This window comes from Enterobacter cloacae complex sp. P16RS2, assembly GCF_014982155.1.
GTDB lineage: Bacteria > Pseudomonadota > Gammaproteobacteria > Enterobacterales > Enterobacteriaceae > Enterobacter > Enterobacter cloacae_M.
Genome location: NZ_JADCKW010000029.1, coordinates 114,034 through 161,014 on the forward strand (window position 1 = coordinate 114,034; position 46,981 = coordinate 161,014).

Annotated in this window: 51 protein-coding genes; 28 read left to right on the forward strand and 23 right to left on the reverse strand. The window is 57.0% G+C overall.

The window, feature by feature from the left end; translation table 11 throughout:
* The first annotated feature begins 113 nt into the window (after positions 1–113).
* On the forward strand, positions 114–1,115 hold the full coding sequence (gene gap, locus INF68_RS18375) for a type I glyceraldehyde-3-phosphate dehydrogenase (protein WP_063408900.1): 1,002 nt from the start codon (positions 114–116) through the stop codon (positions 1,113–1,115).
* A gap of 409 nt (positions 1,116–1,524) precedes the next feature.
* On the opposite strand, the gene INF68_RS18380 is transcribed toward gap, so the two are convergent.
* Together INF68_RS18380 and INF68_RS18385 are read right to left on the reverse strand one after the other, a co-directional pair.
* A complete protein-coding gene (locus tag INF68_RS18380; RefSeq protein ID WP_126787152.1) occupies positions 1,525–2,325 on the reverse strand; it encodes a YdcF family protein in 801 nt (266 codons plus the stop codon).
* Between the two features lie 97 nt (positions 2,326–2,422).
* Positions 2,423–2,680 carry a hypothetical protein gene (locus INF68_RS18385; RefSeq protein ID WP_126787153.1) on the reverse strand — a complete coding sequence of 86 codons (258 nt, stop codon included), beginning with the start codon at positions 2,678–2,680 and terminating at the stop codon, positions 2,423–2,425.
* Between the two features lie 34 nt (positions 2,681–2,714).
* On the opposite strand from INF68_RS18385, the gene INF68_RS18390 reads away from it, so the two are divergent.
* The 5 genes from INF68_RS18390 to INF68_RS18410 all read left to right on the forward strand — a co-directional run bounded on the left by INF68_RS18390 (position 2,715) and on the right by INF68_RS18410 (position 9,061).
* On the forward strand, positions 2,715–4,034 hold the full coding sequence (locus INF68_RS18390) for an MFS transporter (RefSeq protein ID WP_023311638.1): 1,320 nt from the start codon (positions 2,715–2,717) through the stop codon (positions 4,032–4,034).
* Between the two features lie 158 nt (positions 4,035–4,192).
* Positions 4,193–5,845, forward strand: a complete 1,653-nt coding sequence (locus INF68_RS18395; RefSeq protein ID WP_126787154.1) for an MFS transporter — start codon at positions 4,193–4,195, stop codon at positions 5,843–5,845.
* A gap of 22 nt (positions 5,846–5,867) precedes the next feature.
* Positions 5,868–6,950, forward strand: a complete 1,083-nt coding sequence (locus INF68_RS18400; protein WP_126787155.1) for an HlyD family secretion protein — start codon at positions 5,868–5,870, stop codon at positions 6,948–6,950.
* Positions 6,947–8,326, forward strand: a complete 1,380-nt coding sequence (locus INF68_RS18405; protein WP_126787156.1) for an efflux transporter outer membrane subunit — start codon at positions 6,947–6,949, stop codon at positions 8,324–8,326. Before INF68_RS18400 ends, INF68_RS18405 begins: the two co-directional genes overlap by 4 nt.
* Positions 8,327–8,401: 75 nt before the next feature.
* Positions 8,402–9,061 carry an O-methyltransferase gene (locus INF68_RS18410; RefSeq protein ID WP_193525389.1) on the forward strand — a complete coding sequence of 220 codons (660 nt, stop codon included), beginning with the start codon at positions 8,402–8,404 and terminating at the stop codon, positions 9,059–9,061.
* Positions 9,062–9,302: 241 nt separating this feature from the next.
* On the opposite strand, the gene hrpA is transcribed toward INF68_RS18410, so the two are convergent.
* Entirely contained in the window at positions 9,303–13,205 is a 3,903-nt protein-coding gene (gene hrpA / locus INF68_RS18415; protein ID WP_126787158.1) for an ATP-dependent RNA helicase HrpA, read from the reverse strand.
* 205 nt (positions 13,206–13,410) lie between these two features.
* On the opposite strand from hrpA, the gene azoR reads away from it, so the two are divergent.
* Both azoR and INF68_RS18425 read left to right on the forward strand, forming a co-directional pair.
* Entirely contained in the window at positions 13,411–14,016 is a 606-nt protein-coding gene (azoR, locus tag INF68_RS18420; RefSeq protein WP_008502313.1) for an FMN-dependent NADH-azoreductase, read from the forward strand.
* Positions 14,017–14,105: 89 nt separating this feature from the next.
* Positions 14,106–14,792, forward strand: a complete 687-nt coding sequence (locus INF68_RS18425; protein ID WP_126787159.1) for an RluA family pseudouridine synthase — start codon at positions 14,106–14,108, stop codon at positions 14,790–14,792.
* Positions 14,793–14,799: 7 nt separating this feature from the next.
* Here INF68_RS18425 and INF68_RS18430 read toward each other — a convergent pair whose 3' ends face one another.
* A complete protein-coding gene (locus INF68_RS18430; RefSeq protein ID WP_023311631.1) occupies positions 14,800–15,339 on the reverse strand; it encodes a DUF2058 domain-containing protein in 540 nt (179 codons plus the stop codon).
* 352 nt (positions 15,340–15,691) lie between these two features.
* Here INF68_RS18430 and INF68_RS18435 point away from each other — a divergent pair, with 352 nt between their 5' ends.
* Both INF68_RS18435 and INF68_RS18440 read left to right on the forward strand, forming a co-directional pair.
* On the forward strand, positions 15,692–16,666 hold the full coding sequence (locus tag INF68_RS18435; protein WP_126787160.1) for a DUF1852 domain-containing protein: 975 nt from the start codon (positions 15,692–15,694) through the stop codon (positions 16,664–16,666).
* 23 nt (positions 16,667–16,689) lie between these two features.
* Positions 16,690–17,718: a methionine synthase gene (locus tag INF68_RS18440; RefSeq protein ID WP_023311627.1), complete on the forward strand. Its 1,029-nt coding sequence runs from the start codon at positions 16,690–16,692 to the stop codon at positions 17,716–17,718.
* A 5-nt stretch (positions 17,719–17,723) separates the two neighbouring features.
* Here the strand turns inward: INF68_RS18440 and INF68_RS18445 are convergent, their stop codons facing one another.
* Complete coding sequence (locus tag INF68_RS18445; protein WP_126303251.1) at positions 17,724–18,656, reverse strand: LysR family transcriptional regulator; 933 nt, start codon at positions 18,654–18,656, stop codon at positions 17,724–17,726.
* 95 nt (positions 18,657–18,751) lie between these two features.
* On the opposite strand from INF68_RS18445, the gene INF68_RS18450 reads away from it, so the two are divergent.
* Together INF68_RS18450 and INF68_RS18455 are read left to right on the forward strand one after the other, a co-directional pair.
* Positions 18,752–19,186 carry a DMT family transporter gene (locus INF68_RS18450; protein ID WP_023311625.1) on the forward strand — a complete coding sequence of 145 codons (435 nt, stop codon included), beginning with the start codon at positions 18,752–18,754 and terminating at the stop codon, positions 19,184–19,186.
* 4 nt (positions 19,187–19,190) lie between these two features.
* Positions 19,191–19,649: a DMT family transporter gene (locus INF68_RS18455; protein ID WP_126787161.1), complete on the forward strand. Its 459-nt coding sequence runs from the start codon at positions 19,191–19,193 to the stop codon at positions 19,647–19,649.
* Between the two features lie 2 nt (positions 19,650–19,651).
* Here the strand turns inward: INF68_RS18455 and INF68_RS18460 are convergent, their stop codons facing one another.
* From INF68_RS18460 to INF68_RS18495, 8 genes are read right to left on the reverse strand one after another with little or no spacing between them, the layout of a single operon-like run.
* On the reverse strand, positions 19,652–20,179 hold the full coding sequence (locus tag INF68_RS18460) for a DUF3833 domain-containing protein (protein ID WP_126787162.1): 528 nt from the start codon (positions 20,177–20,179) through the stop codon (positions 19,652–19,654).
* A complete protein-coding gene (locus INF68_RS18465; RefSeq protein WP_126787163.1) occupies positions 20,176–20,700 on the reverse strand; it encodes a hypothetical protein in 525 nt (174 codons plus the stop codon). Before INF68_RS18465 ends, INF68_RS18460 begins: the two co-directional genes overlap by 4 nt.
* Positions 20,697–21,182, reverse strand: coding sequence for a DUF2878 domain-containing protein (locus INF68_RS18470; RefSeq protein WP_126787164.1), 486 nt, complete (start codon positions 21,180–21,182; stop codon positions 20,697–20,699). Before INF68_RS18470 ends, INF68_RS18465 begins: the two co-directional genes overlap by 4 nt.
* On the reverse strand, positions 21,179–22,399 hold the full coding sequence (locus tag INF68_RS18475; protein WP_126787165.1) for a cyclopropane-fatty-acyl-phospholipid synthase family protein: 1,221 nt from the start codon (positions 22,397–22,399) through the stop codon (positions 21,179–21,181). The genes INF68_RS18470 and INF68_RS18475 overlap by 4 nt, the downstream gene beginning before the upstream one ends.
* A complete protein-coding gene (locus tag INF68_RS18480) occupies positions 22,396–23,118 on the reverse strand; it encodes a DUF1365 domain-containing protein (protein ID WP_126787166.1) in 723 nt (240 codons plus the stop codon). Before INF68_RS18480 ends, INF68_RS18475 begins: the two co-directional genes overlap by 4 nt.
* A gap of 1 nt (position 23,119) precedes the next feature.
* Positions 23,120–24,379 carry an NAD(P)/FAD-dependent oxidoreductase gene (locus INF68_RS18485; RefSeq protein WP_109844241.1) on the reverse strand — a complete coding sequence of 420 codons (1,260 nt, stop codon included), beginning with the start codon at positions 24,377–24,379 and terminating at the stop codon, positions 23,120–23,122.
* The gene (locus tag INF68_RS18490; RefSeq protein ID WP_126787167.1) at positions 24,376–25,095 is read right to left on the reverse strand and encodes an SDR family NAD(P)-dependent oxidoreductase; all 720 of its coding nucleotides are present in this window, start codon (positions 25,093–25,095) and stop codon (positions 24,376–24,378) included. The genes INF68_RS18485 and INF68_RS18490 overlap by 4 nt, the downstream gene beginning before the upstream one ends.
* On the reverse strand, positions 25,092–25,526 hold the full coding sequence (locus INF68_RS18495) for a nuclear transport factor 2 family protein (protein WP_023311616.1): 435 nt from the start codon (positions 25,524–25,526) through the stop codon (positions 25,092–25,094). The genes INF68_RS18490 and INF68_RS18495 overlap by 4 nt, the downstream gene beginning before the upstream one ends.
* Positions 25,527–25,782: 256 nt before the next feature.
* Between INF68_RS18495 and INF68_RS18500 the strand changes: the two genes are divergently transcribed.
* Both INF68_RS18500 and INF68_RS18505 read left to right on the forward strand, forming a co-directional pair.
* A complete protein-coding gene (locus INF68_RS18500) occupies positions 25,783–25,980 on the forward strand; it encodes a hypothetical protein (RefSeq protein ID WP_023311615.1) in 198 nt (65 codons plus the stop codon).
* Position 25,981: 1 nt separating this feature from the next.
* Positions 25,982–26,752 carry a hypothetical protein gene (locus INF68_RS18505; RefSeq protein WP_126787168.1) on the forward strand — a complete coding sequence of 257 codons (771 nt, stop codon included), beginning with the start codon at positions 25,982–25,984 and terminating at the stop codon, positions 26,750–26,752.
* A 79-nt stretch (positions 26,753–26,831) separates the two neighbouring features.
* Here INF68_RS18505 and INF68_RS18510 read toward each other — a convergent pair whose 3' ends face one another.
* Both INF68_RS18510 and INF68_RS18515 read right to left on the reverse strand, forming a co-directional pair.
* Positions 26,832–27,233 carry a VOC family protein gene (locus INF68_RS18510; RefSeq protein ID WP_109844245.1) on the reverse strand — a complete coding sequence of 134 codons (402 nt, stop codon included), beginning with the start codon at positions 27,231–27,233 and terminating at the stop codon, positions 26,832–26,834.
* 68 nt (positions 27,234–27,301) lie between these two features.
* Positions 27,302–27,640 carry a helix-turn-helix domain-containing protein gene (locus tag INF68_RS18515; RefSeq protein WP_023311611.1) on the reverse strand — a complete coding sequence of 113 codons (339 nt, stop codon included), beginning with the start codon at positions 27,638–27,640 and terminating at the stop codon, positions 27,302–27,304.
* A gap of 90 nt (positions 27,641–27,730) precedes the next feature.
* On the opposite strand from INF68_RS18515, the gene INF68_RS18520 reads away from it, so the two are divergent.
* A complete protein-coding gene (locus tag INF68_RS18520; protein ID WP_126787169.1) occupies positions 27,731–28,510 on the forward strand; it encodes an SDR family oxidoreductase in 780 nt (259 codons plus the stop codon).
* A gap of 51 nt (positions 28,511–28,561) precedes the next feature.
* Here INF68_RS18520 and INF68_RS18525 read toward each other — a convergent pair whose 3' ends face one another.
* Complete coding sequence (locus tag INF68_RS18525; RefSeq protein WP_023311609.1) at positions 28,562–29,140, reverse strand: TetR/AcrR family transcriptional regulator; 579 nt, start codon at positions 29,138–29,140, stop codon at positions 28,562–28,564.
* A 103-nt stretch (positions 29,141–29,243) separates the two neighbouring features.
* On the opposite strand from INF68_RS18525, the gene INF68_RS18530 reads away from it, so the two are divergent.
* A complete protein-coding gene (locus tag INF68_RS18530; RefSeq protein ID WP_063408878.1) occupies positions 29,244–29,711 on the forward strand; it encodes a DUF1348 family protein in 468 nt (155 codons plus the stop codon).
* Positions 29,712–29,750: 39 nt separating this feature from the next.
* Here the strand turns inward: INF68_RS18530 and INF68_RS18535 are convergent, their stop codons facing one another.
* The 3 genes from INF68_RS18535 to INF68_RS18545 all read right to left on the reverse strand — a co-directional run bounded on the left by INF68_RS18535 (position 29,751) and on the right by INF68_RS18545 (position 32,186).
* The gene (locus tag INF68_RS18535) at positions 29,751–30,290 is read right to left on the reverse strand and encodes an ester cyclase (protein ID WP_109844248.1); all 540 of its coding nucleotides are present in this window, start codon (positions 30,288–30,290) and stop codon (positions 29,751–29,753) included.
* 64 nt (positions 30,291–30,354) lie between these two features.
* On the reverse strand, positions 30,355–31,074 hold the full coding sequence (locus tag INF68_RS18540; RefSeq protein WP_126787170.1) for an SDR family oxidoreductase: 720 nt from the start codon (positions 31,072–31,074) through the stop codon (positions 30,355–30,357).
* Positions 31,071–32,186 (reverse strand): alkene reductase, encoded by a 1,116-nt coding sequence (locus INF68_RS18545; protein WP_126787171.1) that lies wholly within the window; start codon positions 32,184–32,186, stop codon positions 31,071–31,073. The genes INF68_RS18540 and INF68_RS18545 overlap by 4 nt, the downstream gene beginning before the upstream one ends.
* A 99-nt stretch (positions 32,187–32,285) precedes the next feature.
* Between INF68_RS18545 and INF68_RS18550 the strand changes: the two genes are divergently transcribed.
* Both INF68_RS18550 and INF68_RS18555 read left to right on the forward strand, forming a co-directional pair.
* Positions 32,286–33,197, forward strand: a complete 912-nt coding sequence (locus INF68_RS18550) for a LysR family transcriptional regulator (RefSeq protein WP_109844251.1) — start codon at positions 32,286–32,288, stop codon at positions 33,195–33,197.
* Positions 33,198–33,310: 113 nt separating this feature from the next.
* A complete protein-coding gene (locus INF68_RS18555; RefSeq protein WP_109844269.1) occupies positions 33,311–33,625 on the forward strand; it encodes a PTS sugar transporter subunit IIB in 315 nt (104 codons plus the stop codon).
* Positions 33,626–33,669: 44 nt separating this feature from the next.
* On the opposite strand, the gene INF68_RS18560 is transcribed toward INF68_RS18555, so the two are convergent.
* Complete coding sequence (locus tag INF68_RS18560; protein ID WP_126787172.1) at positions 33,670–34,038, reverse strand: MerR family transcriptional regulator; 369 nt, start codon at positions 34,036–34,038, stop codon at positions 33,670–33,672.
* Positions 34,039–34,134: 96 nt separating this feature from the next.
* On the opposite strand from INF68_RS18560, the gene INF68_RS18565 reads away from it, so the two are divergent.
* The 7 genes from INF68_RS18565 to INF68_RS18595 all read left to right on the forward strand — a co-directional run bounded on the left by INF68_RS18565 (position 34,135) and on the right by INF68_RS18595 (position 42,200).
* Positions 34,135–34,929: an SDR family oxidoreductase gene (locus INF68_RS18565; RefSeq protein WP_126787173.1), complete on the forward strand. Its 795-nt coding sequence runs from the start codon at positions 34,135–34,137 to the stop codon at positions 34,927–34,929.
* Between the two features lie 208 nt (positions 34,930–35,137).
* Positions 35,138–35,752: a TetR/AcrR family transcriptional regulator gene (locus INF68_RS18570; protein WP_126787174.1), complete on the forward strand. Its 615-nt coding sequence runs from the start codon at positions 35,138–35,140 to the stop codon at positions 35,750–35,752.
* A 74-nt stretch (positions 35,753–35,826) separates the two neighbouring features.
* The gene (locus tag INF68_RS18575; protein WP_063408872.1) at positions 35,827–36,936 is read left to right on the forward strand and encodes an efflux RND transporter periplasmic adaptor subunit; all 1,110 of its coding nucleotides are present in this window, start codon (positions 35,827–35,829) and stop codon (positions 36,934–36,936) included.
* Positions 36,933–40,022, forward strand: coding sequence for an efflux RND transporter permease subunit (locus tag INF68_RS18580; protein ID WP_126787175.1), 3,090 nt, complete (start codon positions 36,933–36,935; stop codon positions 40,020–40,022). The genes INF68_RS18575 and INF68_RS18580 overlap by 4 nt, the downstream gene beginning before the upstream one ends.
* A 34-nt stretch (positions 40,023–40,056) precedes the next feature.
* Positions 40,057–40,650, forward strand: coding sequence for a TetR/AcrR family transcriptional regulator (locus INF68_RS18585; RefSeq protein ID WP_126787176.1), 594 nt, complete (start codon positions 40,057–40,059; stop codon positions 40,648–40,650).
* A gap of 73 nt (positions 40,651–40,723) precedes the next feature.
* Positions 40,724–41,323 carry an NAD(P)H-dependent oxidoreductase gene (locus INF68_RS18590; protein ID WP_126787177.1) on the forward strand — a complete coding sequence of 200 codons (600 nt, stop codon included), beginning with the start codon at positions 40,724–40,726 and terminating at the stop codon, positions 41,321–41,323.
* Positions 41,324–41,660: 337 nt separating this feature from the next.
* A complete protein-coding gene (locus INF68_RS18595; protein ID WP_126787178.1) occupies positions 41,661–42,200 on the forward strand; it encodes a cysteine hydrolase family protein in 540 nt (179 codons plus the stop codon).
* A 64-nt stretch (positions 42,201–42,264) separates the two neighbouring features.
* Here the strand turns inward: INF68_RS18595 and INF68_RS18600 are convergent, their stop codons facing one another.
* Complete coding sequence (locus INF68_RS18600; protein ID WP_014883727.1) at positions 42,265–42,741, reverse strand: WbuC family cupin fold metalloprotein; 477 nt, start codon at positions 42,739–42,741, stop codon at positions 42,265–42,267.
* 266 nt (positions 42,742–43,007) lie between these two features.
* Between INF68_RS18600 and INF68_RS18605 the strand changes: the two genes are divergently transcribed.
* Entirely contained in the window at positions 43,008–43,478 is a 471-nt protein-coding gene (locus INF68_RS18605; RefSeq protein ID WP_126787179.1) for a hypothetical protein, read from the forward strand.
* Between the two features lie 47 nt (positions 43,479–43,525).
* Here the strand turns inward: INF68_RS18605 and INF68_RS18610 are convergent, their stop codons facing one another.
* Together INF68_RS18610 and INF68_RS18615 are read right to left on the reverse strand one after the other, a co-directional pair.
* Entirely contained in the window at positions 43,526–44,449 is a 924-nt protein-coding gene (locus tag INF68_RS18610; protein ID WP_126787180.1) for a LysR substrate-binding domain-containing protein, read from the reverse strand.
* Between the two features lie 24 nt (positions 44,450–44,473).
* Positions 44,474–45,010 (reverse strand): MarR family winged helix-turn-helix transcriptional regulator, encoded by a 537-nt coding sequence (locus INF68_RS18615; protein WP_126787181.1) that lies wholly within the window; start codon positions 45,008–45,010, stop codon positions 44,474–44,476.
* Positions 45,011–45,140: 130 nt separating this feature from the next.
* Here INF68_RS18615 and INF68_RS18620 point away from each other — a divergent pair, with 130 nt between their 5' ends.
* Both INF68_RS18620 and INF68_RS18625 read left to right on the forward strand, forming a co-directional pair.
* Positions 45,141–46,301 carry an MFS transporter gene (locus tag INF68_RS18620; RefSeq protein ID WP_126787182.1) on the forward strand — a complete coding sequence of 387 codons (1,161 nt, stop codon included), beginning with the start codon at positions 45,141–45,143 and terminating at the stop codon, positions 46,299–46,301.
* A gap of 82 nt (positions 46,302–46,383) precedes the next feature.
* Entirely contained in the window at positions 46,384–46,821 is a 438-nt protein-coding gene (locus INF68_RS18625) for a VOC family protein (RefSeq protein WP_126787183.1), read from the forward strand.
* Positions 46,822–46,981 lie beyond the last annotated feature (160 nt).

A 46,981-nucleotide genomic window follows, 5' to 3' on the forward strand; every position in this document is an offset into this window, starting at 1 on the left:
GTTTTTCAAATACTTCCTCCCGCATGAAGCATCTTCAATTGCCGCCCTGCCCGTGATGGTCTAAGCCTGGATGAGTTCAAACTGTCGCATCGACACGTTTACAGGAGAACACCATGAGTAAAATTGGCATTAACGGCTTTGGACGCATTGGGCGCCTTGTACTGCGTCGCCTTCTTGAAACCCAGGACAGCAATACCGTGGTCGCCATCAACGACCTCACCTCACCGAAAGTGCTGGCCTACCTGCTCAGGCATGATTCCAACTACGGCGGCTTCCCGTGGAGCGTGGATTTCACCGAGGATGCGCTGATTGTTGATGGCAAAACCATTGCGGTGTACGCCGAAAAAGAGGCGAAGCACATTCCGTGGAAAACCGCAGGCGTGGATATCGTCGTGGAGTGCACCGGTTTTTATACCTCTGAAGAGAAATCACGGGCGCACCTGGACGCCGGCGCGAAGAAAGTGCTGATCTCAGCCCCTGCGGGTGACATGAAAACCATCGTCTACAGCGTGAATGACGACACCATTGACGCCAGTGACACCATTATTTCCGTCGCATCCTGCACCACCAACTGCCTCGCCCCGCTGGCGAAAGCCCTGAACGATGCGTTTGAAATAAAAGTGGGCACCATGACCACCATTCATGCCTATACCGGTACGCAGGCGCTGGTGGATGGCCCGCGCGGGAAAGACCTTCGCGCCTCTCGGGCGGCGGCAGAGAATATCATTCCCCATACCACCGGTGCCGCAAAGGCTATCGGTCTGGTGATCCCGGCGCTCAGCGGCAAGCTCAAGGGCCACGCGCAGCGCGTGCCGGTAAAAACGGGTTCGGTCACCGAACTGGTGGCGATTCTGGGCAAGAAAGTCACCGTTGAGGAGATCAACGCCGCGCTGAAAAAGGCGACGCAGGGCAATAAATCGTTCGGGTATACCGACGAAGAGATTGTCTCGTCCGATGTGATTGGCTCGCATTACGGTTCGGTGTTTGACGCCACGCAGACGGAGGTGTCAGAAGCGGGAGAGCTACAGCTGGTGAAAGCGGTAGCGTGGTATGACAACGAGTACGGTTTCGTGACGCAGCTGGTGCGGACGCTGGATAAGTTTGCGGCGCTGTAATTCTATGCCTTTATTCAGGGCTAATATGAGCAGTGAAGCATCCCCTCTCCCTGTGGGAGAGGGTTAGGGTGAGGGGAACATACGGGTGTGGTGGTCATTCCGTTCACTTTATGTTCCTTGCTACTCTTTAACGACATAACCGGTGAACGTGCCAGGGTGGCTCAATCGCCACCACCCTGGCAACCCGGGCTCCCGGCGGTAAATCGCCGCTTCGCGGTACCCTCAGCTTATTCCTTCAGGCTATCGGGTCGGGCATGAGCCTGCATCCCTGCAGGCCACGCCCTCTCGGCGCATCCCTGCGCCTCGCCCCGGCCTTACGGAAACGCTTCGGCGATATACAGCCGGACCAGGACATTGCTGTAAGCCAAAGGTTATTCTGAAGCGGTTGTTATCGCTTCTGATTACACCCTTAAATCGAGCGCCTGGACAACGCATCCGCGAGAACCGGATCCTGCTGCAGCTTTTTCCATGCGGCAATCACCGCATCTGGCAATTCAACGTGCGCGATAAAATCCCGCCCGGCCGGACCATAGCCGTTAACGTCATCATACAAACGCGGCAGCTCCCCCAGAACCAGTGAAAGATAACGGTCAACGGGCCACAGTCCGCTATTGCCCGCGCTAAACTCAAGGCCCTCTTTGCCATTGTGCAGCGTTGGCGTAAACCCGGGATGGCTTATCCACTGCGGTGATACGGGCTCATCCCGACAAACTCGGGCAAATGTCGCCATCGTTCGGCGCTGCATCGTCGGGTCCTGCACCACCAGCACCCGCCCGATCGCGCGCTGATGCTGTTTCAGCATATTCCAGCTAAAACGCGCATTCTCACCGCAGTTGGTGGAGCGATCTTCAATCCACAGGCGTGCATCGGGGATCTGCCAGAACTCCCGCGCAATGTCGGCAAGAATTCTCGCTTCGGCCCGCCCTTCAACCTGTAAGGTGTGATAACGCGGATGACTGCCGATAGCTGAATATAAAAACGCGGTTGAATGACCAATACCGCCGCTAATCAGGAGCGGGATTTCTCTCTGCGCGGCAATACGGCAGGCCGCCTCAATGGTCGGGATCACCGCGTTCCCTGCCAGGATCACCGCATCGACGTCCGGGGGCTGGCGGCTGTCGCTCAGGTCGTCCTGCGCCAGCCATTCACCGACAGTATTGATGGCCGCCAGGGTGGCATCCGGCAGGATGGGAAAATGGGGCTGAACCATGGTGAACTCCTCATTTATGTCTCTTCAGGGTAGCGGCTTCTTACCGATAACGCAGAGGTGGGCTCTGAAATCAGACGTTGTTTTATCGCCCAAATTGTCATTTTTCTGAAATAACCAGAAACATCCAAAAACAATTGGGTTGCACCTGCATATTATGCTTTTGGTTTTCCATCATACAAAACATCCTGTTGCACATGTTCTCTGCAAAAGCACCCAACGCTGCATATTTCACCGTGATCTGACCAGTTTCATCCCCCGTTAGCTTGCCAAATACAACATCCCACCATAAGTTGCTTAACAATTTCACAACCTTTTTTATCATCGCAGGTTGCACCTGAAGCGCGCCAGGTGACACCTCATACATCATCAACGTGGCGGGGTTTCAGGTCATGACAGAACATGAAAGTACGACGACGGTATTACGAAAAAATAAGAAGGTGTTAATCGCCAGCCTTACCGGGAGCGCCATTGAATGGTTTGACTATTTTCTCTACGGTACGGCGGCCGCGCTGGTCTTCAATAAGATCTTTTTCCCGATGGTCGACCCGGTGATCGGGCTCATCCTCTCCTATCTCTCTTTCTCATTAACCTTTTTTATTCGCCCCATTGGCGGGGTACTTTTCGCTCATATCGGCGACCGCATCGGCCGTAAAAAAACGCTCGTACTGACCCTCTCTTTGATGGGAGGTGCAACCGTTATGATTGGCCTGCTGCCCACGTATGAGATGATTGGCCTGTGGGCGCCCGCTCTGCTGATCCTGATGCGTATCATTCAGGGGATGGGCATAGGCGGTGAATGGGGCGGCGCGCTGCTGCTGGCCTACGAATACGCGCCCGAAAAACGTAAAGGCTTCTTCGGCAGTATTCCGCAGGCGGGCGTCACCATCGGCATGCTGATGGCGACCTTTATCGTCTCGCTGATGACCCTGTTCAGCGAGGAGGACTTCCTCTCCTGGGGCTGGCGCATCCCGTTCCTGCTGAGTTCGGTTCTGGTGTTGCTCGGCCTGTGGATCCGTAAGGACATCGACGAGACGCCTGATTTCAAGAAGGTAAAACAATCGGGCCAGGTGGCGAAAGCGCCTCTGCGCGATACCCTGAAACATCACTGGCGCGAAGTGCTGATTGCCGCCGGTCTGAAGGTGGTAGAAACCGCGCCGTTCTATATCTTCTCGACGTTTGTCGTGAGCTATGCCACCACGACGCTGACGTATCAAAAATCTCAGGCGCTGGAAGCCGTGACGCTGGGAGCCCTGGTGGCCACGGTGATGATCCCGTTAATGGGGCTGCTCTCGGATAAAATTGGCCGTCAACGCATGTATGCCGCGAGCGTCTTCATCCTGGGTTTGTTTATCGTGCCGTGGTTTATGCTGCTCAATACCGGAACAACCTGGGGCATTGTGCTTGCGACGGTCATCGCCTTTGGCGTGTTGTGGGCACCGGTAACGGCGGTACTCGGCACGCTGTGCTCTGAAATTTTTAGTGCAAACGTACGCTACACCGGCATTACGCTCGGTTATCAGCTGGGTGCCGCGCTGGCCGGCGGTACCGCGCCGCTGATTGCCACCGGACTGCTGGCAAAATATGACGGCGACTGGGTTCCGGTGGCCTGGTATCTTGCCGTCACGGTGGTCATTTCATTAATCGCGATTTTCTGCGCCAGCCGCGTCAAGCGAACGACCCTTCTGCAGGCACAGCCCGAACATCTCTGATCGTTGTCGGCCCGACTTTCGGGCCGCTCTTTTTCCTTAAACTTCCCTTCTACATTTGATTAACATGCGTAAATCATATTCACTTGAATTATCATTTGCGGCAGACGTAGAATCGCTAGCACGCTAATTATTCAATTATTTCTAAGGTAAACGACGTTATGCGCCTGCCCGAACGCGACCCTTATGCTCCTCGCGAGTGGCAGCCACATGAGAAACCCGCCCTGCTGGGTTCGCCTTCCACACCCGAGCACAGTACGCCAAAACGGATTGCCTACGGCGTCGTTGGCCTGCTGGTGTGCCTGACGGGAGCGCTGGGAAATGCGGTGGTGACCGCCAACCTGCAAAATCTGCAGGGCACCTTCGGGGCCTGGTCGACCGAAATCGCCTGGCTGCCTGCGGTCTACGTCATGACCAACATCTCTATCAACTTGCTGCTGGTCAAGTTCCGCCAGCAGTACGGTCTGCGCGCCTTCACGGAAGGTTTTCTGGTGCTGTACGTGCTGGTGACCTTTTTCCACCTGTTCGTTAACGATCTCAGCTCGGCGCTGATGGTGCGCGCCGCGCACGGGATGGTGGCCGCCGCGCTCAGCTCTCTGGGGATTTACTATCAGATCCAGGCCTGGCCTGCGAAGCACCGCCTGAAGGCGCTCACCATCGGGATTACCGGGTCGTCGCTCGCCATCCCTCTGGCCCGCCTGTTTTCCACCGAACTGCTGCAGCTGGACGAGTGGCGCGGGCTCTATTTCTTCGAGCTGGGGCTGGCGCTGATCTCCCTGGCCTGCGTAATAGCCTTAAAACTGCCGCCGGGCGACAGGCGCAAGGTCTTTGAGAAGAAAGACTTTATCACCTTCTTTTTAATGGCCCCCGGAATGGCCCTGCTCTGCGCCGTGCTCTCGTTGGGCCGCCTTGACTGGTGGTTCGAGGCGCCGTGGATCGGCTGGTCGCTGGCGCTATCGCTGGTGCTGATTGTGGCTGCCATCGTCTTTGAACATAACCGCACCAACCCGCTGCTGAACACCCGCTGGCTGTCGAGCGGCAGCATCGTCCGTCTGGGGCTGATCATGCTGCTGATCCGTATCGTGCTGGCAGAGCAAAACACCGGGGTCATCGGCTGGCTGCAGTACGTGGGGTTGCAGAACGAGCAGATGACCCACCTGGCGTGGTCCATTTTCGCCGGGATCGTCTGCGGGATTGTCACCAGCTGCCTCACGATTAAGCCGACCAAACTGGCGTGGCCAATCATCACTTCTCTGGCGCTGATGATTGTTGCCTCGCTGCTGGACAGCCAGTCCAACAACCTGACCCGGCCGGATCAGCTGATGCTAAGCCAGTTTCTGCTGGGCTTCGGCAGCGCCTTCTTCCTGGCACCCGCCATGCTGGCCGCCATTGGCGGGGTGATCGCCGACCCGCGCAACCTGGTCAGCTTCTCGGTGATGTTTGGCATGAGCCAGAACCTCGGCGGCCTGCTGGGTTCCGCGATCCTCGGAACCTTCCAGACCTGGCGCGAGAAGTATCACTCCAGCCTGCTGGCGGACCAGCTCTCCACGCTCAACCCGCTGGTCAACGAGCGTATCCAGCTTTACACCCAGATGTACCGGAGCCTGATTGGCGACAGTTCGCTGCTGGGAACGCAGGCGATAACGCAGCTGCAAACGGTGACGACGCTTGAGGCGAATATTCTGGCTTACAACGATACTTATCTGCTGACGGCGGGCATCGCTGCCGCCACGCTGGTCTGGATTTTATGGCGCTTGCTGCGCCTGCGCATCACTGCCCGTATGGCGCTTAAAAACGCCACCGGCAACAAATAATTGAAAGAGTTCTGGAGAGTTTATGAGTCAGCAGGATGCCGCCAAAGAGCAGGCCAACACCCGCAAAAATGTGCGCATTGTTTCCGTTTTCACCGCCGCTGCCATCGGTATTGTCGGCGTGCTGGTGATCCTTTACGCATGGCAGCTGCCGCCTTTCACCCGCCACGCGCAGTTTACAGACAACGCCTACGTGCGCGGCCAGACGACGTTCATCAGCCCCCAGGTGAATGGCTATATCACCGAGGTGAAGGTTCAGGACTTTGTGCAGGTTAAAAAAGGCGACCTGCTGCTGCAGATTGATGACCGTATCTATCGTCAGCGCGTGCATCAGGCCGAGGCACAGCTGGCGATGAAAATTGCCGCGCTCAATAACAACCTGCAGCAGCGTAAAAGCGCCGAAGCGACGATCGCCAAAAACGACGCCGCGCTGAAAAATGCCCGCGCCCAAAGCCTGAAAACCCAGGCGGATTTAAAGCGGGTGAAGGATTTGACGGCTGACGGATCGCTTTCCATTCGCGAACGCGACGCGGCGCTGGCCAGCGCGGCCCAGGGCAGCGCCGACATCGAGCAGGCCAAAGCCTCGCTTGAGATGTCGCGTCAGGATCTGCAGACGGTAATTGTGAACCGCGGCGCGCTGGAGGCGGATGTCGACAATGCGAAAGCGGCGCTGGAGCTGGCGCAAATTGACCTGCAAAACACCCGCATTATCGCCCCGCGCGACGGCCAGCTCGGCCAGATTGCCGTGCGTCTCGGGGCGTACGTGACCGCCGGGACCCATCTCACCACCCTTGTGCCTCCGCAGCACTGGGTGATCGCCAATATCAAAGAGACGCAGCTGGCGGAGCTGCGCGTCGGCCAGCCCGTCAAATTCACCGTCGATGCCCTGAACAACAAAGCGTATCAGGGCCGCGTGGAGAGCATCTCGCCGGCAACCGGCGTGGAGTTCAGCGCCATCACGCCGGACAACGCCACCGGCAACTTTGTCAAAATCGCCCAGCGTATTCCGGTGCGCATCGAGGTGCTCGGCAAGCCTGAGGAGTCCGCCCTGCTGCGTCCAGGCATGTCGGTGCAGGTGACCATTGATACGCGGGAGGGCAAACAATGACCCTTCGCCCGATAGCCGGTCTGGTGCTGGCGGTGACGCTGGCCGGATGCCAGTCCGTCGACGTCAAACCCGCGCAGCCGACGCTGCAAATCCCTGCGCAGTGGCGTGCCGATTCCGGTCCTGCCAGCCCGGCGGAGCAGCTCTGGTGGCGCAATTTTCATGACAACAACCTCAACCGCTACGTGGATCGGGCGCTAAAGAACAACAGCGACGTGCTGATCGCCCGCGAACGGATTAACGAGTATCAGGCGCGGGTCTTTGCGGCCGACGGCAGCCTGTTTCCGTCGCTTGACGCGGGCGTAACGGGGACCCGCGCCCGTTCGCAATCCGCCGCGACCGGGCTGCCGGTCTACGGCACGCTGTACAGAGGTAGCCTGACGGCGAGCTACGATGTAGATATCTGGGGCGTCAACCGCAGCACGGCCAATGCCGCCGAAGCCTCGCTGGCGGCGCAAAAAGCCGCCGCTGCCGCCGCGGATTTGACCGTCGCGTCTTCGGTTGCGTCCGGGTATGTCACCCTGCTCTCGCTTGACGAACAGCTGCGCGTGACCGAATCCACGCTGAAATCGCGAGAAGAGGCATTTAACCTCGCGAAACGTCAGTTTGAGACGGGCTACAGCTCGCGTCTGGAACTGATGCAGTCGGATTCCGAACTCCGCTCAACGCGGGCGCAGGTTCCCGTGCTGCAGCATCAGATTGCACAGCAGGAGAACGCCCTGAGCCTGCTGCTGGGAAGCAATCCCGGCGCGGTAGCGCGCAGCGAGAGCTTTGAGGCGCTAACGCCGCTGTCGCTGCCGTCACAGCTGCCTTCTACGCTCCTGAACCGTCGGCCGGATATCGTTCAGGCCGAACGCCAGCTGGTTGCGGCTGACGCCTCGCTTGCCGCGTCGCGCGCGAGCCTGCTGCCGTCGATCAACCTGACCGCAACAGGATCGATACAGGATCGCACCCTGTCCGGCCTGCTGGACAACCCGCTTCAGCTCTGGAGCGTCGGGGGCAGTATTCTCGCCCCGCTGCTGAACCGCCAGGCGCTGAATGCGCAGGTGGATATATCCCAGTCCCAGCGTAACCAGGCGCTGTACGCCTATGAAAAAACCGTGCGTAACGCGTTTGCCGAAGTGAACAACAGCCTTGATGCGATTACGCGCTATCAGGAACAGCTGACCGAGCTGCTTGCCCAGCAGGAGGTGGCGCAGGAGACGCTGCGCATTGCGCAGAACCGCAATCGCAACGGCTACTCTTCCTATCTGGACGTGCTGGACGCCCAGCGCACGCTGTACTCGGTGCAGACCAGCGTGGTGCAGGTGAAAAATAACCTGCTGCTGGCGCAGATCGATTTGTACAGGGCGCTGGGCGGCGGCTGGGAGAGCGCGTGAACCGCCTTGCGCGCTGATGCCCTCACCCCGACCCTCTCCCACAGGGAGAGGGAGAAAAATCCAAGGAGTCAATCTATGCAACAAAAATGGTCTGCAGTAGATAATTACATGATTTCTTCGCTGATCCCTGACGATGACGTGCTGAGTCAGGTGCTGGAAAACAACAAACGCGCCGGGCTACCCGAACACGATGTTGCGGCCAATCAGGGGCAACTGCTGGCGCTGTTCGTGCGCATGACCCAGGCAAGACGCATTCTTGAGATCGGGACGCTGGGTGCCTATAGCTCAATCTGGATGGCGCGCGCCCTGCCGCCGGACGGAAAGCTGGTTACGCTCGAGGCTGACCCGACGCATGCCGATGTGGCCCGCCAGAATATTCACCTCGCGGGGCTGAGCGATCGCATTGAACTGATTGAAGGCCCGGCGCTGAGCTCGCTGGAGAATTTCGGTGACGTTCCGGCGTTCGACCTGATCTTTATCGATGCCGATAAGCCAAACAATCCCGGCTATCTGGAGTGGGCGCTGCACTATTCACGTCCCGGCACGATAATCATTGGCGATAACGTGGTGCGCGATGGCGAAGTGATTAACGGGCAAAGCGACGACGCGCGCGTGCTGGGGGTGCGGCGTTTTATCGAGATGATTGGGGATAACCCGCGCCTAACCGCCACCGCGCTGCAAACGGTGGGGGTTAAGGGATGGGATGGGTTTACGCTGGCAATCGTGAACGGATGAAAATTGTGCGGCCTGGTGCCCTCACCCCAACCCTCTCACACAGGGCTGAGGAATCCCCACAAAATAATCCCAGCACGGACGCCCCCCCTCTCGGCCTGCAGGAAACGCCTCAGCGATTTACAGCCGAACCAGGGCGTCGCTGTAAGTCTTCAATCTTTCTGAAACAACGTTATAGCTTCTGTTTAATCATTTCTGGGGATTCCTCAATCCACAGAGAGAGGGAGAAAACCGGGCAAGGGTTTTAAGCGGAAATCTGCTCCATCGCCTGCAGAATACGCTTATCCGAAATCGGATACGGCGTACCGAGCTGCTGGGCAAAGAAGCTGACGCGCAGCTCCTCTATCATCCAGCGGATCGCCTGAACGTCTTCATCATCGCGGCGCGCCGGCGGCAGCTTGTTTAGCCACTGCTGCCACGCCTGCTGCACGCTCTCCACTTTCAGCATCTGCGCGCGATCGCGGTGCGGGTCGATAGCCATTTTTTCCAGACGTTTTTCAATCGCCTGAAGATAGCGCAGCGTATCGCCCAGACGCTTAAAGCCGTTGCCGGTGACAAAGCCGCGATAGACCAGCCCCGCCATCTGCGCCTTCACGTCCGAGAGCCCCAGCGCCATGGTCATATCCACGCGCCCCTTCAGGCGCTTGTTGATATTGAACACGGCGGTAAGGATCTGCTCGACCTGTTTGGCAATCTCCACCACGGTGTCGTTCAGCTCCGCGCGCACCTTTTCATGGAGCTGAGCAAAGCCCTCTTCCGTCCAGACCGGACCGCCCGCCTCGTGGATCAGCTTGTCCACGCCGCAGGAGATGCAGTCGTCAATCAGATCCAGCACCTTGCCGTACGGGTTAAAGTACAGCCCGAGCTTGGCTTTGTTCGGCAGCTTCTCGTGCAGATACTTGATCGGCGACGGGATGTTGAGCAGCAGCAGGCGACGCAGCCCGCGCCACATCATCTGCTGCTGTTCCTGCGGATTATCAAACAGTTTGATCGCCACGCTGTCGCGCTCGTCCACCAGCGCAGGCCAGGCTTTGACCTTATAGTTACCGCGCTTCTGTTCGTAGCTTTCCGGAAGCTGACCAAAGCTCCAGATATGCAGCCCGCTCTGCTCGATACCGTCGTCCGCCACCGCAGACAGCGTTTCCTGAACTTTGCCTTTCAGCGCCTCTTTCAGCTCGCTCAGCGAACGCCCTTCCAGCAGCTTTTTGTTTTTATCATCCACCACGCGGAAGCTGATTTTCAGGTGATCGGGCACCTGATCCCAGTTCCAGTCTTCACGGTCGATGGTGGTGCCGGTCATGCGTCGGAACTCACGCTCGAGCGCGTCCAGCAGCGGCAGCTCCAGCGGCGTGACGCGGCCTAAAAAGGCTTCCGCATAGTTTGGCGCAGGCACAAAGTTACGGCGCACCGGTTTCGGCAGGGATTTGATCAGCGCAATCACCAGCTCGCGGCGCAGGCCGGGAATTTGCCATTCAAACCCGCCTTCATCGACCTGGTTTAACAGCGGCAGCGGAATATGAACGGTCACGCCATCCGCGTCGGCCCCCGGTTCAAACTGATACGTCAGGCGCAGCTTGAGGTTGCCCTGATGCCAGAAGTTCGGGTAGTCGAGCTTGCTGACCGACTCCGCCCCCTCTTTAATCAGCATGCTCTTTTCGAAGTTGAGCAGGTCCGGCGTCTCTTTGCTGGCCTTCTTCCACCAGCTGTCGAAGTGGCGGGCGGAGATGACATCGTGGCTGATGCGCTGGTCGTAAAACTCAAACAGCGCCTCATCGTCCACCAGAATGTCGCGGCGGCGGGACTTGTGCTCAAGCTCCTCCACTTCCGCGCGCAGCTTCAGGTTTTCGCGGAAGAAGGCGTGGCGCGTCTGCCAGTCGCCCTCCACCAGCGCGTGTCGGATAAAGAGCTCGCGGCTGAGCGCCGGGTCAATCTGGCTGTAGTTGACCTTCCGCGCGGCAACCACCGGCAGGCCGTAAACGGTCACCTTCTCGGTCGCCATTACCGCGCCCTGCGCGCGCTCCCAGTGCGGTTCGCTGTACGAGCGTTTCAGCAGATGCTGAGCCACCGGCTCCACCCATTCCGGATCGATACGCGCGGCAATGCGCCCCCACAGGCGGCTGGTTTCCACCAGCTCGGCGACCATGGTCCATTTCGGCGGCTTTTTGAACAGGCCGGAACCGGGGAAGATGGAGAAACGGGCGTTACGCGCGCCGGTATACTCCTGCTTTTCGGCGTCCTTCATCCCAATGTGGGACAGCAGGCCGGTCAGCAGCGCGATATGAATCTCGCGGTACTCCGCCGGCTCGCTGTTGACCGGAATGCCCAGCTCTTTCACCACCTGGCGCAGCTGGGTGTAGATATCCTGCCACTCGCGCACGCGCAGGTAGTTGAGGAAATCCACGCGGCACTGGCGGCGGAACTGGTTCGAGGAGAGCGCTTTCTGCTGCTCGCCGAGATAGTTCCACAGGTTTACGAAGGCGAGGAAGTCGGACTCTTTGTCGTGGAAGCGACGATGCTTTTCGTCAGACGCCTGCTGTTTGTCCATCGGACGCTCGCGCGGGTCCTGAATGGAGAGCGCCGAGGTAATGATCATCGCCTCGCGCACGCAGCCGTGCTTTTGCGCTTCCAGCACCATACGGGCCAGACGCGGATCCACCGGCAGCTGGCTGAGCTGGCGGCCCAGCGGCGTCAGCTTGTAGACCGTCGCCTGCTCGTCGGTGGTAATGGCGCCGAGCTCTTCCAGCAGACGCACGCCGTCCTGAATGTTGCGTTTGTCCGGCGCTTCGACAAACGGGAACGCGGCGATGTCCCCCAGCCCCAGCGCGGTCATCTGCAGGATAACGGACGCCAGGTTGGTGCGCAGAATTTCCGGGTCGGTAAACTCCGGGCGCGACAGGAAATCATCTTCGGAATAGAGACGAATACAGATCCCTTCCGACACGCGGCCGCAGCGGCCTTTACGCTGGTTAGCGGACGCCTGGGAGACCGGCTCAATCGGCAGCCGCTGGACCTTCGTGCGGTAGCTGTAGCGGCTGATGCGCGCCGTGCCCGGGTCGATCACGTATTTGATCCCCGGTACGGTCAGCGAGGTTTCCGCCACGTTGGTCGCCAGAACGATGCGTCGCCCGCCATGCGGCTGGAAGACGCGGTTCTGCTCGCTGTTCGAAAGGCGCGCGTAAAGCGGCAGGATCTCCGTGTGGCGCAGGTCGCGCTTGCTGAGCGCATCGGCGGTATCGCGAATTTCGCGTTCGCCGCTCATGAAGATCAGGATGTCGCCCGCGCTCTCGTTGCCCAGCTCGTCAACGGCGTCGAAGATAGCCTGCAGCTGGTCGCGCTCGGTATCGTCCGCATCTTCCACAATCGGGCGATAGCGCACTTCCACCGGATACGTGCGTCCTGACACCTCGATAATCGGCGCATTGTTGAAATGCTTTGAGAAGCGCTCAGGGTCGATGGTCGCGGAGGTGATGATGATTTTCAGATCCGGGCGACGCGGCAGCAGCTCTTTCAGGTAGCCGAGCAGGAAGTCGATGTTCAGGCTGCGCTCGTGCGCTTCGTCAATGATGATGGTGTCGTACTGCATCAGCAGGCGATCCTGCTGGATTTCCGCCAGCAGAATACCGTCGGTCATCAGCTTGACCATGGTGTTATCGCTAACGTGGTCGCTGAATCGCACCTTGTAACCGATGCAGCCGCCCGGCTCCGTCTGCAGCTCTTCGGCAATACGGTTCGCCACGGTGCGTGCCGCCAGTCGACGCGGCTGGGTGTGGCCTATCAGCCCTTTTAGCCCGCGTCCCAGCTCCATACAGATTTTCGGCAGTTGGGTGGTTTTCCCCGAGCCGGTTTCCCCCGCCACAATCACCACCTGGTGGTCGCGGACGGCCTCAAGGATGTCCTGTTTTTTCTGGCTGACGGGCAGGTTTTCCGGATAGGTAATTGCCGGACGTGCGGCTTCGCGCAGCACAACTTTCCCTGCTGCCTGTTCAATCTCTTTCGCCATCTCCTGGTAAATGGCCTGTTGAGCATCAGGATTTTTAACCTTCTTAACGCCGTGCAGACGACGGGCGAAGCGCTGTTTGTCGCGCAGCATCAGAGAATCGAGCTGTTGCAGGAGCATCGGGAAGGTCAATTTTTGTTGTTCTGTCATAGCGTTAAAGGGCACTACACGCCCTGATAAACTCTCTTTTTAATGATTGCTATAGAGTACCACAATGACGCCTTTCGCGCCTTATTCAAAAAATTCGAACATAGGCTTCGATATATTGCGCTATCTCTATGGCAGGATTGTGAATAGAGTGTCAACAAGCAACGGGGCAACCCCCTTCAATCAAATGCAACAACAGGAATCACCCATGAGCAAAGTATTAGTTTTGAAATCCAGTATTCTGGCAGGGTACTCTCAGTCTGGTCAGCTGTCTGATTACTTCGTTGAACAGTGGCGTGAACAGCATTCCGCTGACGAAATCACCGTGCGTGACCTGGCTGCAAACCCAATTCCTGTGCTGGACGGCGAGCTGGTTGGCGCGCTGCGCCCAAGCGATGCACCACTGTCTCCACGTCAGCAGGAAGCCCTGGCCCTGTCCGACGAGCTGATTGCTGAGCTGCAGGCGCACGACGTTATCGTCATCAACGCCCCAATGTACAACTTCAACATCCCTACCCAGCTGAAGAACTACTTCGACCTGGTGGCGCGCGCTGGCGTAACCTTCCGTTACACCGAGAACGGCCCTGAAGGTCTGGTGAAAGGCAAGCGTGCGATCGTACTGACCAGCCGTGGCGGTATCCATAAAGACACCCCAACCGACCTGGTTGCGCCGTACCTGAGCCTGTTCCTGGGCTTCATCGGCATCACTGACGTGAACTTCGTGTTCGCTGAAGGTATCGCTTACGGTCCGGAAGTGGCGACCAAAGCGCAGACCGATGCGAAAGCCGCTATCGACAGCCTGGTAGCAGCCTAAGACTTCACCCTCTCACCGCCTGGTGGGAGGGTTTTTCTTTTCCCCGCATTTCGTTATCATCCGCTCCCACTCTCCAGCCGGGCGGCCTGATGTCTGCGATTATTGATTCTTTTATTGCCCCACCGTGTCACGACGACATTCAGATCCTCTGGCAGGATGAACATCTGCTGCTGATCGATAAGCCTTCCGGTCTGCTCAGCCTCTCGGGCAAAAATCCGCAAAATCTTGATTCCGTCCATTATCGTCTGGTCCAGACATTCCCCGGCTGCACGCTGGTACACCGTCTGGATTTCGGCACGTCCGGGCTAATGGTGGTTGCGCGCAATAAGGCCATCAACGCGGCGCTGTGCCAGCAGTTCAGCCAGCGCAGCGTGGAGAAGGTCTACAGCGCCCTGCTTTGCGGCCATGTGGAAAACGACGAGGGAATAATAGACGCGCCGATTGCCAAAGACCCGGCGCTGTTTCCGCTGATGTCGATTTGCGCCATCAACGGAAAACCCGCCCGCTCCCGCTATCGGGTCGTGGAACGTTTTTATCAGGGTACGGGACTGCCGTTAACGCGGGTGATACTGACGCCGGAGACCGGGCGAACCCATCAGCTGCGTATTCACTGCCAGCAGCTGGAGCACCCGATTCTGGGCTGCGACCTGTATGGCGGTCTTGAAGCGCTGGGGGCTGAGGAAACGCCCCGGCTGATGCTGCATGCAAGCGAGTTGAATTTTATCCATCCCGTGAGCGGAGAGCCGGTTAACGCCCGTCACGCCGCCCCGTTCTGAATGCGGTTTACCACATCAAATCGTCAGGGATTTTGAAGTCCGCGTACGGATCGTCTTCGTCCTGCTCTTCCTGGCTGAGCGCGCTGTTTAACACGATGCTGTCGGCATCGCGCTGGGCAATTTTATCGGCCACCACCGCCGGAATAATCGCGTATTCACAGTCGCCGCTGGCGTTGATGACCAGACGGGCAATCGCCAGACGGCCGTTGATCAGCTGAGCCTGGGTTTGCTTGTCGACGTCGATTTTTTTGATCAGATTGCCGTCGGTGAAGTTAAAGGTGATGTTGCCTTTCGCCACGGTGATGCGGTTCATCTCAATCAGCTGCTTCACCTGCGCCTTAAACTCTTTCGCCAGCACGGCCTGCTTCTGCTGCTCGCTCAGCAGCTTGTCGCGCTCGATCTGCGCTTTCTTGTTCTCTTCTACCGCTTCCCGAGCCTCGCGCGCCTGAACGCGTGATTTCTTTGCCGTGCGCTGCACTTTCGCCGCTTTTTTGCTGCTGACTAAGCCCGCTTTCAGCATCTGCTCTTGTAAGGTGAGTTTTGTCATGATTGTTTCTAAACCGGTTGGAAATTTTGGGGATTATAGCGGGAATTGAACGGAAATAAAAAATCCCTCTCCAACGCAGCCGGTTAACGACGAGGGCAAGTGCATATCACAGACATATTACGAGCTTCGCCCGGCGGCGCTGCGCTTACACCGGCCTACAAACGACGCTGAACCTTAGGCCGGGTAAGCGCAGCGCCACCCGGCATGAAGGCAGCGACACCTCGAGCATTACACTTCATGAACTTCGCTCATGTTGCATTGAAATTAAGTCACTTCCCCTGCGCCGCGGGCTCAGGCATAAATTATGCATTGGTAACTTCTTAGCAACATGAACTTAGGATGCATAACCACAATGAGCAAAGCTTTCACATATACCCTTAAGCGCAGTTGCTTCGATGAGAATTACAACCCGTCAGAAAATACGCGTACGACCACCAACTTTGCCAACCTGGCGCGCGGGGAAAAGCGTCAGGAAAACCTGCGCAATACGCTGGTGATGATCAACAACCGCTTTAACGCCCTGGCGCGCTGGGATAACCCAAACGCCGATCGCTACGCGGTTGAGCTTGAAATTATCTCTGTCGATTTGAACATTGGCGCGGAAAAACCGTTCCCGGCTATTGAGATTCTGCAAACCACCATTGTCGACAAGAAAAACAACCAGCGTATCCCTGGCATCGTCGGAAATAACTTCTCTTCTTACGTGCGGGATTATGATTTCAGCGTGCTGTTGCTGGAGCACAACAAGAACCAGCAGCACTTCAGCATTCCGGAAAAATTTGGCGAACTGCACGGCAATATCTTCCGCCATTTTGTGAATTCGCCGGAATACAAAGAGAACTTCAGCAAGGGTCCGGTGATCTGCCTGAGCGTCTCCAGCAAAGATACGTATCGCCGCACCGGTAATCAGCACCCCGTGCTGGGCGTGGAGTATCAGCCGGATGGCGAGTCGCTGACGGAACAGTACTTCGCGAAGATGGGACTGAAGGTTCGCTACTTCATGCCGGAAAACAGCGTGGCGCCTTTCGCGTTCTTCTTTACCGGGGATTTGCTGAGTGACTACACCGATCTGGAGCTGATTGCCACCATCAGCACGATGGAGACATTCCAGAAAATCTATCGCCCGGAAATTTATAACGCAAACTCGGCGGCGGGACTGTGCTACCGACCGGATCTGAACCAGCAGGATCACTCCTTAACCAAAATTGTTTATGACCGGGAAGAGCGTAGCCGACTGGCGATTGAACAGGGTCGCTTTACCGAAGCGTACTTTATTAAGCCTTACCAACACATTCTTGAGCAGTGGTCTGATAACTACACGCTTTAATACATCAAAAAAGGTCTTTTATTATGAAAACATTGCTCCCGACTTCAACGGCTGGCAGCCTGCCTAAGCCGACCTGGCTTGCACAACCTGAAACGCTCTGGTCCCCCTGGAAATTACAGGATCAGGAACTCCTGGCGGGTAAACAGGACGCGCTGCGCCTGTCCCTGGATGAGCAGATCCGCGCGGGTATCGATATCGTCAGCGACGGGGAACAGACCCGCCAGCACTTCGTCACTACCTTTATTGAACACCTGAGCGGCGTGGATTTTGAAAATCGCCAGACGGTGCGCATTCGTAACCGCTACGACGCCAGCGTGCCGACCGTGGTTTCTGCCGTTGCGCGTCAGAAACCGGTATTCGTGGACGATGCGAAATACCTGCGTCAGCTCACGGACAAGCCGATCAAATGGGCCCTGCCCGGGCCGATGACCATGATCGACACTCTTTACGACGCCCACTATAAAAGCCGCGAAAAGCTGGCCTGGGAATTCGCCAAAATCCTCAATCAGGAAGCGCGTGAGTTAGAGGCCGCAGGCGTGGATATTATCCAGTTTGATGAACCGGCATTTAACGTCTTTTTTGACGAGGTGAACGACTGGGGTATCGCCGCGCTGGAGCGCGCCATTGAAGGGCTGAAGTGCGAAACCGCGGTACACATCTGCTACGGCTACGGCATCAAAGCCAATACCGACTGGAAAAAAACGCTCGGCTCAGAGTGGCGCCAGTACGAAGAGGCCTTCCCCAAGCTGCAGACCTCTAATATCGACATCATCTCACTGGAGTGCCACAACTCCCGCGTGCCGATGGATCTGCTGGAGCTGATCCGCGGTAAAAAGGTGATGGTCGGCGCGATTGATGTGGCAACCAACGCCGTTGAAACGCCGGAGGAAGTCGCCGATACGCTGCGTAAAGCGCTGCAGTTCGTCGATGCCGACAAGCTTTACCCGTCAACCAACTGCGGCATGGCCCCTCTTTCACGCCAGGTGGCTAACGGCAAGCTGAAAGCGCTTAGCGCCGGCGCAGAGATTATCCGCAAGGAGCTCGGCGCGTAATTGCCTTACGTTTGCCAGTAGAGCGGCGTACCGAAAAACGCCACGTAATAATCAATCACCGCCCTGACGTTCAGGGGCGGATGACGTGCGTTAGGATAGATCGCCGCAATATTGAGTTGCTCCGTGTTGATGGCGCACGCCATTTCCGGCATAAGGGCAACCAGCTCACCCCGCTTCAGCCTGTCGCCAATCAGCCAGTCCGGAAACAGGACGATCCCCATCCCGCCCAGCGCGGCAATGAGCAGCGACTCCGCATTATTGGACGTCATCAGCGGCGCGACGGGATAATGCACCCAATTCTCCCCTTTGCGACGCACGAGCCAGCGGTTAGGCCCGGACGAACCGCGATAGACCAGACATTTGTGCTGGCTCAGTTCGGTCGGGTCGGCCGGAATGCCGTGTTGACGCAGATACGCGGGAGATGCGGCGAGGTGGTAGCGCTGCTGCCCAAAAACACGGGCGTGGAACGTCGAATCCGTCAGCGTGCCGATGCGGAAAATGAGATCGGCGGCGTCCCGGTGCGGGTCGATAAAGTCATCGGTAAGCGTTAGCTCTATGGTTAACCGTGGATAACGCTCGGCCAGGCCTGCCAGTCCGGGCGCAACGTGTCTCTGTCCAAAAAATACCGGCCCATTTATGCGAACCGTGCCGGAGGGTTCGGTCGAACGTTCGTCCAGCTCTCGACGCGCCTCTTCGAAGTTATCGACCATCGCCCGGGCATAGCGGATAAACAGATGCCCGCTTTCCGTGGGGATCACCGCCCGGGTATTGCGATAGAACAGCTGCTGGCCGAGCGCGTCCTCAAGCTGATGAACAATGCGCGACACCTGCGAGGCAGAAATTCCTTCTCGTCGCGCGACGACGGAAAAGTTCTGCGTTTCATAGACGGCAATAAACAGCAGCAGTGAGCGAAGGTTCATGCTTCCGGCATCTGACATTAATGCATTTCCTGCAATGGTGTTTCCTGCATTATGGCATTTTTCTCACGGGTCTACCGACGTAATCTTCTTCGCCAGAAAACGGAGGAAGCGTAATGCAGTTTATTTTGATTTTACTGGTGATTGCCGGAGGGATGGGCCTCTCCGTCGAGGCGGGGCTGCTGGGACCATTAGGGGGAGAAGTGGGCGATTTATGGGCGACGTTCAGCATTTTTGGCGTCGGCGCCGCGCTGACGTTTCTGCTGATGCTGTTTTTCAGCCCGCGTAACAGCCCGTCGTTTTTCGCCCAGCCCGGCTGGCAGCTGCTCGGCGGCGTGCTTGGCCCTGTTTACGTGGTCATTCTGACGATCGCCACGCCGACCATCGGCATCGCTCTGACGATGATTGGCATTCTGGCTGGTCAGGTTTTTAAAAGCCTGATCATTGACCACTTTGGCCTGCTGGGTACGCCGCACAGGAAGATAAACGCAAAACGTATCGTGGCGCTGGTTTTTATTATTGCGGCACTGGTTCTGGTCGCACAGGGGTGATGATATGACGCTGATAATGATTCTTCTGGCCGTCTGCGGCGGCGCAACGCTGAGCATTCAGGCCGCGATTAACGGGCAGCTCGGCAGCAGCGTGGGCGTTTTCAAAAGCGCGTTTCTGACATTTTCCGTCGGCGCGCTGGTGACCGCCCTGCTCATTTTCTTCTTTGAGCCTAAGCAGGCGGTCACGCTGCTGGACGTGCCGAAATGGCAGCTCCTCGGGGCGATGTTCGGCGTGCCTTACATTGTGATCATGGTCGTGGCGGTGCAGCGCATCGGCACCGCCGTCGCCACGGTGGCGGTGATATTCGGCCAGCTCGCCATGAGTATGTTGATTGATAACTTTGGCTGGTTGAACAATCCCGCTATTCCGTTTTCGCCGAGCCGTCTGGGCGCGGTGGTTTGCCTGGGGGTTGCCCTGTACTTCATTTACTCCAGCAGCAAAACCGGCAATGTTCGCGACTAAGCTTACGTCTTCCGGGTGAAAAACAGCGTCACCGTGGCGACGGTGACGCCAAATTTCTTCATCTCAGTTTTATTAAACAGATGGGTCTCATCCTGCAGGTACATCCAGTCGTCGAAGTTCAGTAGCCAGGTGCTGCCGTTGGCCTTCACGTTCATGCTGTAATGCCAGTTAAAGGCGTTGCCTGCGACCTGACCCGTGGCAACGCCTTCAATATCCCCTGCCGTTCCCTCGTAGCGATCGTTCCCCACGCGGCGGATATGCCAGACCCGCTGCTGCTTCTCGCCATCGTCGTAGACGAAGTGCTCGTTGAGCGTCAGCGTATCACCGATAACATCCCCGGCAATCTCAACGTGAAAACGGCGGATCTGCTTGCCGCTGCGATCCTGCACCATCCCCCACGCTTCGGTTTTGCCCTGGAAGTAGTGGAAGATATCAAGCCGCGGCTCCTGCTGGCGATACTCGGCCACTTCAGTGCTACAGCCCGCCAGCAGCATCGTGAATGCCAGCGCCATCATCAGGATATGTTTCATTTTTGGCCTCCGATTAACTGCTGACGCAGCTCAGGATATTGCGTGCGGGGATCGAGCCAGATGGCCAGAAAACGGGTGCTGAACGCTTCCGACTGACGCGGTCCGAGTGGAATAAAGGAGGTTTGCGCCGCTGACGCGCGATACCAGAACTGTCCCTGCTTATCGTTGAGAACAAACGCCAGCTGTGAGCCCGGGCGAACATCCGGCCACAGCGACCGGAGCATCCGCAGCCAGGCTTCGCTTTGCGGTTCCTGCGCCAGGATCCCCTGCGCCTGCCACTGGTCGCGGGTCGCCTCGACCAACTCATCGCGATCGATGTCCCGCGCATAGGTAATAATCAGCGCCTGATCCTGGTCCTCCCGACCGTAACGCCCGTCCGGGGTGCGCAGCTGGGAGGTATAAACGGTGAAAGGTCCCCAGGTGAGCGTGGCGTCTCCCACCTTCCGCCACGCCAGCCAGTCGGCGGCCTGGGCAACCGGAACAACCACCGTCAGCCAAAGCAGCAAAACCACAGATCTCATTTTTGTCTCCCCTTCAGCAGGTGGAAAAACAGCATCAACACCAGCCAGCCCGGCGCCATCCAGCTCACGACGATAAAGGTCGGCTCCAGAAATGTGATGGCTCCCAGCCGCTCGCCAATCAGGTACGCCACCGGCCCGCCCACGGCGGCCAGCAGGGTCAGCAGCCAGCCGGGTAGCGTGGTGGTGCGCGTCAGCTGCGTCCAGACGGTGGCGAACATCAGCCACAGTGCCACCATCCAGAGCGGCATCAGGGAGTCGCTCGTGAAGGCAATCAGCCCCGTCAGCGCCCAGAGCGTATCCAGCAGGCTGCCCGCCGCCGCCAGACCAATGGCGTAAAAACGGTATACAGGCGGCAACAGCAGGCACGCCAGGATCGCCAGAGCGATCCAGATAATCAGGCCCTGTTCGCGAAAGAGCGCCACCAGCGCCCAGTAGAGATCGAACGCGACGGCCAGCAGGAAGACCTGAATATGACGTCTCATACGCGCTCGGCGGTCAGCTGCACCACGCTGATGGTGCGGGCGTTAAACCCGGCTTCGCAGTAGCCAAAATAGTACAGCCACATGCGGCGGAAACGTTCATCGAAGCCGAGCTTTTCAATCTCCTGCCAGGCGTGGACAAAGCGCTGCCGCCAGTGGGCCAGCGTGCGGGCGTAGTCCGGCCCCATGTCGAAGAGATTGCGCACCACGAAATCGGTATGGCGCGTCATCAGCTCGTTCATCGCGGTAATGCTCGGCAGGAAGCCGCCGGGAAAAATGTAGCGCTGGATAAAATCGACGCTTTTGCTGTAGTCGCGATAGCGCTGGTCCTGAATGGTGATGGCCTGAATCGCCATTCGTCCTCCGGGGCGCAGCCGCGCCTGACAGGTCCGGAAGAACGTGGGCAGATAGCGTTGCCCGACGGCTTCAATCATCTCTATTGAGACCAGCTTGTCGTACTGCCCGGTGAGGTCGCGATAGTCGCAGAGCAGCACCTCAACGCGATCCTGCAGCCCGGCGCGGGCGATCCGCTCGGTCGCCCAGCTATATTGCTCCTGCGATAGCGTGGTGGTGGTCACCCGACAGCCGTAATGACGGGCCGCGTATTCCGCCATCGCGCCCCAGCCGGTGCCAATTTCCAGCAGGTGATCGGTCTCGCTCAGCGCCAGCTGGTCGCAAAGACGCGCCATTTTGGCCCGCTGAGCCGCCGTGAGATCCTGCTCGTCAGCCGTAAACAGCGCGCTGGAATAGAGCAGCTCTTTATCCAGAAAATGGGCATAAAAGGTATTGCCCAGATCGTAATGGGCGGCAATATTTTCGCGCGCCTGCGCGCGGGAGTTACGCCGCGTCCAGTGGCGTATCCGCTCCAGCGGCCTGCCGAGCAGACGGAAGCCGTTTTCCAGACGACCAAGCACCTCGCCGTTGAGCGCGAGCAGCTCCAGAAGCGGCGTCAGGTGCGCGGTTTCCCATTCGCCATCCATCCAGGCCTCTGCCGCAGCAAGGCTCCCGCCCGTTAAGACGCGCCAGTAGACGCCGGGAGAAAGAATTTGCACATCCGCATGCAGCGCGGAGGATGACTCACCAAAATGGAAGGTCTGCGCCCCTTCACGCAGGGTGAGCGAGCCGCCGCGAATGCCGCTTAGCAGACGAAACAGCAGCCAGCGCGCGACGCGGACGTTGCGCGGGATATCGGGTTCTAACGCAAAGACGGGATCGGTCATGAGCGTTCACTCCTGCTGACGGGATGGTTATACAGCGGCACGCGCTTGAGCCACAGGCGCAGCGCCTGCCAGTAAATGGCAAAAACGGTTTTCAGGGTCATAAGCGGGACGCGAACCAAAAGCGAACGCAGCGCCGGGCGCGTCAAAGGCTCCCGGCGCAGGGCCAGCGTGGCGTCAAAGACCTTCGCTTCCTGATGATTTTCAATGTGCATATGCAGCGTGTTGTCCGGGTCGTTAAAGCGCCAGTGGTAGATCATGTCCATCGGGTTAAAGGGGGATACGTGAAACGCTTTTTCCGTCGGCTGCGCATCCAGTCCGTTGACGGCATAGTAATGACGTTCATTCCACGGCGTGTTGCGAACCTCCGCCAGCACCCAGCGCAGCGTCCCCTTCCCGTCGTAGCAGTAGTAAAAGTTGACCGGATTGAAATGAAAGCCGAAATAGCGCAGCTGCGTCAGGAGCATGACCCGCCCGTCCGGACGTTCCCCGGTCAGGCTCTCCAGCCTGCTCAGCACGTTTTCTTTGAGCGGCGTACCGAGCGGGTAGTCCGCATCGTGAAACGAAGCGGCGGCAAAGCGATTGCGCCGCACGCCAACGGACGGCAGCAGCGGCACTTCATCGAGATCCAGCCAGGCCATAAAGACGCTGTAGCTGAATTCATGGGTTTTCGGCTGAAGGCGGCGGTGGCGTAACACGCCGTGGTAGAGGCAGCTGTTCATCTCACTTCCCCTCTCCGACCGCTATCGCGTTGACCACGTCCAGCGCGCTGCGCACGCCATCTTCATGAAAGCCGTTGTACCACCAGGCACCGCAGTACCAGCTCCGGTTATGACCGTTGATCTCCCCGCGCCGCGCCTGCGCCCGCCAGCTTTGCGGGTTAAACAGCGGATGTTCATAGACAAAGCGTTGCAGAACGAAGCGTTCATCCACCGGCGCGTCCGGGTTGAGGGTGACGCAGAACAGCGGACTGCCCTCAGGCAGCCCCTGCAGGATGTTCATGTTGTAGGTGACGCAGGCGCTGGCCTGTTCCTCCGCGCTCAGGCGGTAGTTCCAGCTGGCCCACGCGCGCTGCCGCACCGGCAGCCAGCGCGGATCGCTGTGTAAAACGACCTCGTTGCGCTGCCAGCCGATATCGCCCAGCACCTCGCGCTCTGCGGGCGTCGGGTCATCAAGCATCGCCAGGGCGCTGGCGGAGTGGCAGGCAAAAATCACCCGATCGAAGTTATGACTGCCTTTTTCAAGCTGAAGCGTAACCCCGTGCTCGTGGCGGCTCACCCGCTGCACCGGAGAATTGAGGTGCAGATTCAGACGGTCGCCCAGCTTGTCGAGCATGGCGCGGATATACTCCCGCGAGCCGCCCGGCACCACGTACCACTGCGGGCGATGGGTGATATCCAGCAGCCCGTGGTTCTGGAAGAAACGTAAGAAAAGCGGCAGCGGGAAACGCTTCATCTCCTGCAGCGACGAGGACCAGATGGCGGCCCCCATAGGCAGAATGTAGTGGCGCGCAAAAAACGGCGTGAAGCCGTGCTGGTCCAGAAACGTCTGCAGCGTGGCGTTCGGGTCCACTTCCCCGTCCAGCGCCTGTTTTGCCAGGCGGTTAAAGCGTACGATCTCCCCCAGCAGCCGCCAGAATGCCGGATTCACCAGGTTTCGGCGCTGGGCAAAAAGCGACGTCAGGGTGTGACCGTTGTACTCCAGCCCCGTCGCCGGGTTGTGCACCGAAAAGCTCATCTGCGTTTTTTGCCCGCTGATGCCCAGCTCGCTGAGGAGGCCCATAAAGCGCGGATAGGTGCGATCGTTGTAGACGATAAACCCGGTGTCGATCGCGTATGTGCCCTGTGGCGTTGAGACGTCAACCGTTGCGGTATGGCCGCCGGGCGTGGCGCCCGCTTCAAACAGGGTCACCTGATGGTGCCCGGCCAGGCGCCAGGCGCAGGTCAGCCCGGCGATGCCGCTGCCGATAATCGCAATGTTCATGAACGCACCATCCTGCGCAGCAGCGCGCGCTGAAGAAACGCCGGTAACCCGGAGAGCGCACGCAAAATAAAGCCGAACCCGGCGGGGAACGCGATATGCATTTTCTCTGCCGCCAGTCCGGTACGGATCGCCTTGACCGCCTCGTCAACGCTCACCCTGCCCGGCATGGCAAAATCATTTTTGCGCGTCAGCGGCGTATCAACAAAGCCGGGAGAAACCACCGTGACGGCAATACCTTTGGGCTCCCAGTCCAGACGCAGACTCTCGGCGAACCAGCTCAGGGCCGCTTTGGACGCGCCGTATGCCTCTGCCCGTGGAAAAGGCAGCCAGTGGGCCATGGAGCTCACCAGCACCACGCGGTTGCCAGCCGTCAGCTGGGGCTGCAGCGCGTCAAGACAGTTCACCGGGCCGAGGAAATTTGTCGCCATAACCCGCTCCACCAGCGCCGCATCCACCACGCCCCCATCGAGGTATTCGCAGGTGCCGGCGCAGAGAATAATCAGATCGGCATAGCAGCCGGTCAGCGCCTGGCGGCAGGCGTCCCTGTCGATCATATCGAACAGGCGAACGGTGAGATTGGGGCAGATCTGGCGCAGCGCTTCGAGGCGCGCCCGATCGCGACCGCAGGCAATCACATGGAAGCCGTCAGCGGCAAAGGATTTCGCCAGCCCGGCGCCAATCCCCGAGCTTGCACCGGTGATCAGTACCGTTTTCATGATTTGACCCTCCGCTTCACGCCGCGTACCGCCCAGCCAAGCAGAGGAAGATGTTCGTAGATCATCTCTCCAGCATCGTAATAGTCCCGCTGACGCGTGATGAGATCGCTTTCCGTGTCCACCACCGAACATCCCGGCAGTTCGAGCGGCTCTCCCCCGGCAATGCGCGGATGCGACCAGTGCATTACCCAGGTCACAGCAAACCGGTTCCCGCTGCACAGCGGCGTATCGATGGTAAAACGGCAATGCTCGACGTTGGCCAGCAGATGGGTGAAATAGCGCTGAAGCGCGAAAATCCCGTCATGCTCGCCAAACGGATCGATAAGCGTGGCATTCGAATGGTAAAGCCCCACCAGCGCGGACGGCGGCTGGCTATCCAGTGCGGCGTAGTACTCAACAAACCGACTCACGACAGAGGGCAAAGTGCTCATGGGTCACATCCTGGCTGTAAACAACGTGGCGTAATCGCATAATTAAAACTTACACAATTAACGTTATTTGTCCAAGTTTGTGATGATTTATTTTTTATTTTATAAATAAATCATAAGCTTAAAATAAGACAAAAGAGTGAATTCTGTAGGCCTTGTAAGGCATAGCCTCCACCCGGCTTTAACTTTCAGGATATCCTTAAGGCAAACTCGCCGGTCTTCTTCCAGGCTTATCCTTTTTATTCATAAGGATGCCCGCATGAAACGTTTCTTTCTCTCCCTTTTCTCCAGCCCGGAATCCTTACTGCAGGTGATGAGCCAGCAGGAAATCATTGAAGCCGTCGAAGATGGCGATCGCATCATTATCGACCAGGACGGGAACGCCTCGGTGAACTACAAAAGCAACGAGGTGCGGCAGGATTTTCTGCGTCACGTCAACATGCTGAAGAGGGCCTGATATGGGAACGGCGATATTTATGGTGCTGATGGTATGCGGGTACTGGTACACCAGCCGCGACCTGTCGACCCGCTTTAAAATCAAGCGCTCCTTTGGCTGGGACGTCTATTTTCTTGTGGCGCTGTACGGCTGTATTTTTGTTCTGCAGGGCGTGATTGCCACCGGTCTGCTCTGGCTGCTCCTGCTCGCCCTTTCTGCGGCCAACAACGCTTTTCACTTTGCCTCGCCGAAATATACCGACTGGCAAATCGACTTTATGAACTGGAGCTTTTTAGGCATTCAGGCGCCGGTGGTCGTGATGCTGGCGTTTGCCATCCTGTTTTGCCTCTACCGCTCTAACTGGGCAGGCAGCGCCAGGCTGGACGGCGAAAGCCGGAAAAAGCTCTACAAACGTCTGGCGCAGTCGAGCGGTATTGAACAGCTGCTGTATCAGTGTATGGAGCAAGGCGAACTGGCGCAGGTCACGCTGCGGTCGAGGCGGATTTACGTCGGCATGATCCACACCGCGACGCTGGAATATGAAAAAACGGCCAATATCGTGCTGATCCCGATGTTAAGCGGGTACAGAGACGCGAAGACGATGAACTTTCGCATCGAGAATAACTACAGCAGGTGGTATGCGGAGCATGACATCACGCTCGACTCCGAACCCCGCAGCGCCATGTCATTCCGGAAGGTGATTTTACTCAATCAGATTGAGAGCCTCTCGCTGTTCGATCCCGCCAGCGCGCTATCGCTGGCGCAGCGGGACGAGAGCTCTCATTCTAAATAGATATCCCCATAATCCTGAGTATGCTCTGGAGGGAAGCGTGCAGGGCAAAAGGCGGATGACACATCATGTATGGTGATATTCACGGCTGCGCATTCTGGTAAAGATCCCAGCGGTTGCCGTAAATATCTTCAAACACCACCACCGTACCGTACTCTTCCTCGCGAGGTTCTTCGCAGAAATGAACGCCTTTATCTTTCATGGCACGGTAATCGCGCCAAAAATCGTCCGTCTGAAGGAAGAGGAAAACTCTGCCGCCGCATTGATTGCCGATAAAGCTTTCCTGCCTCTCGTTAGAGGCGCGAGCCAGCAAAATATTGCAGTCGCTTTCCGGGTTCGGTGAGACGACCACCCAGCGTTTACCCGGTTGGGGCGTATCTTCTACAAGGGTAAAACCCAGCTTATCTGTGTAGTATTCAATGGCACGATCGTAGTCATCAACCACAACAGCCACGCAGCCAAGGCATCGCTTCTGTGTTCTCATTTTTCGTTTCCTTTGCATAAATGGGTTAAGGGCAACGCTATCCCATTGCAGCGTGCTGGCCGCCGGGTTTACTGGCTTGCGTAAGCCTCGCGCTTTTCTGCCCATTTCAGCATGGCATCAAGCGCCGGACATAATGCCTGACCCCAATCGGTGAGGCGATACTCCACTTTCGGTGGCACTTGCGGGTAGACCATCCGCGAAACGATACCATCGGATTCAAGTTGCCTGAGCTGCTGCGCCAGCATCTTCTGGGAAATACCGGGGATCAGTTTTTCGAAATCAGAGTAGCGCTGCACTTTTCCGTCGAAAAGATGAAAAAGAATAATTAATTTCCAGCGGCCTTCCAGCAGCCGTAACACTTGCTCCACGCCGCTCGCGGCAGATTCCGGACTATATAACTTACTCATAATTCAGTAGCTCACTTTTTCGTGCGTACTTGTCAATTTCTCAGTCTATGTTGAATATACCTGTACTGTAAATAACGGGAGTGCAAGGTTATGTCATTAGATATTGATTTTAAAGGCAAACGCGTGCTTGTTACCGCTGGCACGAAAGGTCTCGGAAAAGCGGTCGTCGGGCTTTTAAAACAACTCGGTGCAACGGTATTCACGACTGCGCGCCACGAGCCGGACGTAGATATAGCAGATTCTTTCGTCGCCGCGGACCTTACGACGGTCGCTGGATGTGCCGCTGTCGTATCTGCGGTTCAGGAACAGATGGGAGGCGTCGACGTGATTATCCATGTTGCGGGCGGCTCAACCTCGCCCGGTGGCGGTTTTGCTGCGCTTGGCGAAGAAGAGTGGCAGCAGGAGCTCAATCTTAATTTGTTGCCTGCAGTACGCTTAGATCGCGCCCTGCTTCCCGGAATGCTCGCGCAGGGAAATGGGGTGATTATTCACGTGACGTCTATTCAGCGCGAGCTGCCGTTACCGGAATCAACAACGGGTTATGCGGCGGCTAAAGCAGCCCTCTCAACCTACAGTAAAAGTCTTTCAAAGGAAGTCTCACCGAAGGGCGTTCGGGTGGTGCGCGTTGCGCCCGGCTGGATCGAAACTGAAGCGGCGGTTGCACTGGCGGAGAGGCTGGCAAAGCAGGCAGGAACAGACTACGAAGGCGGTAAGCAGATTATTATGAAGGCGTTAGGTGGAATACCGCTCGGACGCCCTGCCAGACCGATTGAGGTGGCCAACCTCATCGTCTTCCTCGCTTCATCGCATGCTGCGAGTATCACCGGTACTGAATTTGTGATTGATGGCGGCACCATTCCGACAGTGTAACGCGGGTGCTTAATCGGCTCGGTGCGCGAGTTGATTAAGCACCGGGGAATATCACCGATCGGACAGTTTCTCCAGGCCCTTTTTTAACGCATGTTTTACCGCTTCTGAATCCATGCCCATCTGTGCATGAATAATTGCGCCGTCAATGAGCAGCATGATTTCATTGACGACGCGCTCATCTGCACTCTTCGTCAGCAAGGCAATAATTTTCTTTGTTTCTGACTTATGACTGCGGCATATCTCTTTTATCTCGCTTTCAATATCTTCCGATTTCGCCTCTGCGCTGGCGTTAATAAACGCGCAGCCGTGGAAATCGGGCGAAATAAACCATTCGTAAAGCGTTGCAGATATCGCATCAGCAGGTATTTCGCCTTCATCGAGATGTCGACGCAGCGTGGATTCAAACCAGTTAATCCATATTTCATGCCGATAGTGCAAATAGGCGAGAATAAGCAAGCTCTTACTCGGAAAATGGCGATAGAACGTCACCTTGGTCACTTTAGACGCTTTAATCAGCGTATCCACCCCTGTCGCCCTGAAGCCCGTGGAATAAAACAGATCGTGCGCCGTGAGTAATATCTTATCTCTGACGCTGATTTTTGTATCGTTGCCTGCGGGTTCTGTTTTCACTTTTGGCTTGCCTCAAAAAGAATGTTGACAGCGTTATTTTACAGGCATAGATTAGCGCAAGTAGACAGATCTGTCTACATAATATAACGCTGAGGTAATCGCAATGAACACACGTCCTCCTTTACCGCCCTTCACTCGTGAAAGCGCCATCGAAAAAGTCAGACTGGCAGAAGATGGCTGGAACAGCCGCGACCCGGCGAAAGTCGCGCTTGCCTATACGCTGGATACCCAATGGCGTAACCGCGCAGAGTTCGCCACCAACCGTCAAGAAGCCCAGGCGTTTCTGGAGCGGAAATGGAAAAAAGAGCTGGACTATCGTCTGATTAAAGAGCTCTGGGCATTTACGGAGAACCGGATCGCGGTGCGCTATGCCTATGAATGGCATGATGATTCCGGCAACTGGTTCCGCTCTTACGGCAATGAAAACTGGGAGTTTGAGCCGGACGGACTGATGAAGCGCCGCTTTGCCTGCGTAAACGATATGCCGATCAAAGCTTCTGAGCGGCTGTTCCACTGGCCGCTGGGCAGACGCCCGGACGATCACCCTTCGCTGAGCGATCTTGGCTTATAGGATTTTCGCATCACTCCGGGCAGCCCCGGAGTGATGACCTTACAGCGCGCCCAGCTGTTTCATCAGCGTCAGGTTGTCCTCAATATGCCAGTTAGCCACAATCTTACCGTCACCAATCTCATAAATATCCGTGGCGATAAAATCTATTTTCTGCCCCTGTCCTTTCAGCTTGCCAAAGGTTCCGGTGAAGGTGCCGTGAAAATGCAAATGCGAAACCACGCGATCGCCTGAAATAATCATCTGCTCAACGTCACAGCGTAAATCAGGCACGGCTGCACGAAACGCGCGGGAAGCTAAAATAGCGCCTTCCGACCCCTGCTTACGCCCTTCCGGAGGCGTTTTATCAATAAAGCCTGCCGCCAGGGCATTACGCGCCAGGGTTTCATTACCCGTGTTCCAGAATGAAGCATATTCTCTGGCGACGGCTTCATTCGCCTTTAATTGCGCCTGCGGCAGGCTGTTGTCTGCAATAAGCTGTTTTGGCTGCAGCCATTCCCTCTGCGCGGAAATCGCATTGCCCGACAGACCTGCAAAAATAACCATCGCTACAGCCGAATGAAAATACGTCGTATATTTCATGATATCTCTCAATAGAGTATTACATTACCCGCAGTCGATTTCCTGCGGTTCAAATCAGAGAGGGTCAGTTAATTAACGCCCCGCCCTCAATATCAATGACCGACCCCGTGACAAAGGGATTATCAATGGCGAAAAGATACCCTTGAGCGATGTCCTCCGCCCTTCCCCAGGCTTTGGCCGGCAGGGTTTCCGCCGCGCCAGCGAGCATTTTTTCCCGCGCGGCGGCGTCCATGCCCGCATACGCTTCCGTGTCGGTCAGCCCCGGACTTACGACGTTGACGCGCAGCGGTGAAAGCTCTTTCGCCAGCACTTTTGTCGCGGCCTCAATGGCGGCATTCATCGTCGTTTTAACAATGGCGCCCGCCACGGTGCGACGCGCCACGAACCCGCTGGTGAACGTCAGCGTACCGCGGGGGGCGATGTTCCCGCCGAGATAGCGGGCAACATTGAGGCTTCCCCAGAATTTTGTATCAAAGGCCAGCCTTGCCGCGCGGAGATCCAGCCCGGAAAGAAGCCCTCCCGGAGCCTGTGAACCCGCCGTAACGACAATATTATTGACCTCACCCAGCGTTTCACCGAGTGCGACAAGCTCTGCCTCACGGCTGATATCCAGCACGAAGGTATGAACAGACGCGGCGTGGGCGCTCAGCCGTTGCCGCGCAGCGTCCAGCTTCGCGCCGTCGCGGCCCGCAAGAATAATCTCCTCGCCGCGCCCGGCAAGCAGGCTGCCCACGGCGAAACCGATGCCGGAAGCGCCGCCGATAATTAAGGTTTTACGGGTCATAACGTTTCCTCCTGCTGGGTGTAAATGGGGTAATCGGTATATCCCGTCGCGGTGCCGCCAAACAGCGTAGCGGGGTCGCGGACCTTGGCCAGAGGCAGCTGGTGCGCCAGCCGGTGGGGTAAATCCGGGTTGGCAATAAACGGCCGTCCGAAGGCAATCAAATCGGCATAGCCGGCAGCAAGGATCTTTTCCGCTTTTTCAGGGTCATAGTTCCCCGCGACGATAAGGGTTCCGCTAAAGGTCTCGCGAAGCGATTGCCGGAACTGCTCAGGTACCTGCGGCGCATCGTCCCAGTCGGCTTCCGCCAGGTGGATGAACGCAATCCCTTTTTGTTCACACCAGGCCGCGAGAGCGAGTATGGCTTCAGTCACCTGCGGATCGTTCATCCCGCGCTGGGTAATAAACGGGGAAAGGCGAATGCCCGTACGCTCGCGGCCAATGGCCTCGGCAATGGCGCTTAGCACCTCCTGAGCAAAGCGGATCCGGTTCGCCAGCGTGCCGCCGTACTCGTCCGTGCGTTTGTTGGAGGTTTGACGCAGAAACTGGTCGATCAGATAGCCGTTTCCGCCGTGAACCTCCACGCCGTCGAACCCGGCCTGAACGGCATTCAGTGCCGCCTGACGATAGTCCGCGATGATGCTGTGAATGTCCTTGCGCGAGAGGGTTCTCGGCTGCGGGCAGTCAACCATTTGGCCTTCGCCCTTTTCGTTCACCACCCACACCTGCGCGTCCGGCGCCAGTGCTGACGGAGCGACGGGCTGACCATCCTGATGAAAACTGGCGTGCGACATTCGCCCGACGTGCCAGAGCTGCGAAAAAATCACCCCGCCCGCCTGATGCACGGCGCCAGTGGTGAGCTGCCATCCTGAAACCTGCTCAGGCGAATGGATGCCGGGCGTCCATGAGTATCCCTGGCCCTGAGGCGAAATCTGGGTGGCTTCCGTGATAATTAATCCGGCGCTGGCCCGCTGCCAGTAATACTCCGCCATCAGCGCCGAGGGAATATTTCCCGGCTGTAGGGAGCGCGCGCGGGTCATCGGCGCCATAACGATACGGTTTTTCAGGTCCTGCTGACTCAGCCTGTAGCGTTCAAAAAGTGAGATACGTTGCATGTTTTCATCCCTTATTGTTTGGATGAAATCACTTTACAGGCGGCATCTGGTTTTGATAATTACGCTAAAAGCAGATGCACTTTTCGGAAAATATGAATAATGGGTAAACTCGAAGACATGGCGTTACTGGTGGAAGTTGCCGAGGCTGGCGGTCTTTCTGCCGCCGGGCGACGCCTGTCGCTTTCCCCGGCCACCATGACGGCCAGGCTGAAGGCGATTGAGGAGCGTTACCAGACGCGCCTGTTTCACCGCTCAACGCGATCGATCGCGCTGACCCGCGCCGGGGAAGAGTTTTACCATGCCGCGCTGCGCGTGCTGGAAGAAGTGCATCACGCCGAGTCGTTACTGGCGCAAAAGGAAGGCGTGCTCAGCGGCAACATTCGCCTTTCTGCGCCCTCGGACTTTGGCAGACAGTATCTTAGCCCCGCCGTCGTGGAATTCTCACGACGCCATCCCGACGTTAAATTTTTCATCTCGTTAAGAGAACACATTGAGGACCTGGTCGCTAACCGGCTGGATATGAGCGTGCGTTTTGGCAACCTGCCGGACAGCAGCCTTGTCGTCAGAAACATCCGCCCGAACCATCGGGTGCTGGTCGCCTCCGGGGAGTATCTTAACGAACGCGGCATCCCCGCCACGTTTGCCGATTTAGCTCAGCACCGATGCCTGGCGCTTGAGTCTCAGGGCGTGGTGATGAACGAATGGCGCTTTGAAAAAGATGGCGAGGAAAGCGTCGTTCGCGTAGAGCCAGCCATGGTGTGCGACGACGGGGCTTTACTTCGCCAGTGGGCACTCAGCGGAGCTGGCATCGCGGGGAAATCGTGGTGGGACGTCAAAGACGATGTTGAAACCGGAAGGCTCACGGTACTGTTTGCCGACAGCTTCACCGGCTTTAGCCGATACGATCGCAAAGATGTCGGCCTGCAGCTTGTTTACCCCCAGCGCAAACTGCAGCCGCTTCAGGTCACGGCTTTTAGCCAGTTTTTTCTCGACTGGCTAAAAAAGCAGTAAAATTAAATCGCGTCAGGCATCTGCGGTTAATTTCTCGCCAAAATAAGAGATGGCGCGCATTTCGCTGACAACCTCAGGACTACTCTGTGTGCGGTTTTCAGGAGGTAAAAAATATGAAAAAGCTTCTGATCTGTTGTTTGTTTGGTAATACCGCAAACTCTCTCGCCAAAAAGATGCAGTCTCTGGCAGAACGCGAAGGCTATCCGCTGATGATTAGCGCTGTTGGGCTGGATAACTTCGCCAGCGTCGCTCCCGCTTTCGATGGTTTCCTCATCGCGCCGCACATTCAGTACAAACTCGATGAGATAAAAGAAACGGTGGGCAATACGCGTTCACTCGCCATTATTGAGAGCGTGCCCTATGCCTCTCTCGACGCGAGGAAAGTATTGAATTTCGTGAAGGAACAGATGCCTGAACTGGCTGCCTGACAGATAAGGCCGCATCGGTTTTGCGGCCTCCTCTCACCCGGCGATCAAAACGTTTCGACGCAAGGCTGGCCGACCTTATTTAGGGCGTTTTTCAACCTCGCTCTGAGTTCAATTAACGCCGCTTCTTTCTCTTCAAGCTGCTGCAGCTTGCGGCGCAGAGAAGCCTGTTTTTGCTCAGCGGTAAATTTGTCGTCAACCCAGACAGCTAAAACCTCTGCAATTTCGGCTAAGGTAAAGCCCAGCATTTTGGCATGCTTGATCATGTTTAAACGCTGTAAATCGACGGCGGAATAAACTTTGTAGTTATTGCTGCGATTGGGCTGCGGGATATTCTCTAATAGCCCTTGTCGCTCATAGTAACGCACCGTCTCTTTCGACAATCCCGTTTTCGCACACAGTTCACCAATTCGCATCGCGTCGCCCTCACCCTGGGAAAATCACGCTTGACCGTGTACCTAAGTGCACGGTTTATCCTGTGCGTCATACATTAGGGAAACGGGATTAAAGATATGAATTCTTTTGATTATACAGGAAAAACAGCGCTGATTACCGGAGCATCTTCGGGCATAGGCCGTGATTTTGCCCGGCAGCTCGCCGCCCGAGGCGTGGCCTTGATCCTCGTCGCCCGCAGCGAGCCAAAGCTGCAGGCGCTTGCCGCAGAGTTGGTCAGAAAGCACGGCGTCTCCATCACGATTATCGTGCAGGATTTAGTGAAGCCGGAAGCCATTCCCCACATTGTGGAACGGCTTGAAACCTTAAGACGCGTCCCCGACATTCTGATTAATTGCGCCGGGTTCGCCACCTACGGGCCATTCGAAAAGCTGTCAATCGACAGGCAGCGTGATGAGATTAACGTAAACTGCATGGCCCCCGTGGAGCTGACTCACGCCCTGCTGCCGGGAATGCTGCAGCAGGGCTCCGGGGTGATTATTAACGTTGCCTCAACGGCCGCGATGCAACCGGATCCCTATATGGCGATTTATGGCGCAACCAAAGCCTTTCTGCTCTCGTTTTCGAACGCGCTGTGGGGAGAATATCGCTCCAGGGGCATCCGCGTCCTGGCGCTTTGCCCCGGCGCAACGGATACGGCCTTTTTTGATGTGGTGAATGCTGAGGAAGCCTCGGTAGGTAAACGAATGCCCGCTCACAAGGTGGTCATCCTGGCGTTGAAGGCCATGGAGAGTAACCGTAGCTACCTGATTACCGGATGCGGTAACTGGCTTCTGGGGCAGCTACACCGGTTCGTGACGCGCAGGCGTCTGGTGCTTATCGTTGAAAAAATATTGCGCCCGCGCTCGGCTTAAGCAAAAACGGCTCTGTTCAGCGCAAGGGAGTTGCGCTGAAATCCTCGCTTATCGCAGACAGATAGATGCCATAGTGCACGAAAAACAGTGATACACTTACCCCACCTGGTTGATCGTCCCGTCTGTACGGTTCATGATGAATGACGGTAACCAAATCTCAAAATGGTCACTCGTTGTTAATCGTAGCCCGTCACGCTAAGCTTAAATAATGACTAAAAATATGAATCCCCCATCATCACGTGGCCCCCTTGACCACGCTGTCAGAGAGCAAATCGTCGAAGCGGCTTTTGAGCACTTCGGTCACTACGGCTATGAAAAAACCACCGTCGCCGAACTAGCTAAATCTATTGGTTTTTCAAAGTCCTACATCTATAAGTTTTTCGATTCCAAACAGGCTATCGGCGAGGTGATCTGCGCTAACCGCCTGGATCTGATCATGGCGGCAGTGCTTTCCGCCATCGAGGATGCGCCGTCAGCAAGCGAAAAATTACGCCGCCTTTTCAAAGCGCTCACCGAGGCGGGAAGCGAGCTGTTTTTCCACGACCGCAAGCTTTACGACATCGCCGCCGTCGCCGCGCAGGAGCAGTGGCCGTCAACCCAAAAATACAGTGAAAGCCTGATGAAGCTGATTGAGAGCATCATTATCGAAGGCAGGCAGGCCGGCGAGTTTGAAAGAAAAACGCCGCTGGATGAAGTCACCTGTGCCGTCTACATGGTGATGTGCCCTTACATTAACCCCGTTCAGCTACAGTACAACCTCGAAATGGCCCCCACAGCGGCGGTGCTTCTCTCTTCACTGATTTTAAGAAGCCTGGCCCCCTAATTTGTGACCATTGACAATTTTGGTCACTAGTCAGAGAATGCGGATACCGTCCTGTTACGTCAAAAAGGTTTCCCATGCTCAGGCTCACTTCAGCCCGCGTTGCCGTTTGTCTCCTGCCGTTTGCCCTGGTGGCGTGCGGCGATATTTCCGCGAGTGACGATCCGCGCACCAAGCCACCGCTCGTCAGATCCGCCTCCGTCGAGCTAGCGAACAATAGCGCCCGCGCCTTCACGGGCGTGGTGGTCGCAAGAACGCAAAGCGATTTAGGTTTCAGAGTTCAGGGAAAAATCCTTGAGCGGCTGGTCGACACGGGGCAGACCGTCAAACAGGGCCAGCCCCTGCTGCGCCTGGATCCGGTTGACCTGAAATTACAGGCTCAGGCGCAGCAGCGCGCGGTGGATGCGGCTCAGGCGCGCGCGCGCAAAGCCACCAGCGATGAGGCGCGCTATCGTGGACTTGTGGCGTCCGGCGCGGTGTCTGCCTCGGAGTATGACCAGATCAAAGCGGCGGCCGATACGGCCAGGGCCGATCTCAGCGCCGCCCGGGCGCAGGCCAGCGTGGCGCAAAACGCCACGGGCTATGCCGTACTGCTGGCGGATTCAGACGGCGTGGTCATGGAGACGCTCGCCGAGCCGGGTCAGGTCGTCAGCGCCGGACAGGTGGCGATCAGGCTCGCCAGAGCGGGACAGCGTGAAGCGCTCGTCCAGCTTCCGGAAACGCTGCGTCCTGCCGTCGGCAGCGAAGCGCAGGCCACGCTGTATGGCAATGAAAAACATCCGGTCACCGCAACGCTGCGCCTGCTCTCTGACTCGGCCGATGCCGCGACCCGCACGTATGAAGCCCGCTACGTGCTGGATGGCCTGCTGGCGAACGCGCCGCTGGGGGCGACCGTCACGCTGAACATTCAGGACAATAAAGCGGAAGGTCAGGTCATGCAGGTCCCGCTGGCTTCACTCTATGATGCAGGAAAAGGTCCCGGCGTCTGGCGCATTTCCGCCCAGCCGGCAAAGGTCGCATGGACGCCCGTCAGGGTGCTGAGCGTGGGTGAAGATGCGGCGCAGGTCACGGGCGGCGTGAAGCCCGGTGAGAAGATTGTTGCGTTAGGTGCCCATCTTCTGCACGAAGGTGAGGTCGTCAGGCTTGCCGAGCAACGCAACGCCGCCCTGGCGGAGAATACGCCATGAGCGGAAGCCGCTTCAACCTGTCGGCGCTGGCCGTCCGCGAACGTTCCATTACGCTGTTTCTGATCGTTCTGGTTACGATTGCCGGAATTTACGCCTTCTTTGGGCTCGGACGCGCGGAAGATCCGCCCTTCACGGTAAAGCAAATGACGGTGATAACCGTCTGGCCGGGCGCCACCGCGCAGGAAATTCAGGATCAGGTCGCCGAGCCGCTGGAAAAGCGCCTGCAGGAACTCAAATGGTATGACCGTACCGAAACCTATACCCGTCCCGGCATGGCGTTTATCACGTTGTCATTGCAGGACAAGACCCCGCCTGCCGAAGTGCAGGAGGAGTTCTATCAGGCGCGGAAGAAGCTTGGAGATGAATCGCAGCGTCTTCCGGCGGGCGTCATCGGCCCGATGATCAATGACGAATTCTCGGATGTCACCTTTGCCCTCTTTGCGCTGAAAGCGAAAGGCGAACCGCAGCGGCAGCTGGTGCGCGATGCCGAAGGCCTGCGCCAGCAGCTTCTGCACGTTCCCGGCGTGAAGAAAGTGAACATTATCGGCGAACAGGCCGAGCGGATTTACATCTCCTTCTCCCACGACCGTCTGGCGACGATAGGGCTCTCACCCCAGGATATTTTCAACGCCCTCAACAGCCAGAACGCGTTAGCCGCGGCGGGCTCCATTGAGACCCGAGGCGCGCAGATTTTTATCCGCCTGGACGGCGCGTTCGATGAACTGCAGAAAATCCGCGATACGCCTTTTGTGGCTCAGGGCAAAACGCTCAAGCTGTCCGATGTGGCAACGGTTGAGCGAGGCTACGAAGATCCCCCGACGATGCTGATACGTAATCAGCATGAGCCCGCCCTTCTGCTGGGCATCGTGATGCGTGAAGGCTGGAACGGTCTGGCGCTGGGGAAAGCGCTGGATGCGGAAACGGCGAAAATAAATGACAGCCTGCCGCTGGGCATGTCCCTGACCAAGGTCACCGACCAGTCCGTGAATATTCGCTCGTCGGTCGATGAGTTCATGATCAAATTCTTCGTCGCCCTGCTTGTGGTCATGGTGGTGTGTTTTATCAGCATGGGCTGGCGCGTGGGTGTTGTCGTTGCGGCGGCGGTCCCGCTGACGCTGGCGGTCGTTTTCGTGGTGATGGAAGCCGCGGGGATAAACTTTGACCGCGTAACGCTGGGCTCGTTGATCCTCGCCCTCGGCCTGCTGGTTGATGATGCCATTATCGCCATCGAAATGATGGTGGTGAAAATGGAGGAAGGTTACGACAGAATCAAAGCCTCGGCCTTCGCCTGGAGCCATACCGCTGCGCCCATGCTGGCCGGTACCCTGGTGACGGCCATTGGCTTTATGCCGAATGGATTTGCCCAGTCGACCGCAGGGGAATACACCAGCAATATGTTCTGGATTGTCGGCCTCGCCCTGATTGCATCGTGGTTTGTCGCGGTGGTGTTCACGCCCTATCTTGGGGTGAAGATCCTGCCGGCGATCCCTAAAGTAGAAGGGGGTCATGCCGCCATCTATAACACGCCTCGCTATAACCGTTTTCGCCAGCTGCTTGCCCGCGTTATCGCCAGAAAATGGCGGGTGGCCGGGTCGGTGGTCGCCATTTTCATTCTTGCCGTGCTCGGTATGGGGCTGGTTAAAAAACAATTCTTCCCGACCTCCGATCGCCCGGAAGTACTGGTTGAGGTGCAGATGCCATACGGTACCTCGATTGAGCAAACCAGCGCCGCAACCGCAAAAATAGAAGCGTGGCTGGGCCAGCAGCCCGAAGCCAAAATTGTCACGGCCTATATTGGTCAGGGTTCGCCCCGTTTTTATCTGGCGATGGCGCCTGAACTGCCCGACCCGTCTTTTGCGAAAATCGTGATCCTGACGGACAGCGAGACATCGCGCGAGGCGCTCAAGCTCCGGCTGAGAGAAGCTGTCGCCAACGGCCTTGCCCCCGAAGCCCGCGTACGGGTAACGCAGCTGGTGTTTGGCCCGTACTCGCCCTTCCCGGTTGCCTGGCGCGTGTCGGGGCCGGATGTCGAACAGGTGCATGACATCGCTGACAGGGTGAAAGCCGTGCTCCAGGCAAGCCCGATGATGAGAACCGTCAACACCGACTGGGGCTCACGCGTTCCTGTCCTGCATTTCACCCTCGATCAAAACCGCCTGCAGGCGACCGGCTTGACCTCCAGTGCCGTTGCCGATCAGCTTCAGTTTTTGCTCTCAGGCGTGCCCGTCACCTCCGTGCGGGAGGATATTCGCTCGGTAGAGGTTATTGGACGCGCGGCGGGAGACATCCGTCTCGATCCGGCAAAAATCGAGGGTTTCACCCTTGTCGGCAATGCGGGACAGCGCGTTCCGCTGTCGCAAATCGGCAAGATTGAGATCGGTATGGAAGATCCGATCCTGCGCCGCCGCGATCGCACCCCGACGATTACCGTGCGGGGCGACATCGCTAACAATCTTCAGCCACCGGATGTGTCGGTCGCCGTCATGAAGCAGCTCCAGCCGATTGTTGATGCGCTGCCGGCCGGATACCGAATAGACATGGCGGGTTCGATTGAGGAATCGGGCAAAGCCACGCAGGCAATGATTCCGCTGTTCCCGATCATGATTGCCCTGACGCTGCTGATCATCATTTTGCAGGTGCGCTCAATCTCGGCGATGGTGATGGTGTTCTTAACCGCGCCGCTGGGGCTGATTGGCGTAGTGCCCGTGCTGTTGATTTTCAATCAGCCGTTTGGCATCAACGCGCTGGTCGGCTTGATCGCCCTTTCCGGCATTCTTATGCGCAATACGCTGATTCTGATCGGTCAAATCGATCATAACCAGAAGGACGGTCTCGAGCCGTTCCAGGCGGTGGTTGAAGCGACGGTCCAGCGCGCACGCCCGGTCCTTCTGACCGCCATAGCCGCCGTGCTGGCGTTCATTCCCCTGACGCATTCGGTGTTCTGGGGCACGCTGGCTTACACGCTGATAGGCGGCACGCTGGGCGGGACGATCGTCACCCTCGTCTTCCTGCCCGCGATGTATGCGATCTGGTTCCGGATCCGCCCAGCGGAACAACGAGTGCAGCACCCTGCAGAAAACGTGTAAACTACCATGAGTAGATAACACTTCTGAGGAAAGCATGGTTGTTAAGCGCTTAAGAAAAGAGGACCGCCGCGTGCAGCTGCTGGAGGTTGCGCGCGGAATCGTACGTCAGCAAGGCACGGAGGCGCTGACCCTTGGCTACCTGTCCGAACGCGCCAACGTGACCAAGCCTATCCCCTACGATCACTTTGGCGATCGTGAAGGGCTGCTGATGGCGCTGTACCAGGATTATAGCGACCGGCAGCTGGCGAAATTCCGCGACACGCTGGCGGTCGACAGCAAAACGCTGGAGAAGACGATCCGCTTTTTCAGCGCCGCCTATATCGACTGCGCCATTAGCGCCGGGCCTGAGACCGGGCCGATTGCTGCCGCGCTGTCCGGATCCCACGCGTTGCAGACGTTTCGTGAGGCATGCGTGGCCGAATGTGCCGACTGCCTGCGTACCGCGCTTTCCCCTTTTGTTGCTCTGAAAGGCGTTCAGGGAGAAGCGGTACTGACGGCCATTATTGGCGCCGCGGACGCGCTCAGCACCGCCGCTGGCAACGGCGTGCTCGCCCGGAACGTGGCGGAAGATACGCTCAGCGGCGCCATGACCGGCGTGCTGGAGACCTACGTGAATAGCACAAAATGATCGCTGGGGGCGGATTGACACCTAAGTTACCAATAGTAATATAGGCGTCAATTCTCACCCATTCGAGGTCGCTATGTCTGCTACAAATGCCATAAATAACGCACTGATCGTGACGGCTCATCCTGTCGACAATTCGTTATCCCATTCGCTGGCAGCCCGTATTGCCGGAAAATTACGCGAGCAAGGTACGCAGGTTGAAATTGCCGATCTGCATGCTGAAGGGTTTAATCCGGCGATGACCCGCGCCGATCTCGATTTGTATCACGGCGATCCGAGCGCCCTTCCTGAAGATATTCTGCGCGAGCAGCAGCGCGTCGAGCGAGCGGATATGCTGGTGTTTGTTTTCCCCGTGTACTGGTGGTCGGTCCCCGCGCTGTTGAAAGGCTGGTTCGATCGCGTATTAACCCTGAACTGGGCGTATAAGGTGGCCGACGATGGCCGGATTGTGGGCAGCTTACGCGATGTTCCCGTCCGCCTGATTGCCACCGGCGGCAGCGATCTCACCGGATTCGACAAACACGGCTATTCGACGGCGATTCAGACGCAGATAATCGAAGGCGTGTTTGGCTTCTGCGGGCTGAAGAACGTTAAGCTCGATATCCTTTACCAGGCAGACACGGCGACGCCTGAGCAGGTGGAGGATTTTCTGCAGGGGCTTGAGAGCATTAAATAATCCCGGCTATTCAGTCAGCAAAGGCGTGCACAGCAGGTTACGAGCCTTTGCTGACAGCTTCCTGCCGCTTGATCGTACCCCTACTCAAGTTGGTGTCTTGAAGCAATGAGTTAAGCAACGCTATAACTAACGTGATAATTCCGCATATAGCGGAATGAATAAACAAAGGTCATTCCATGTATCAGTCAGTTCAGCCAACAACCACCCTCACCACCACCGGCACCTTCGGCGGCGTAGGCGTATCTGTAGCGAACTACTGACAAACAGAACCTCAATCCCCGCCAGCCTGGACGGGGAAATACCTCTCCGTTCACCACCCTCTGAATGGAGAAAGAAAATGATTTCTGACAATGCTCTGTTAATTATCGACATGCAGCAGGGCCTCTTCCGGGGCCCGGTCTCACCCTGTTCCGCCGAAGCCGTTCTGGCAAATATCCGTTTGTTAATAGCCCACGCGCGCCACGCTCAGGTACCCGTCTTTTTTGCCCGCCATGTTGGACCAGACGACTCCCCCTTCTCAGAGAAGGGGCCGTTAACGCAGCTGATACCCGAGCTGGACGTGAAGGAGCAGGATGTTGTTTTCACCAAGCGCCATCCCAGCTGTTTTCGGGATACCGAATTGCTGCGTGAACTTAATCAGAGAGGCATCAAACAGCTGGTCATTGCCGGGATGAAAACAGAATTTTGTGTCGACACCACCTGCCGGGCCGCGCCGGAGCTGGGCTTCAGGACGATATTGATTTCAGATGCGCATACCACAATGGATAACGCACATTTATCCGCCACTGACATCATTGCTCATCACAACAGCACGCTGGCCGGACCGTTCGTGATGCTGTCGACTGCCGGCGGCTGGCATTTTAATACGGTCAGTTGAGTTAGCGGGATCGTCTCTTTCTATCCCGGCGCACCTTTCCGCGCGTCGGGAAAAGTAGAGAAAATTACAGGGTAAAACCTCCGTCACCCACCTGTGCCTGAGCGTACCATTTCATCAGCTCCGCACTACCGGGCGCGTTCTCAGCCGGTGACCACGGGGCGGTATCGTGCTCCGGAACAGGCTGATAGCCGCCGTGTTTCACCTCAAAAATGACGCCGCCTTTATCCAGCGACAGCACGGCATGCCAGGTACCGGCATCCATCTCCAGCACTTTGCAGTCTTCACCTAACACCACGCGCTGGGTCACGTTACCGCTGTCATCAAAATTCAACACCAGAAAGCGACCGCTCAGAGCCGTCAGCAGTTCAAACGTGTGCGGGTGGCGATGAGGGCGAACATAGGTACCAGGCTCCATCGCGATAGCCAGGCGCTGTACCGGGTCGCTCAGCTCAGGATGTAAATTGCGGTGCGCGCGTAAGCGAGGAGAATTGGCAGCCTGCTCGCTTTGTTGCTGCAGGTCACTGAACGTAATTTGTTTCATATACACCTTTGTGAATGGAGTCAGCGGGCGGCAACCCGATTGCCGCACGACGTTATACCATTCTGGACGGTCGATGAGCGATGGCGTTTGTGAAACAAAACGCTGCAACGTGAGGATGCGCGTGATCGCACTCCAAAGCGCAACGTTGAGTAAAACTCACATTGATTCCCACTATTTATCGTTTTTCAAAAGCGACGGCGCTGAAATACCATCCACTCACCCCTGGGATAGAAAAATAAATAATACTAAGCCTGTATGGAGCACCTATGACACTCGATGTTTTATTTCCTGTAATGAATATCATCTCGCCTCATAAATTTAGCGTCCAGGCAAATGTGCATGAGTTGATAACGTTACTTTCAGCAGAAAAGGAAAGCTCAGAGGCGCTTTCGCCTTTCATCCATCGACTGCATCTTTTGGCTTTCGCCCAAAGCAATCCGGGTAACGCCGAAGAGCTGCTCTCAGCACACTTGCCAAAAGAAGATGGGATCCTTCCGCTGCTAGACTTTGCGGACTGGCCAAAGGTGCGTTACGCCGCGTCAGGCGAAGTTCAGACGCGTGAATCGCAGGAGTATTTCCGTGACATGACGTCGGCTGCCAATCTTTTACGCACGGCGCTGATCGCTGCTGAACGCGCAAAGGGGACGCCTGCGCTTTATATTCTGGATAAATTGCTCAACCTGAACAGCGCATTGCCGGAGCGATATAAACAGATGGCGAATATTCCCTACGCATAAATACGCTCAATCTGCGGAATATCCCTCAATAAATATTCCGCCATTTATTAAACCCGCTTTTCGCTATAATCAAGACAGACGATATCCAACGATGGCAGCACCGGCGCATTAAGGTTAAGCCACGCCAGCAACCGTTCAATACTCTGTCTTCTGAGCGAGTTTTTCGGCCAGACGAGGTAATAGCCATCGCCGGTTGCGATAGCTTCCCTGAAGGGCAGCGCGAGCAGGCCGCTTTTCAGGGCTTCGAGAGTGAGCCGGAGGTCGGCCATCGCCACGCCGTGACCGTGCATGGCGGCCAGGCTTCCCTGCTCCAGGGTGTCGAATACTATCCCTCGACTTACGTCGAGTCCGGGGAATGACCCCGTTCTTTTCAGCCAGCGCTTCCAGTCCCGTCTGTCCTGGGAGGGATGAATAAGCTCGCACTGCGCAAGCTGATGCCGGGCAGATTCAAGCAACGACGGGGTACAAACCGGAATGAGCCATTCACTGAAGAGCAGCCTGCTTTCCGTTGACTCGCCGAAATAGCCATTACCGAGCAGGATCGCACAATCATAGGGCTCACGGCTGAAGTCAACGGTGTCGAAGTCCATCCAGACGCTGGCAATTTCAATTTTTGGCTTTGCGTGGTTCTCACGAAAGGATTTAAGCACATTCAGAAGCCACCGCATCGTCAGGGTGCTGGGAGCTTTGAGGCGCAGAAGGTGGTTTTCACTTCTGAATGCGCTACAGGCCCACTCAATATTCGAGAAACTTTCGCTGAGCTGTCCGGCCAGAATACGTCCGGCATCACTGACCTCCACTCGCGGCCCCTGGCGTTTAAAGAGCTCACAGTCGAACCACTGTTCAAGCGTCCGGACATGCCTGCTGACCGCGCCCGGCGTGATATTCAGTGCTTCAGCCGCTTTGCTGAAGGAGTTCAGCCGCGCGGCAACTTCAAAAGCGCGCAGCGCATACAGTGGCGGTAAAGACATACGTTCCCTTTCTGTGAGGTTTAGCTATGCAGTGTTTGTATTATCGGCACTCGGTGACTTGTCGTTCAGGTCCTCAGACGGAAACTTCATCAGCAGCTCCCTGAGGAGGGACTCAAGCTGCTCGCGCTGCGCGTCAGATAAGCTGCTCAGCAGCGCATTTTGCGTTTGCGTATGGACGATCAGCGCCTGTTCGATACGCTCCAGCCCCTGTGATGTCAGGCTTACGAGGGTGCTGCGCTTGTCATCCGGATCGGCAATTCGCCTGATAAGCCCAAGCTGTTCGAGATGGCTGAGCCGGTTCGTCATCGCCCCTGAGGTTACCAACAGCGATTTATAGAGCTGCGTGGGGGAAAGGCAGTACGGCTCACCGGCGCGACGCAGCGTGGCGAGCACGTCAAACTCGCCCTCGCGAAAGCCAAACTGCGCCATCGCCTCCGCCCATTCTTTTCCCAGATGCTTCATCAGGCGGAGCATTCGGCCAAAAATTTTCATCGACGAGGCGTCCAGCTCCGGCATAGCGCGGCTCCACTGGCCGACAACGAAGTCTACATGGTCTTGCATTTTCACCCCTGATGGCGTGCGAATTTATCCTGTTGTGCGGTACATCTTACGCAAAAACGCATTTTATCTTAACGTTAAGATAAATGCTCGTGGCAATTTGCCTGGGCCATTCACAACCGAAAAGGACTCCATGTTGAAACGCACGTCGCCTTTACTCTTCGCCGTTATCGCTTTTATCGTCGGGCTGAACCTGCGCCCCATTCTGGCTTCTGTCGGACCGTTGTTTTCCGTGCTGCAGCGCGAAGCGGGGCTGACCGCCACGCAATTCAGCCTGCTGACTACCCTACCGGTCGCGATGATGGGGCTGGCCGCCCTGTGTGGGCCCTGGCTTTTAGCCAGAGTCGGCGCCGTACGGGGAATTATGCTCGGGCTCTTCATCCTGCTTGTGGCCTGCTTATTACGCGGTTTTAGCGCCTCACCGGAGAGTCTTATGGTCACCGCGTTACTGGGCGGGGCCAGCATAGGCACGATCCAGGCGTTAATGCCTGCCCTGATAAAAAAGGAATATACGCAAACGGCCAGTACGGTGATGTCGCTCTTCAGCACGGGCATCATGGCCGGTGCGGCAGTCGCCGCCGCCAGCGCCGAGCCGTTGTTTTCATGGCTCGCGCTCAAGCCCGCGCTGGCTATGGCCGGGCTGTTAGCGCTGCTGGCGCTGATACTGTGGTTAACGCTGGTTAAGCATCCTCAAGGGGAAAAAACAGCACACGAAAACGTGACGCTCTCGTCCTCCCGGACAGTACTACTGGCGATCTTTTTCGGCGTGGGAACGGGAGCCTACACGCTGGTACTGGCCTGGTTGCCCCCGCTCTATATTCAGGCGGGATGGTCCGCACGCAGCGGCGGCTACATGCTGGCCTGGCTGACGTTAACCGAGGTTGTCGCCGGGTTTGCCGTCTCCGCGCTGATCGGTAAATTCCCCGACCGTCGCGTGCCGCTGATCGCCGTATTGCTGTTGCTGCTGGCAGGATTACTGTGTCTGGTCTTTGCGCCGGGTACGACGCCTGTATTATCCACGTTGCTGCTTGGCACCGGGATCGGCGCACTCTTCCCGCTGTCGCTCATCGTCACGTTCGATCATGCGCGAACGCCCGCGCAGGCCGGGAAGTTACTGTCTAAAGTTCAGGGCGGAGGATACATGATTGCCGCGCTTATGCCGTTAATTGCAGGGATCGTTCGCGACAGTTCGGTCTCGCTGACCAGCGCATGGCTGATCATGAGTGCGGGAGTCGTGCTGCTGATCGTCATTGCGCTGAATTTTAAACCTATCGTGGACGTGCAGGCACGGTGAACGCGATACCAGATTTGAGAGTCGTATTTCCGCCGATCGTAAGATAAATTCAGGGTGAATTTCACCTCATTCAGGAGTGGATATGCCGCAGACGTTACCGGGAATTGATGTCTTGTTCGTCGCCGGATTCGGGCCCATTTCGCGGGATACGGAGTCCAGCGCCGCGTTTTATGTCCAGACACTCGGCCTTCCGCTGAAGCCGATGGAGGGAAATACCGATTATCTGCTCACTGAAGAGGGCCAGCTGGAAGGCGTGAAGCATTTCGCCGTCTGGCCGCTCGCACAGGCGGCTGCGTCCTGTTTTGGAGAAGAACAGTGGCCAGTTGAGCACCCGATACCGCAGGGATGGGTCGAGTACGAGGTTCAGGATCTGGACTGGGCTACCCGCGTTCTGAGTGAAAAAGGCTATCGGCTGCTGGTGGCTAACCGCACGGAACCGTGGGGGCAAACCGTCACTCGCCTGCTCAGCCCGGAAGGCTTGCTTACCGGGCTGACGATTACGCCGTGGCTGCGGGGGTAATGTTTTTTGGCGAGAAGCAAACTTGTACAAGAAAAATCCGGCTTTGAGTGCAATAAGAGTTAAAAAGAGTTAAAAAAATGAATAACTATTTTGTTTTTATGGAGCATATATATTAAAAGATAAAGCCAAACTTTTTTAAAGATACGGGGTCATATAACCC

What these genes read in the sequence shown, in the direction of transcription:
- gap (WP_063408900.1), top strand. Translation starts at nt 114, where the DNA reads ATGAGTAAAATTGGCATTAACGGCTTTGGACGCATTGGGCGCCTTGTA.
- INF68_RS18380 (WP_126787152.1), bottom strand. Translation starts at nt 2,325, where the DNA reads ATGGTTCAGCCCCATTTTCCCATCCTGCCGGATGCCACCCTGGCGGCC.
- INF68_RS18390 (WP_023311638.1), top strand. Translation starts at nt 2,715, where the DNA reads ATGACAGAACATGAAAGTACGACGACGGTATTACGAAAAAATAAGAAG.
- INF68_RS18395 (WP_126787154.1), top strand. Translation starts at nt 4,193, where the DNA reads ATGCGCCTGCCCGAACGCGACCCTTATGCTCCTCGCGAGTGGCAGCCA.
- INF68_RS18400 (WP_126787155.1), top strand. Translation starts at nt 5,868, where the DNA reads ATGAGTCAGCAGGATGCCGCCAAAGAGCAGGCCAACACCCGCAAAAAT.
- INF68_RS18405 (WP_126787156.1), top strand. Translation starts at nt 6,947, where the DNA reads ATGACCCTTCGCCCGATAGCCGGTCTGGTGCTGGCGGTGACGCTGGCC.
- INF68_RS18410 (WP_193525389.1), top strand. Translation starts at nt 8,402, where the DNA reads ATGCAACAAAAATGGTCTGCAGTAGATAATTACATGATTTCTTCGCTG.
- hrpA (WP_126787158.1), bottom strand. Translation starts at nt 13,205, where the DNA reads ATGACAGAACAACAAAAATTGACCTTCCCGATGCTCCTGCAACAGCTC.
- azoR (WP_008502313.1), top strand. Translation starts at nt 13,411, where the DNA reads ATGAGCAAAGTATTAGTTTTGAAATCCAGTATTCTGGCAGGGTACTCT.
- INF68_RS18425 (WP_126787159.1), top strand. Translation starts at nt 14,106, where the DNA reads ATGTCTGCGATTATTGATTCTTTTATTGCCCCACCGTGTCACGACGAC.
- INF68_RS18430 (WP_023311631.1), bottom strand. Translation starts at nt 15,339, where the DNA reads ATGACAAAACTCACCTTACAAGAGCAGATGCTGAAAGCGGGCTTAGTC.
- INF68_RS18435 (WP_126787160.1), top strand. Translation starts at nt 15,692, where the DNA reads ATGAGCAAAGCTTTCACATATACCCTTAAGCGCAGTTGCTTCGATGAG.
- INF68_RS18440 (WP_023311627.1), top strand. Translation starts at nt 16,690, where the DNA reads ATGAAAACATTGCTCCCGACTTCAACGGCTGGCAGCCTGCCTAAGCCG.
- INF68_RS18445 (WP_126303251.1), bottom strand. Translation starts at nt 18,656, where the DNA reads ATGTCAGATGCCGGAAGCATGAACCTTCGCTCACTGCTGCTGTTTATT.
- INF68_RS18450 (WP_023311625.1), top strand. Translation starts at nt 18,752, where the DNA reads ATGCAGTTTATTTTGATTTTACTGGTGATTGCCGGAGGGATGGGCCTC.
- INF68_RS18455 (WP_126787161.1), top strand. Translation starts at nt 19,191, where the DNA reads ATGACGCTGATAATGATTCTTCTGGCCGTCTGCGGCGGCGCAACGCTG.
- INF68_RS18460 (WP_126787162.1), bottom strand. Translation starts at nt 20,179, where the DNA reads ATGAAACATATCCTGATGATGGCGCTGGCATTCACGATGCTGCTGGCG.
- INF68_RS18465 (WP_126787163.1), bottom strand. Translation starts at nt 20,700, where the DNA reads ATGAGATCTGTGGTTTTGCTGCTTTGGCTGACGGTGGTTGTTCCGGTT.
- INF68_RS18470 (WP_126787164.1), bottom strand. Translation starts at nt 21,182, where the DNA reads ATGAGACGTCATATTCAGGTCTTCCTGCTGGCCGTCGCGTTCGATCTC.
- INF68_RS18475 (WP_126787165.1), bottom strand. Translation starts at nt 22,399, where the DNA reads ATGACCGATCCCGTCTTTGCGTTAGAACCCGATATCCCGCGCAACGTC.
- INF68_RS18480 (WP_126787166.1), bottom strand. Translation starts at nt 23,118, where the DNA reads ATGAACAGCTGCCTCTACCACGGCGTGTTACGCCACCGCCGCCTTCAG.
- INF68_RS18485 (WP_109844241.1), bottom strand. Translation starts at nt 24,379, where the DNA reads ATGAACATTGCGATTATCGGCAGCGGCATCGCCGGGCTGACCTGCGCC.
- INF68_RS18490 (WP_126787167.1), bottom strand. Translation starts at nt 25,095, where the DNA reads ATGAAAACGGTACTGATCACCGGTGCAAGCTCGGGGATTGGCGCCGGG.
- INF68_RS18495 (WP_023311616.1), bottom strand. Translation starts at nt 25,526, where the DNA reads ATGAGCACTTTGCCCTCTGTCGTGAGTCGGTTTGTTGAGTACTACGCC.
- INF68_RS18500 (WP_023311615.1), top strand. Translation starts at nt 25,783, where the DNA reads ATGAAACGTTTCTTTCTCTCCCTTTTCTCCAGCCCGGAATCCTTACTG.
- INF68_RS18505 (WP_126787168.1), top strand. Translation starts at nt 25,982, where the DNA reads ATGGGAACGGCGATATTTATGGTGCTGATGGTATGCGGGTACTGGTAC.
- INF68_RS18510 (WP_109844245.1), bottom strand. Translation starts at nt 27,233, where the DNA reads ATGAGAACACAGAAGCGATGCCTTGGCTGCGTGGCTGTTGTGGTTGAT.
- INF68_RS18515 (WP_023311611.1), bottom strand. Translation starts at nt 27,640, where the DNA reads ATGAGTAAGTTATATAGTCCGGAATCTGCCGCGAGCGGCGTGGAGCAA.
- INF68_RS18520 (WP_126787169.1), top strand. Translation starts at nt 27,731, where the DNA reads ATGTCATTAGATATTGATTTTAAAGGCAAACGCGTGCTTGTTACCGCT.
- INF68_RS18530 (WP_063408878.1), top strand. Translation starts at nt 29,244, where the DNA reads ATGAACACACGTCCTCCTTTACCGCCCTTCACTCGTGAAAGCGCCATC.
- INF68_RS18535 (WP_109844248.1), bottom strand. Translation starts at nt 30,290, where the DNA reads ATGAAATATACGACGTATTTTCATTCGGCTGTAGCGATGGTTATTTTT.
- INF68_RS18540 (WP_126787170.1), bottom strand. Translation starts at nt 31,074, where the DNA reads ATGACCCGTAAAACCTTAATTATCGGCGGCGCTTCCGGCATCGGTTTC.
- INF68_RS18545 (WP_126787171.1), bottom strand. Translation starts at nt 32,186, where the DNA reads ATGCAACGTATCTCACTTTTTGAACGCTACAGGCTGAGTCAGCAGGAC.
- INF68_RS18550 (WP_109844251.1), top strand. Translation starts at nt 32,286, where the DNA reads ATGGGTAAACTCGAAGACATGGCGTTACTGGTGGAAGTTGCCGAGGCT.
- INF68_RS18555 (WP_109844269.1), top strand. Translation starts at nt 33,311, where the DNA reads ATGAAAAAGCTTCTGATCTGTTGTTTGTTTGGTAATACCGCAAACTCT.
- INF68_RS18560 (WP_126787172.1), bottom strand. Translation starts at nt 34,038, where the DNA reads ATGCGAATTGGTGAACTGTGTGCGAAAACGGGATTGTCGAAAGAGACG.
- INF68_RS18565 (WP_126787173.1), top strand. Translation starts at nt 34,135, where the DNA reads ATGAATTCTTTTGATTATACAGGAAAAACAGCGCTGATTACCGGAGCA.
- INF68_RS18570 (WP_126787174.1), top strand. Translation starts at nt 35,138, where the DNA reads ATGACTAAAAATATGAATCCCCCATCATCACGTGGCCCCCTTGACCAC.
- INF68_RS18575 (WP_063408872.1), top strand. Translation starts at nt 35,827, where the DNA reads ATGCTCAGGCTCACTTCAGCCCGCGTTGCCGTTTGTCTCCTGCCGTTT.
- INF68_RS18580 (WP_126787175.1), top strand. Translation starts at nt 36,933, where the DNA reads ATGAGCGGAAGCCGCTTCAACCTGTCGGCGCTGGCCGTCCGCGAACGT.
- INF68_RS18585 (WP_126787176.1), top strand. Translation starts at nt 40,057, where the DNA reads ATGGTTGTTAAGCGCTTAAGAAAAGAGGACCGCCGCGTGCAGCTGCTG.
- INF68_RS18590 (WP_126787177.1), top strand. Translation starts at nt 40,724, where the DNA reads ATGTCTGCTACAAATGCCATAAATAACGCACTGATCGTGACGGCTCAT.
- INF68_RS18595 (WP_126787178.1), top strand. Translation starts at nt 41,661, where the DNA reads ATGATTTCTGACAATGCTCTGTTAATTATCGACATGCAGCAGGGCCTC.
- INF68_RS18600 (WP_014883727.1), bottom strand. Translation starts at nt 42,741, where the DNA reads ATGAAACAAATTACGTTCAGTGACCTGCAGCAACAAAGCGAGCAGGCT.
- INF68_RS18605 (WP_126787179.1), top strand. Translation starts at nt 43,008, where the DNA reads ATGACACTCGATGTTTTATTTCCTGTAATGAATATCATCTCGCCTCAT.
- INF68_RS18610 (WP_126787180.1), bottom strand. Translation starts at nt 44,449, where the DNA reads ATGTCTTTACCGCCACTGTATGCGCTGCGCGCTTTTGAAGTTGCCGCG.
- INF68_RS18615 (WP_126787181.1), bottom strand. Translation starts at nt 45,010, where the DNA reads ATGCAAGACCATGTAGACTTCGTTGTCGGCCAGTGGAGCCGCGCTATG.
- INF68_RS18620 (WP_126787182.1), top strand. Translation starts at nt 45,141, where the DNA reads ATGTTGAAACGCACGTCGCCTTTACTCTTCGCCGTTATCGCTTTTATC.
- INF68_RS18625 (WP_126787183.1), top strand. Translation starts at nt 46,384, where the DNA reads ATGCCGCAGACGTTACCGGGAATTGATGTCTTGTTCGTCGCCGGATTC.